This is a genomic window from Streptomyces sp. Inha503, assembly GCF_047215865.1.
GTDB classification, from domain to species: Bacteria; Actinomycetota; Actinomycetes; order Streptomycetales; family Streptomycetaceae; genus Streptomyces; species Streptomyces lycopersici.
Map to the genome: position 1 here is coordinate 9,926,001 of NZ_CP178360.1, position 57,418 is coordinate 9,983,418.

The 57,418-nt window shown below is 70.5% G+C and carries 50 protein-coding genes (2 of these 50 only partly in view); 29 read left to right on the forward strand and 21 right to left on the reverse strand.

Annotated elements, in window-relative coordinates:
• On the forward strand, window positions 1-957 hold the 3' portion of the coding sequence (locus ACJX2R_RS41570) for an ABC transporter substrate-binding protein (RefSeq protein WP_413104275.1). Its footprint begins 633 nt before the window's first position; only the last 957 of its 1,590 coding nucleotides appear in the window; its start codon lies off the left edge, out of view; its stop codon occupies window positions 955-957.
• Window positions 958-979: 22 nt separating this feature from the next.
• On the opposite strand, the gene ACJX2R_RS41575 is transcribed toward ACJX2R_RS41570, so the two are convergent.
• The 3 genes from ACJX2R_RS41575 to ACJX2R_RS41585 form a co-directional block, all read right to left on the reverse strand.
• The gene (locus ACJX2R_RS41575) at window positions 980-1,777 is read right to left on the reverse strand and encodes an SAM-dependent methyltransferase (protein WP_413104276.1); all 798 of its coding nucleotides are present in this window, start codon (window positions 1,775-1,777) and stop codon (window positions 980-982) included.
• A 142-nt stretch (window positions 1,778-1,919) separates the two neighbouring features.
• Window positions 1,920-2,732 carry a VC0807 family protein gene (locus ACJX2R_RS41580; protein ID WP_413104277.1) on the reverse strand — a complete coding sequence of 271 codons (813 nt, stop codon included), beginning with the start codon at window positions 2,730-2,732 and terminating at the stop codon, window positions 1,920-1,922.
• A gap of 281 nt (window positions 2,733-3,013) precedes the next feature.
• The gene (locus tag ACJX2R_RS41585; RefSeq protein WP_413104278.1) at window positions 3,014-3,304 is read right to left on the reverse strand and encodes a hypothetical protein; all 291 of its coding nucleotides are present in this window, start codon (window positions 3,302-3,304) and stop codon (window positions 3,014-3,016) included.
• 155 nt (window positions 3,305-3,459) lie between these two features.
• Here ACJX2R_RS41585 and ACJX2R_RS41590 point away from each other — a divergent pair, with 155 nt between their 5' ends.
• On the forward strand, window positions 3,460-5,778 hold the full coding sequence (locus ACJX2R_RS41590) for a hypothetical protein (protein WP_413104279.1): 2,319 nt from the start codon (window positions 3,460-3,462) through the stop codon (window positions 5,776-5,778).
• Window positions 5,779-6,205: 427 nt separating this feature from the next.
• On the opposite strand, the gene ACJX2R_RS41595 is transcribed toward ACJX2R_RS41590, so the two are convergent.
• Window positions 6,206-7,363, reverse strand: coding sequence for a hypothetical protein (locus ACJX2R_RS41595; RefSeq protein ID WP_413104280.1), 1,158 nt, complete (start codon window positions 7,361-7,363; stop codon window positions 6,206-6,208).
• 298 nt (window positions 7,364-7,661) lie between these two features.
• Between ACJX2R_RS41595 and ACJX2R_RS41600 the strand changes: the two genes are divergently transcribed.
• From ACJX2R_RS41600 to ACJX2R_RS41645, 10 genes are all read left to right on the forward strand, one after another.
• Window positions 7,662-9,845, forward strand: coding sequence for a HAMP domain-containing protein (locus ACJX2R_RS41600; RefSeq protein ID WP_413106083.1), 2,184 nt, complete (start codon window positions 7,662-7,664; stop codon window positions 9,843-9,845).
• Window positions 9,846-9,854: 9 nt separating this feature from the next.
• Window positions 9,855-11,399 (forward strand): poly-gamma-glutamate synthase PgsB, encoded by a 1,545-nt coding sequence (pgsB, locus tag ACJX2R_RS41605; protein ID WP_413104281.1) that lies wholly within the window; start codon window positions 9,855-9,857, stop codon window positions 11,397-11,399.
• A complete protein-coding gene (locus ACJX2R_RS41610) occupies window positions 11,396-11,878 on the forward strand; it encodes a poly-gamma-glutamate biosynthesis protein PgsC/CapC (RefSeq protein ID WP_044568305.1) in 483 nt (160 codons plus the stop codon). Before pgsB ends, ACJX2R_RS41610 begins: the two co-directional genes overlap by 4 nt.
• 21 nt (window positions 11,879-11,899) lie before the next feature.
• Complete coding sequence (locus ACJX2R_RS41615) at window positions 11,900-12,961, forward strand: NlpC/P60 family protein (RefSeq protein ID WP_413104282.1); 1,062 nt, start codon at window positions 11,900-11,902, stop codon at window positions 12,959-12,961.
• 114 nt (window positions 12,962-13,075) lie between these two features.
• Window positions 13,076-13,513 (forward strand): Fur family transcriptional regulator, encoded by a 438-nt coding sequence (locus ACJX2R_RS41620; protein ID WP_413104283.1) that lies wholly within the window; start codon window positions 13,076-13,078, stop codon window positions 13,511-13,513.
• Window positions 13,514-13,547: 34 nt separating this feature from the next.
• A complete protein-coding gene (katG, locus tag ACJX2R_RS41625) occupies window positions 13,548-15,761 on the forward strand; it encodes a catalase/peroxidase HPI (RefSeq protein ID WP_413104284.1) in 2,214 nt (737 codons plus the stop codon).
• Window positions 15,762-15,960: 199 nt separating this feature from the next.
• On the forward strand, window positions 15,961-16,341 hold the full coding sequence (locus ACJX2R_RS41630; RefSeq protein WP_262702546.1) for a Tat pathway signal sequence domain protein: 381 nt from the start codon (window positions 15,961-15,963) through the stop codon (window positions 16,339-16,341).
• Window positions 16,338-16,946, forward strand: coding sequence for a class F sortase (locus ACJX2R_RS41635; protein WP_413104285.1), 609 nt, complete (start codon window positions 16,338-16,340; stop codon window positions 16,944-16,946). The genes ACJX2R_RS41630 and ACJX2R_RS41635 overlap by 4 nt, the downstream gene beginning before the upstream one ends.
• A 102-nt stretch (window positions 16,947-17,048) precedes the next feature.
• Window positions 17,049-17,540 (forward strand): RNA polymerase sigma factor, encoded by a 492-nt coding sequence (locus ACJX2R_RS41640; protein ID WP_046084781.1) that lies wholly within the window; start codon window positions 17,049-17,051, stop codon window positions 17,538-17,540.
• The gene (locus ACJX2R_RS41645) at window positions 17,524-18,045 is read left to right on the forward strand and encodes a hypothetical protein (RefSeq protein ID WP_413104286.1); all 522 of its coding nucleotides are present in this window, start codon (window positions 17,524-17,526) and stop codon (window positions 18,043-18,045) included. The genes ACJX2R_RS41640 and ACJX2R_RS41645 overlap by 17 nt, the downstream gene beginning before the upstream one ends.
• A 30-nt stretch (window positions 18,046-18,075) precedes the next feature.
• Here the strand turns inward: ACJX2R_RS41645 and ACJX2R_RS41650 are convergent, their stop codons facing one another.
• The gene (locus ACJX2R_RS41650; RefSeq protein ID WP_413104287.1) at window positions 18,076-19,671 is read right to left on the reverse strand and encodes a cation acetate symporter; all 1,596 of its coding nucleotides are present in this window, start codon (window positions 19,669-19,671) and stop codon (window positions 18,076-18,078) included.
• Window positions 19,668-20,063 (reverse strand): DUF485 domain-containing protein, encoded by a 396-nt coding sequence (locus ACJX2R_RS41655; protein WP_262702542.1) that lies wholly within the window; start codon window positions 20,061-20,063, stop codon window positions 19,668-19,670. The genes ACJX2R_RS41650 and ACJX2R_RS41655 overlap by 4 nt, the downstream gene beginning before the upstream one ends.
• A 540-nt stretch (window positions 20,064-20,603) precedes the next feature.
• Between ACJX2R_RS41655 and ACJX2R_RS41660 the strand changes: the two genes are divergently transcribed.
• The 10 genes from ACJX2R_RS41660 (at window position 20,604) to ACJX2R_RS41705 (ending at window position 32,058) form a co-directional block, all read left to right on the forward strand.
• Window positions 20,604-21,992, forward strand: a complete 1,389-nt coding sequence (locus tag ACJX2R_RS41660) for an OFA family MFS transporter (RefSeq protein WP_413104288.1) — start codon at window positions 20,604-20,606, stop codon at window positions 21,990-21,992.
• 4 nt (window positions 21,993-21,996) lie between these two features.
• Window positions 21,997-22,140 carry an MFS transporter small subunit gene (locus ACJX2R_RS41665; RefSeq protein ID WP_262702604.1) on the forward strand — a complete coding sequence of 48 codons (144 nt, stop codon included), beginning with the start codon at window positions 21,997-21,999 and terminating at the stop codon, window positions 22,138-22,140.
• Between the two features lie 144 nt (window positions 22,141-22,284).
• Entirely contained in the window at window positions 22,285-25,194 is a 2,910-nt protein-coding gene (locus ACJX2R_RS41670; protein WP_413104289.1) for a nitrate- and nitrite sensing domain-containing protein, read from the forward strand.
• A gap of 30 nt (window positions 25,195-25,224) precedes the next feature.
• Complete coding sequence (locus ACJX2R_RS41675; protein ID WP_262702539.1) at window positions 25,225-25,674, forward strand: roadblock/LC7 domain-containing protein; 450 nt, start codon at window positions 25,225-25,227, stop codon at window positions 25,672-25,674.
• A 94-nt stretch (window positions 25,675-25,768) separates the two neighbouring features.
• Entirely contained in the window at window positions 25,769-26,305 is a 537-nt protein-coding gene (locus tag ACJX2R_RS41680; RefSeq protein WP_413104290.1) for a DUF742 domain-containing protein, read from the forward strand.
• A gap of 305 nt (window positions 26,306-26,610) precedes the next feature.
• Entirely contained in the window at window positions 26,611-27,954 is a 1,344-nt protein-coding gene (locus tag ACJX2R_RS41685) for an extracellular solute-binding protein (RefSeq protein ID WP_413104291.1), read from the forward strand.
• A gap of 9 nt (window positions 27,955-27,963) precedes the next feature.
• The gene (locus tag ACJX2R_RS41690; protein WP_413104292.1) at window positions 27,964-28,914 is read left to right on the forward strand and encodes a carbohydrate ABC transporter permease; all 951 of its coding nucleotides are present in this window, start codon (window positions 27,964-27,966) and stop codon (window positions 28,912-28,914) included.
• Window positions 28,911-29,753: a carbohydrate ABC transporter permease gene (locus tag ACJX2R_RS41695; RefSeq protein WP_262702535.1), complete on the forward strand. Its 843-nt coding sequence runs from the start codon at window positions 28,911-28,913 to the stop codon at window positions 29,751-29,753. The genes ACJX2R_RS41690 and ACJX2R_RS41695 overlap by 4 nt, the downstream gene beginning before the upstream one ends.
• Before the next feature lie 41 nt (window positions 29,754-29,794).
• Entirely contained in the window at window positions 29,795-30,751 is a 957-nt protein-coding gene (locus tag ACJX2R_RS41700; RefSeq protein ID WP_413104293.1) for a carbohydrate kinase family protein, read from the forward strand.
• Window positions 30,748-32,058 carry an alpha-glucosidase/alpha-galactosidase gene (locus ACJX2R_RS41705; RefSeq protein WP_413104294.1) on the forward strand — a complete coding sequence of 437 codons (1,311 nt, stop codon included), beginning with the start codon at window positions 30,748-30,750 and terminating at the stop codon, window positions 32,056-32,058. Before ACJX2R_RS41700 ends, ACJX2R_RS41705 begins: the two co-directional genes overlap by 4 nt.
• A 70-nt stretch (window positions 32,059-32,128) precedes the next feature.
• Here ACJX2R_RS41705 and ACJX2R_RS41710 read toward each other — a convergent pair whose 3' ends face one another.
• From ACJX2R_RS41710 to ACJX2R_RS41735, 6 genes are all read right to left on the reverse strand, one after another.
• Window positions 32,129-32,344: a hypothetical protein gene (locus ACJX2R_RS41710; protein ID WP_413104295.1), complete on the reverse strand. Its 216-nt coding sequence runs from the start codon at window positions 32,342-32,344 to the stop codon at window positions 32,129-32,131.
• A gap of 269 nt (window positions 32,345-32,613) precedes the next feature.
• Window positions 32,614-34,080, reverse strand: a complete 1,467-nt coding sequence (locus ACJX2R_RS41715) for a family 43 glycosylhydrolase (RefSeq protein ID WP_413104296.1) — start codon at window positions 34,078-34,080, stop codon at window positions 32,614-32,616.
• 59 nt (window positions 34,081-34,139) lie between these two features.
• Window positions 34,140-35,990, reverse strand: a complete 1,851-nt coding sequence (locus ACJX2R_RS41720) for a glycoside hydrolase family 76 protein (protein ID WP_413104297.1) — start codon at window positions 35,988-35,990, stop codon at window positions 34,140-34,142.
• 124 nt (window positions 35,991-36,114) lie between these two features.
• On the reverse strand, window positions 36,115-38,421 hold the full coding sequence (locus tag ACJX2R_RS41725) for an AbfB domain-containing protein (RefSeq protein ID WP_413104298.1): 2,307 nt from the start codon (window positions 38,419-38,421) through the stop codon (window positions 36,115-36,117).
• 238 nt (window positions 38,422-38,659) lie between these two features.
• Window positions 38,660-38,992 carry a hypothetical protein gene (locus ACJX2R_RS41730; protein WP_413104299.1) on the reverse strand — a complete coding sequence of 111 codons (333 nt, stop codon included), beginning with the start codon at window positions 38,990-38,992 and terminating at the stop codon, window positions 38,660-38,662.
• A gap of 156 nt (window positions 38,993-39,148) precedes the next feature.
• On the reverse strand, window positions 39,149-39,610 hold the full coding sequence (locus ACJX2R_RS41735) for an ATP-binding protein (protein ID WP_413104300.1): 462 nt from the start codon (window positions 39,608-39,610) through the stop codon (window positions 39,149-39,151).
• A 243-nt stretch (window positions 39,611-39,853) separates the two neighbouring features.
• Between ACJX2R_RS41735 and ACJX2R_RS41740 the strand changes: the two genes are divergently transcribed.
• The 3 genes from ACJX2R_RS41740 to ACJX2R_RS41750 all read left to right on the forward strand — a co-directional run bounded on the left by ACJX2R_RS41740 (window position 39,854) and on the right by ACJX2R_RS41750 (window position 41,887).
• Complete coding sequence (locus ACJX2R_RS41740) at window positions 39,854-40,729, forward strand: helix-turn-helix domain-containing protein (RefSeq protein WP_262702528.1); 876 nt, start codon at window positions 39,854-39,856, stop codon at window positions 40,727-40,729.
• A 25-nt stretch (window positions 40,730-40,754) separates the two neighbouring features.
• Window positions 40,755-40,967, forward strand: coding sequence for a DUF397 domain-containing protein (locus ACJX2R_RS41745; RefSeq protein WP_413106084.1), 213 nt, complete (start codon window positions 40,755-40,757; stop codon window positions 40,965-40,967).
• A 104-nt stretch (window positions 40,968-41,071) separates the two neighbouring features.
• On the forward strand, window positions 41,072-41,887 hold the full coding sequence (locus ACJX2R_RS41750; protein WP_413104301.1) for an SAM-dependent methyltransferase: 816 nt from the start codon (window positions 41,072-41,074) through the stop codon (window positions 41,885-41,887).
• Window positions 41,888-42,000: 113 nt separating this feature from the next.
• Here the strand turns inward: ACJX2R_RS41750 and ACJX2R_RS41755 are convergent, their stop codons facing one another.
• The 5 genes from ACJX2R_RS41755 to ACJX2R_RS41775 all read right to left on the reverse strand — a co-directional run bounded on the left by ACJX2R_RS41755 (window position 42,001) and on the right by ACJX2R_RS41775 (window position 47,710).
• Window positions 42,001-43,353: an MFS transporter gene (locus tag ACJX2R_RS41755; protein ID WP_413104302.1), complete on the reverse strand. Its 1,353-nt coding sequence runs from the start codon at window positions 43,351-43,353 to the stop codon at window positions 42,001-42,003.
• Between the two features lie 55 nt (window positions 43,354-43,408).
• Window positions 43,409-43,879 (reverse strand): RpiB/LacA/LacB family sugar-phosphate isomerase, encoded by a 471-nt coding sequence (locus ACJX2R_RS41760; protein WP_413104303.1) that lies wholly within the window; start codon window positions 43,877-43,879, stop codon window positions 43,409-43,411.
• Window positions 43,880-44,070: 191 nt separating this feature from the next.
• On the reverse strand, window positions 44,071-45,102 hold the full coding sequence (locus ACJX2R_RS41765; RefSeq protein WP_413104304.1) for a LacI family DNA-binding transcriptional regulator: 1,032 nt from the start codon (window positions 45,100-45,102) through the stop codon (window positions 44,071-44,073).
• Window positions 45,103-45,347: 245 nt separating this feature from the next.
• On the reverse strand, window positions 45,348-46,040 hold the full coding sequence (locus tag ACJX2R_RS41770; protein WP_413104305.1) for a response regulator: 693 nt from the start codon (window positions 46,038-46,040) through the stop codon (window positions 45,348-45,350).
• Window positions 46,037-47,710: an ATP-binding protein gene (locus tag ACJX2R_RS41775; protein ID WP_413104306.1), complete on the reverse strand. Its 1,674-nt coding sequence runs from the start codon at window positions 47,708-47,710 to the stop codon at window positions 46,037-46,039. The genes ACJX2R_RS41770 and ACJX2R_RS41775 overlap by 4 nt, the downstream gene beginning before the upstream one ends.
• Before the next feature lie 98 nt (window positions 47,711-47,808).
• Here ACJX2R_RS41775 and ACJX2R_RS41780 point away from each other — a divergent pair, with 98 nt between their 5' ends.
• The 4 genes from ACJX2R_RS41780 to ACJX2R_RS41795 all read left to right on the forward strand — a co-directional run bounded on the left by ACJX2R_RS41780 (window position 47,809) and on the right by ACJX2R_RS41795 (window position 53,024).
• Entirely contained in the window at window positions 47,809-48,816 is a 1,008-nt protein-coding gene (locus ACJX2R_RS41780) for a Bug family tripartite tricarboxylate transporter substrate binding protein (RefSeq protein WP_413104307.1), read from the forward strand.
• 151 nt (window positions 48,817-48,967) lie between these two features.
• Window positions 48,968-50,422 carry a GntP family permease gene (locus ACJX2R_RS41785; protein ID WP_413104308.1) on the forward strand — a complete coding sequence of 485 codons (1,455 nt, stop codon included), beginning with the start codon at window positions 48,968-48,970 and terminating at the stop codon, window positions 50,420-50,422.
• A 67-nt stretch (window positions 50,423-50,489) separates the two neighbouring features.
• Complete coding sequence (locus tag ACJX2R_RS41790; RefSeq protein WP_413104309.1) at window positions 50,490-51,950, forward strand: ankyrin repeat domain-containing protein; 1,461 nt, start codon at window positions 50,490-50,492, stop codon at window positions 51,948-51,950.
• 51 nt (window positions 51,951-52,001) lie between these two features.
• Window positions 52,002-53,024, forward strand: a complete 1,023-nt coding sequence (locus tag ACJX2R_RS41795; RefSeq protein WP_413104310.1) for a LacI family DNA-binding transcriptional regulator — start codon at window positions 52,002-52,004, stop codon at window positions 53,022-53,024.
• Window positions 53,025-53,127: 103 nt separating this feature from the next.
• On the opposite strand, the gene ACJX2R_RS41800 is transcribed toward ACJX2R_RS41795, so the two are convergent.
• The 4 genes from ACJX2R_RS41800 to ACJX2R_RS41815 form a co-directional block, all read right to left on the reverse strand.
• Window positions 53,128-53,997 (reverse strand): carbohydrate ABC transporter permease, encoded by an 870-nt coding sequence (locus ACJX2R_RS41800; protein ID WP_413104311.1) that lies wholly within the window; start codon window positions 53,995-53,997, stop codon window positions 53,128-53,130.
• Entirely contained in the window at window positions 53,987-54,958 is a 972-nt protein-coding gene (locus tag ACJX2R_RS41805) for a carbohydrate ABC transporter permease (protein ID WP_413104312.1), read from the reverse strand. Before ACJX2R_RS41805 ends, ACJX2R_RS41800 begins: the two co-directional genes overlap by 11 nt.
• On the reverse strand, window positions 54,955-56,331 hold the full coding sequence (locus ACJX2R_RS41810; RefSeq protein ID WP_413104313.1) for an ABC transporter substrate-binding protein: 1,377 nt from the start codon (window positions 56,329-56,331) through the stop codon (window positions 54,955-54,957). Before ACJX2R_RS41810 ends, ACJX2R_RS41805 begins: the two co-directional genes overlap by 4 nt.
• A 119-nt stretch (window positions 56,332-56,450) precedes the next feature.
• A protein-coding gene (locus ACJX2R_RS41815; protein ID WP_413104314.1) for a glycoside hydrolase family 172 protein crosses the window boundary here: on the reverse strand, window positions 56,451-57,418 show its 3' portion. Its footprint extends 124 nt past the window's final position; the window shows 968 of its 1,092 coding nt (coding positions 125-1,092); the start codon falls outside the window, past its right edge; the stop codon is at window positions 56,451-56,453.

Genomic DNA, 57,418 nt, shown 5'->3' on the forward strand with positions numbered 1-57,418 from the left:
ATGAACTCCCCGTACTTCTTCAAGACCTCGCCCAACAACGACCAGTTCGCCCGCGCCCTCAAGCTCTACCTGGACAGAAAGCCGGGCCGGCACAGAGGCTTCCTGGTCTGGGACAACCGCAGCGAGGACGTCTACTCCCAGAATCTGCGCAGCGTCTTCGAACGGCAGTTCGGCGACGCGTACGACCTGACCAACCACAACTCCAACTTCACCGGCACCTCCGGAACCGACAAGGGCATCCCCCAGCGGTTCACCGACGCCGTCCAGAAGATCTGCAACGAGAAGTCCGACACCGTCTTCTTCGCGGGCCGCGACCAGGACCTCCCCGCCTTCATGGAGCGCATGGCGCAGGAGGGCAGCTGTGGGCGCACCACGACGCTGCGCGTCCTGAAGGTCGGCATCGGCCTGGAGCCCACGCTCACCGGGGACGCGCCCGCCCGCTGGCTGGACGAGGCACGCGCCACGATCGTCGACGCCTCCGCCGTCGACCCCGCCTGGTGGGCGGGGAAGAGCAAGCCCAAGAAGGCGCTCGGCCGCTTCCTGGACCGCTTCGAGGAGATCCAAAAGCAGCACAAACTGGGGGAGAAGCCGCTCGACGACGGCTACGCCGTGATGTACCACGACGCCTTCACGCTGCTCGCGGGCGCCGTGGACCGCACCTTCGCCGAGATCAACGAGGGCGGCAAGAAGGCGCCGGAGGCGTTGAGCATCCCGACGAAGGACGATGTGTACAACACCCTCATCATTCCGAGCATCGCCGGTGACGAGTGCAGCTCCTGCCTGGTCGGCGCCGGAGGGACCTACGGGTTCGAGGGCCCGGGCAAGAACGACCAATGGGCCGTGTGCAAGCCCGTGCCCGTGGTCGAGTTCCCGTCGAGTGCCCGCTCCGGCGATCCGGGCGCGCCCGGCCTGTACCGCACGTACCGGAGCGGCTCCAAGGACGCCTGCCCCTCCTGACGCGAACGGCCCGTACGGTGGCTCAGCCGGTCTTGCGCGCCACCCCGCCGTAGTAGCCGATCTCCCCGGGCCGGGTCGGCGGCGGGGCGTCCGGGCGCCAGAACGGGACCTCGACCAGACCGGGCTCGACCAGGGTGAAGCCGTCGAAGAACCGCTCGATCCGGTCGCGGGACCGCAGGCTCAGGGTGGCGGTGGCATCGTCGTAGACGGCCGAGGCCGCGCTGCGGTCGGCGAAGTCGTCCGTGGCGTGGGAGAGCACCAGGAAGCTCCCGGCGGGGAGCGCGTCGCGCAGGGTGGCGACGACCCGCTCGGGACGCTCCGCCTCGGTGAGGAAGTGCACGATGGCCACGAGGAGCACCGCGACCGGCTGGTCGAAGTCGATGACCTGGCGGACCTCGGGGTGGTCCAGGATGGCCCGCGGGTCGCGCAGATCGGCGAGGGCGATGCTGGTCGCGGCCGAGCCGCGCAGTAGCACATTGGCGTATGTGTTGACGATGGGGTCGTTGTCGACGTACGCGACGCGCACGTCCGGCGCCGACTCCCGGGCGATCTCGTGCACATTGGGGGAGCTGGGCAGCCCGGTGCCGATGTCGAGGATCTGCCGGATGCCGCTGTCGACCACATGGCGCACGGTGCGCCGCAGGAAGTCGCGGTTGGCCCGTACGCCGCTCCACACCTCGGGTGCCGCGTCGGCGAGCCGGTCACCGGCCTCGCGGTCCACCTCGTAGTTGTTCTTGCCGCCCAGCAGGTAGTCGTAGATCCGGGCAGGATGCGGCCTGCTGGTATCGATCTCCTCGGCGCGGAAGCCGTTCTCCGTCAACGCAAGTCTCCTCTCGACGACCGTCACGGCCCCCGCCCGCGTTCGACTGGCGAACAGCTTCCCACACCAACCCCGGTGCTGGACGCGGGAGTTCTCCACACCGGAGTTCTCCGCGCCCGGCCTTCCCATGTCGGATGGCCGGTCAGCCCTCGGCGGCCGCTCTCGGCTCCGCTTTGGTCCCGGGGTCCGCGGTCGCCTCCGCCTCCTCCGCTGCTGCTGCCGCCGCCGCGGCGGCGGCGCGGGCCTGGCCCTTGCGGCGCGACCGCCTGCCGTAGAGGGCCGTCCATGTGCCGAGGGAGCCCAGCACGGCGTAGATCAGGACCGGGCTCAGGACCACCATGGTGTCGGTTCTGAGGGTGTACGACAGCACGACCCGGACCGCGGACTCGACGCAGTAGGCCACGCCCCAGACGGTCGTCATCGTCATCATGGCCTTGCGGAACCCGTCGACGTGCCACAGGCCGTTCCACCAGGCGGTGCTCGCCTCGGTGCCGTCGGTGGCGAACTTGCGCCCCAGGTAGAACATCAGGGGGCGCGGGGCCAGCAGCGTCGCCAGGCACAGCACACCGAACAGCCCGGTGACGCATGAGTCCTTGATCAGCAGCGCGCGGGCCGAGTGCGCGCCGACGGTCGACACCACGGCCGTGATCACGATGAACACCAGGGTGACGATGGCGAGTTCATCGAGACGGCGGCGCCAGGCGATGTGGACGGCGCCGTCGACCACCGGCCAGGCGCTGCTGATCAGCAGCGCGGCGAATTCGCTGTAGCCGTGGTCGCGCAGTGCGTTGTACGTGACGATCGGTGCGACGACATTGAGGCTGAGCGTGACGACCCAGCCGAGAATGGCGGCCTTCTTGGACCGGGCGGGCGCTTTGGGCCGCTCGCCGGTCTGTGGTGCCCCCGTATCCGGTGCGCTCTCGGCGCCTTGCGTGGTCGAGTCCTGAGTGAGCACGGTTCCCCTGTAAGTGTGCCTGGTGGTGCTGTGCGTGGTGGTGCGAGAAAAGAGAAACGTAAATCAGGCATGTCGTAAGAGGACAGGGCTGGGACGCCAAATGTCGCCGGTGTTTTGAGAAGTCACAGTCCATTGCGCTGAGTGGCCCTGAGAAAAACCCTTTGTGAATACCGTCCGGTTAACGGCAGTTTCCGGTGTGTACGGTGTGCTGGAAAATCCGGCCGCTCCTGCTGATAGCAGGTCATTGCGGGGCTTCTCCTCACACCAGGCATCCAGATGGCTCAACGGGCGACCGTCCCGACGAGCTCGGCGGTCGCGTCCCACAGCCGCCCGGCCATGGCCGGGTCGAGCCCGGCCTTGCCCGGACGGCGGACGGTCGGCGAGCCCCGGTTCGACCGGGAGTGGGACGCCAGCGCGGTGCGGGCGATCCCCGGACTGGCGAGCACCGAGCGGACCGGGCTGCCCGCGGCGGTCAGCAACTCGACCTGCTCACCGTGCTGGGCGCCGACCAGTTCACCGGCGGTGGCCCGAGCCTGCTCGGCAGTCTGGGTGGAGCGGATGGCGGTCCACACCGAACCGCCGGCGGCGGGCGGCGACGGGCGCTTGGTTAACGCCGCAGAGCGGCACTTCTCGGCCAGCTTTGGTCCGTACCTGTAAGTGATCTCTTCTGGAGACGAACCTGTGGGCGTCAACGTCCTTGATCCCCCGTCACGGAAGGATCTGCCTCATGTGGTACCGACGGATCAGACGGACCGCGGCGCGCGGCGCCGGAGCGCGTGGTGCCGGAGCGCGCGGCGTCCGCGCCCTCACGGCCGGATGCGTGCTCGCCGCCCTCGGGTTGGCGGCGGGCCCCGCTCCCGGCGCCCTGGCCGCCCCTGCCGAGCACACCCCAACCGCCGTGACCTCCCCGGCCACTGACGCCACGGCCCACACCGTCACGCTGGTCACGGGCGAGCGCGTCACGCTCGGCGCGGACGGGAGCGTCGTCGTGGCGCCGCGGCCGGGAGCGGCGGCGGACTATGTCACCCGACGATTGGACAACGATGTCTTCGTCATTCCGCTGACCGCGTTGCCGTATCTGGGCCGCACCTTGGACCCGGCCCTGTTCAATGTCTCCGCCCTCGCCGAGGCCGGGGTGACCACCACTCCGGTACGGGTCGAGGCCACCGGAGGCGCCACGGCGCCGCGTTCGGGTCCCGCCTTCGGCGCGGCGCTGGCGAAGCAGGTCGGCGCCGAGGCGGCGGAGGGCTCCGCCGGTGACGGCTCGCTGTTCGGCGGCGTCACCTCCGTCGTACCGGCGGTCGCCAAGGCTGATGGGCGGGCCACCCGGCGCTCGCCCGGGCGAGCGGACGGCACACGGGCGGACGACATGCGGGCGGACCTCACGCGGGCCGAGCACACGCGGGCGGACGGCACACGGGCCGACCACCCGGTCAAGGTCACCGTGCTCGGTACGGACGGCGAACCCCTCCCGGGCACCACACCGTTCGCCCTGGCCAACGTCGACGACGCGGCCCTCTACCGGGAGCCGTCCCTCGATGCCGTCGACGGCGAGGCGAAGGCCGAGGTCCCCGCGGGCCGCTACAGCGCCATGGTCTCCGCCCCGACCTTCGACGGCGCGGGCGAGTCGACCGGCCTCCGCATGGCCACCGCCGAGTTCACCGTCCCCGACGGCGCCACCGGGACCGATGTCGTGCTCGACCTGCGCAAAGCCACCGAGCGGGTCACCTTCTCGACCCCGCGGCCGGCCGAGGAGCACCAACTGATCCTCCACTACCTGCGCGATGACGCCAAGGGTGAGGTGGCGGTCAACGGCGGCGTCGGCGTCTCCAGCGGCGCCCCGGTCTACGTCCAGCCCTCCAGCCGCCCCGTCACCACCGGCGAGCTGCGCTTCAACGTCTACACCCACCGCAAGGCGCCCGCGGACGCCGCCACGCCCTACTCCTACGACCTCAAGCTGGCCAACCCCGCCGGGCTGATCGCGAAGAACCAGCACTACAAGGTCACCGGCGGCCAACTGGTCACCGTGCGGACCAACTACCACAGCGATACGCCGGGCCGCGTCCAAGAGGTCGCGCGCCTGATGTATCTGCCGTACGAATCGAGCGGCGAGGCGCTCTCCGAGCCGTTCAAGACACCGGCGCGGCGGATCGAGTACGTGGGCGGCTCGGCGGGCGTCTCGTACCAAGGCTGGCTCAAGGCCGGGGAGCGGCGCTTCGTGTCCGAGGAGCAGACTCTCCGGCCCGGCCGGACCACCACGGTCGACTGGCTGCGCGGCCCGCTGGCCCCGGGCTTCACCGCGCCCGCGCCGGGCACCGCCGCGGACGAGACGTGGTACTGCGCGGCGTGCCGCAAGGGCGACGCCCTCACCTTCTCCCCGTCCACGGTCATGGACTCCGCCGGTCACCACGTCCTCGCGTTCCCGTCCGACGTCACCTCCTCGCACTTCGCGGTGGTCTCCGGCGACACGACCCTGTACGAGGGCGACGGCGTCTCCGGTGGCGTCCTGACCGTGCCGCCGCGGAAGGCCCCGTACCGGGTGGTGTACGACCAGACCAGGACGAACGGCGAGTTCCACCAGTCGCTGACCACGCACACCGAGTGGACCTTCTCCTCGGGCCACTCGGGCGCCCAGACCGTGCCGGACAACTGGACCTGCGTGTCGGAGGCGGGCGAGTACGACGGGCCCGCCGAGTGCTCGGCGCTGCCGGTCGTCGTCCCGCACTACCGGCTCGACGCGGCGCTGGACGGCACCAGCCCGGCCGGTGACGACCACCTCGTCGTCGGCTTCGGGCACGTACCGGGCGCGGCGGCCGCGGCCGCGGTCACCAAGGCGAGGGTCGAGGTGTCTTTCGACGGTGGCGAGCGGTGGACGGCGGCGGCGATCACGGCGCTCGGCAAGGGCCGGTTCCGCGCGGACTGGACGACTCCGGAGAGCGCGGCGGGCCGGGACGTGTCGCTGCGTGTCATGGGGACCGACGCGGAAGGCAACGGTGTGGCGCAGACGGTGAAGAGCGCGTTCACGGTGGCCGCGCCCCGCGGTTAGCCCGCCTGCGGCGGGTCATTCCCCTCCCCGCCCCTTCCCGAACCCGGGGCTCCGCCCCGGGCCCCCGAATCGGGGCTGCGCCCCGGGCCCCGGTCCGGGGTTGCGTCCCTGGCCCCTGGGGCTTCGCCCCGGGCCCTGGTCGGGGAGTTCGCCCCTGGTCCTGGCCTGGGGCTGTGCCTCTGACTCCGGTCTGGGGCTGTGCCCCTGGTCCCGGTCCGGGGCTGCGTCCCTGGCCCTGGTCCGGGGCTGCGCCCCCCCCACCCCGGATCCGAGGGTCTGCCGCCCACCCCGGGCCGGGCCCGGGCTCCGACCCTCCCCGCCGTACCCATGCGGCTCCGCCGCGTGGCGGGGTTCCGCGTCAGGTCTCGGGGTCCAGGGGCGGAGCCCCTGGTAGTGGGAAGGGGCGGGGAGGGGAAAGGTTGGGCGGTCAGTCGGGGTCGTCCTTCGCCCACCGCGCGGTCACCATGCCGATGGCCGCCACCGCCTGCCCGATCTGTCTGTCGCTCGCGCGCACCGACCGCGCGAATTCGATGTGCAGGAACGGCACACGTTCGGTCGCGGCCCTACGGCCCTGGGCGTTGTCGCGCCCCTCCAGGGGGCAGTCACGGACCCAGGCGCGGCAGACGGAGAAGTGCCGCGCGGTCAGGGCGGCCGCGAGGTGGCGGGCGGCCGGGCGGCCCGCCCGGCCCTTGCCGGTGGAGGCGACGACGTCCCGGCCCGGGGCGGAGTCGTCGGCGAAGCCGTGGAGCTGGACGCCAGGCAGCCCGCGCCGGGCGAGCTCGTCGCAGACCGCGTCGAAGACCGAGTCCGTGCGGTGGGCGGCGTCGGCGGCATCGTCCTCCCCGGCCCTGCGGTGGGCGCCCGCGAGCACCAGGACGCCGCCGGGGGAGTCCAGGAACACGCGCGCGCCGAGCCGTTCGGTGTCCGCGTCGGAGACCGGGTGCGGCACCTGGACCGACCAGCGGACGGGCGCGGAGAGGTCGACGTAGACCCGGGCCCAGCCGCGCGGGTCGGGCCCGTCCCCGGTGCGGTCGGACAGCTCGGCGTAGCGGCGGCCGGTGCCGGTGTCGGAGTCGGTGCCCGTGCCGATGCTGGAGTCGGTGCCCGTGCCGGTGTCGGTGCCCGTGTCGGTGCCCGTGTCGGTGCCCGTGCCCGTGCCCGTGCCCGTGTCGGAGTCGGTATCGGTGCCCGTGACCGTGTCGGTGCCCCTGCCCGTGCTCATACCCATACCCGTACCCGCCTCCGTGAGCGTACGGAGCCGGAAGCCCACCGCGGCGAGGAGCGGGCGGGCGCGGGCCGGGTGGCCGTCGAGGATCAGGCCCACCGCGTCGGCGACGACCCGGCGTTCGGCGCGGCGTGGCTCCCGGTAGCCGCCGTCGGGGTCGAGGCCGGCCGTGAAGTCGGTGATCCTGCGCTCCAGCGGGACCTCGGGGGCCCGCGCGCCCTCCGACGCACGGCCGTTGTCGTCTCCGGACGGCCGGGCGGTCGTACGGGCGGTCGTATACGTGCTCAACGCCGCCACGAGCAGGCCGAACGCGACCGTGACAGCCGCCACACTGATCGCTTTCGCTCGTACCTTCGCCATGACCGCCTCATCGTAACCACCCGCTTTACAAGGGCATATGGGGATGAGACGGGCGAAGAATGACCTCTGGATGAACGACCGGCAAAGAATGCAAGACCGCTGTTTGCCCATACTTGATTGAGACCAAACAGGTTTCCTCGTTTTTTCTTTAAGATGTGCAACCCTTTGATCCGTCTGGCTGTCTGACGGTCCGGATCGCACTCGAGTGCGCTCTGTGTGGTGTGAGTTGCATGAGAGGAGCCCATCCGTGGCCGCTTCGCGTTCGAAGCGGCGGCACAAGGTCCGCCGAAGGGCCGACATGTCGCTTGTGGGTGGTATTCGTCCCCCCATAGCCGTGCTGTCGGTTCTGCTTCTCTCCCTCGCGGGAATCACCGCCCTCACCCTGGGCAAACCGGACAACGCCCTGGTCCCCAAGGCGGTCCTGACCTCGCAGCAGTACGTCGCCGAGGACGGCGCCATCGCACTGCGGGCTTCGCTCGACGAGTCGGTCACCGACCTCACCGGCACCGCGACCCTCTTCAACGAGGGCAAGCCGGTCTCCGCCGACACCGTTCTGGACAAGGTCGGCGAGGTCTACCAGAAGTGGCGTGGCACAGCCGTCATCGAGATCAAGTCGGGCAAGATGCTCGCCGCCCGCGGCGAGAACGTCCCGCTGACCGCGATCGATCTCGGCAAGCTCTCCCGCAGCGACGGGCTGGCCCCGCGCATGGTGCGCCTGGAGAACGGCCAGACCCGGCTGATCATCCCCGCCCTGCTGTCCTGGAAGGGCCGGCCGCAGCAACTGCTCGTCGCCTCCAGCACCCTCAGCTTCCCCGGTGTCGACCTCGGCCCGGGCCGCGCCATCGGCGTCGTCGACTCCACCGGCCGGCTGCTCTCCAGCCACGGCGCCCTGGACGGCGAGCGGGCCGGGAAGCAGCTCGCCTCCTTCGCCAAGACCGCCGCGCGCAAGGGCCGGCAGCACCCCATCAAGGCCAAGGAGCCCGGCGCGGGCGGCTACACCGGCGTCAGCGGTCACCTCACCGGGGGCGCCGCCGAGGACGTCCGCACCGTCGGCGGCTACGCCACGCTCACCCCGCCCCGGCCCGGTGAGCCCACCACCGCCAGCAGCCTCGGGCTGACCGTCGTCACCGAGGTCGACGTCTCCGCCAAGGTCTCCCAGATCACCCGCCCCGCCTTCGGCGTGGCCGCCGCCGGTGCCCTGCTGCTCATCGGTGGGCTCGCGGTGATGGTGCTGCTGGGCACTGTGCAGCGCCCGCTGATCCGGCTGTTCCTGGAGAGCCGCCGCCTCACCCGCGGCGACCTCGCCCGCCCGGTGAGCGTGCCCAGGGCCGGCGAGGCCGCCCGGGTGGGCGCCGCCCTCGAGCGGCTGCGCAGGCAGCTCCAGGGCGAGCCCGCCGACGCCCCGGGCGAAACCCCGGGCCCGGCCGTGCGCAAGGGCCTGGGCGCCCGCGCCCTGCTCGCCGTCTGCGCCGTCCTGCTGCTCGTCTGGTCGGTCCCGCTGATGCTGGTGCTCAACCGCGCCGACTCCTCCGTCAAGGTCCCGGCCCAGATCGTCCACGACCAGAAGTCCCGCACCGTGACCCTCAGCGACCGGGTCCGCCGCGCGCTCAACGAGGGCCACGCCGACCTGTCCGCGGTCGCCGCCCTGATCGGGGACCGCACCACGCCCGAGGACATGAAGAAGGTCCTGGAGCGCACCATGCAGGACCACGACCGCTACCAGTCGATGTACGTCCTCGGCGCCGACGGCGAGATCCTCGCGCGGGCCGGTGACGGCCCCCACCACGAGGACGGAAAGGGCCCCTCGAAGCAGGCCATCGAGGTGACCGGCGAGGGCGGCAAGAAGCCCGTGGTCACCGCCACGGCCCAGGCACCCGGCCGGGGCGGCGCCGCCGTCGTCGGCGAGTTCCGCATCGAGTTCGTCAACGGGCTGCTGGGCCGCCAGGGCATGGGCGAGGTCCGGGTCGTGGACGCCAAGGGCCGGGTCATCGGCGGCGACTCCGGCTACATCGCCTTCGAGAAGGCGCCCTCGTACATGGGCTCGCTGCTCTCGGCGAAGCAGGCGAACGCCACCGTCCAGCGCGGCGGCACCGTACGGGTCGCGGCCGTCGCGCCGTTCAGCGGCGGCGGCGCGGCCAAGTCGCTCCAGTGGAGCCTGGCCAGCTGGCAGCCCGCCTCGGGCCTGGCGATCCCCGAGTACAGCCTCCAGAACCGGACCGTGCTGGCCGGACTGCTGGGGCTGACCGCCGCGGCCGCCTGTCTGGGCTGGCTGCACATCGTCGTCGTACGGCCCCTGCGCGCCCTGGCCGGACAGGCCGAGGCGCTCGCCGCGGGCGACCGCAAGACCGTGCTGTTCCCACGCCACCACGACGAGGTCGGCGCCGTGGTCCGCAGCCTGGAGCTGATCCGGCAGCAGCTCCAGGGACAGCCCCGCAAACGGGACGGCGGCAGCCGGACCCCCGCCGGCGTCGGAAGGAACTGAGGCCCCACCGTGCTCTTCCTCTACACCGTGCTCGTGGTGTGCGAGGCCGTCCTGCTGATCGCCGGCATCGTCGAACAGCGGCGGCACCAGACCAACCTCGATGTGATCCCCACCCGGGTCCTGGTCAACGGCATCCGCGGCAAGTCCTCCATCACCCGGCTGTGCGCGGGCGCCCTGCGCGGCGGCGGGCTGACCACCGTGGCCAAGACCACCGGTACGGCGGCCCGCTTCATCCACCCCGACGCCACCGAGGAGCCCGTCTACCGCAAGTTCGGCATCGCCAACGTGGTCGAGCAGATCGGCATCGTGCGCCGCGCCGCCGCCTACAACCCGGACGCGCTCGTCATCGAGTGCATGGCGGTCATGCCGGCGCTCCAGGAGATCAACCAGTCCAAGCTGATCCGCTCCACCATCGGCGTGCTGTGCAACGTCCGCGAGGACCACCTCGCCGAGATGGGCCCCACGCTGGACGACGTGGCGCGCTCGCTGTGCCGGTCCATGCCGGAGAACGGCATCTGCGTCACCGCCGAGCAGGACCGCTTCCACATCCTCCAGGAGGAGGCGGACGCCCGGAACTGCCAGTTGATCTACGCCGACCCCACGACCGTCAGCGACGAGGAGCTGCGCGGCTTCAGCTGGTTCACCTTCAAGGAGAACGTGGCCATCGCGCTCGCCGTCGCCGAGCTGGTGGGCGTCGACCGCGCGACCGCCCTCCAGGGCATGTACGACGCCCCGCCGGACCCCGGCGTCCTCTCCGTCGAGCGGTACGCCACCGAGGACGGCAAGAAGCTGCGCTTCGCCAACGTCTTCGCGGCAAACGACCCCGAGTCGACGCTGATGAACATCAACCAGCTGCTCGACCTCGGCGCCATCCACCGCCCGCTCAACGTGGTCATCAACTGCCGCCCCGACCGCGTCGAGCGCAACGGCCAGATGGGCGAGATCATCCCCGACCTCGACCCCGAGCAGGTCTTCGTCATCGGCCACCCGGCCAAGTCCGCCATCGACGCCATCCCGGCCCAGTACCGGGACCGCGCGGTCGACCTCGGCGGCGACCGCCGGGACCCCGAGGAGTTCATGGCCGGGCTGCTCGGCCGCCTCGGCCCCGACTCCTCCCTGGTCGCCATCGGCAACATCCACGGCCAGGGCGAGATCCTCCTGGAGCACCTCGCCGAGCTGCCGCCCGACGAGAGCGCCGATGACACCCCGGCGGCGCCGACCGCACCGGCGGGCGGCGAGCGCCAGGTCGAGCACGTGGACACGGTCCAGCTGTACGCGCCCCGCCTGGACCCCTACCAGGGCTACCCGGAGGCGTACGAGACCCGGTACGCGCCCGTGCACGTACCCGCTCAGCGCACCCCCGAGCGGCCGTACCCGCGGACGGCGTCCGACCAGGACCCCCGGGAGCCCTGGCCCGCCGTCGTACCGGCCCCCGACGCCCCGCGGCCCCCAGACGCCCCGCGGTCCCGCGGCCTGTTCGAGCCGCGGGTCCCGCCCGCCCCGCCCGCCGACGACTCCCAGCAGTGGCAGAACCCAGGAGAGCAGCACCGTTGATCCCCTCCGTCCTCACCCCTGAGATCGCCGCCATCGGCATCGCGATCGGGCTGCTCTTCTCGCTGGTCTGCTATCTGACCACCAACCTCTCGCCCGGCGGCATGATCACCCCGGGCTGGCTGGCGCTGACCCTCGTCGAGGATCTCCAGCGAGCCGCGATGGTCGTCGGCGTCACCGTGCTCACCTACGTGGGCACGCTGCTGATGCAGAAGTACGTGATCCTCTACGGCAAGCGGCTCTTCGCCGCGGTCGTCCTGCTCGGCGTGACCCTCCAGGCGACCGTGATGATCATCCTGTCGCTGGAGTTCCCGCTGATGTACGCGAACCAGACCCTCGGCTTCATCGTCCCCGGCCTGATCGCCTACCAGCTGGTCCGCCAGCCCCGGGGGGCCACCCTGCTGTCCACCGGGTCGGTGACGCTGATGGCCTATGTCGTCCTCACCGCCGGAATCCTCCTCGGCGTCATGCCGTCCGCCTGACCCACCACCGGAGCCGATCCCATGCCACCGAAGAAGAAACGCCCCGTACTGCACGCCGTCACCGTGCTCGCGCTGCTCGGCGCCAGCGGCTATCTGACCGTGGAGCTCAGGAAGGACGAGCAGGACAAGACGCCCGCCACCCAGGCCGTCATCGACGAGCCGGACCTGGAGAACGGCACCGGCCAGCAGAGCGGCAAGCAGACCTGGGAGCGGCTGAAGAACCCGGCCCGCACCATCCTGCGCGGCGACAACGGCCAGATCCTCGCCACCTTCACCGACCGCGCCCGCACCGCCACCCTGCGCGGCCCCTCCCGTACCTTCAGCGAGCCCGCCAACACCAAGTCCAAGGTGATCACCGAGGACTGGGTGCGGCTGATGCCGGAGCCGTGGGCCGAGGGCGCCGAGAAGAAGCAGTGGTTCAAGGACTGGTTCAAGGAGAACTACGGCAGCAAGAAGGACGACCTCTTCGCGATCGCCTTCCAGTACGTGACGGGCGCGCCGGTCAAGAAGGACGCCCAGGGCATCCCGTACGCGGGCGACGCGGTCTTCGGGCCGTTCAAACCGGACGGCGTGGACCGGCTGGAGCAGAACGACTTCTACGACTACCTCGGCATCTCCTACACCTTCCGCGACGGCACCACGATGGCCGCGCGCAAGGAGCGCTACCGGGCGCTGGACTGCTCCGGCTTCATCCGCATGGTCATGGGCTACCGCGCCCGCTACCCGCTGATGGCGAGCAACGCCCTCGGGGACGGTCTGCCGCGCACCGCCAACGGCATGGCCCGCTCCAAGGTCGGCGTCGATGTCATCAAGATCCAGGGCCCCGGTCCCTGGTACACCCGGCCCACCAACATCGATGTGCTCCAACCCGGTGACCTGCTGTTCTTCAAGATGGATCACCGCACCGGCGACCATATGGACCATGTCGCCCTGTATCTGGGGCTGGACACCGACGGCCACCGCGTGTTCGTCTCCAGCCGCAAGGAGCAGAACGGCCCCACCATCGGTGACAACGGCGGTGTCTCCCGGATCGACGGCAACGGCTTCTATGCCGGGCTCTTCCGCAGCGCGAAGCGGCTCTGAGGGCCCAGGAGGAGAAAATCGGGCCGAATCGGGACAAAAATTTTACCCGCGGCGCTAGACTTTAACGGCTAGTTTCCTTGTAGCGTTCGCGTTTGTGCGGGTAGGTTCTGCGCCATGACCGCATCCCAGACTCCGACCACTGCCGAGGAGCTGCGCGGTGTCGGCCTGCGGGTGACGGCCGCCCGAGTCGCCTTGCTGGAGACCGTCCGGGACGGTGATCACCTCGGGGTCGAGGCGATCGCCTCCGGGGTACGCGACCGTGTCGGCCACATCTCCCTCCAGGCCGTGTACGAGGCCCTTCACGCACTGACGGCGGCGGGCCTCGTACGCCGCATCGAACCGGCCGGGAACCCGGCCCGGTTCGAAGGACGCGTCGGGGACAATCACCACCACGTCGTATGCCGGACGTGTGGTGCCGTCGCCGATGTCGACTGCGCCGCCGGTGAGGCACCCTGCCTGACCGCGTCCGATGACCACGGCTTCTCCGTCGACGAGGCCGAGGTCATCTACTGGGGCCAGTGCCCCGAATGTTCCACCGCCACCAGTTCCTGAGCACCATGATCCGCCCTAGCGTGGAAGGATTTCCATGTCCGAGAACCATGAGGCAATCGTCGTAGACCCGAAGACAGAGGAGGCGGGGGGCTGCCCGGTCGCGCATGGGCGTGCTCCGCACCCCACGCAGGGCGGCGGCAACCGTCAGTGGTGGCCGGACCGGCTCAATCTGAAGATTCTCGCCAAGAACCCCGCGGTGGCGAACCCGCTGGGTGAGGAGTTCGACTACGCCGAGGCGTTCCAGGCCCTCGACCTCGCGGCGGTGAAGCGGGACATCGCCGAGGTGCTGACCACCTCGCAGGACTGGTGGCCCGCCGACTTCGGCAACTACGGCCCGCTGATGATCCGTATGGCCTGGCACAGCGCCGGCACCTACCGCATCAGCGACGGCCGCGGCGGCGCCGGTGCCGGTCAGCAGCGCTTCGCCCCGCTCAACAGCTGGCCGGACAACGCCAGCCTCGACAAGGCCCGCCGTCTGCTGTGGCCGGTCAAGAAGAAGTACGGCCAGAGCATCTCCTGGGCCGACCTCATGGTCCTCACCGGCAATGTCGCCCTGGAGACGATGGGCTTTGAGACCTTCGGCTTCGGCGGCGGCCGTGCGGACGTCTGGGAGGCCGAGGAGGACGTCTACTGGGGCCCGGAGACCACCTGGCTCGGCGATGAGCGCTACACCGGCGACCGCGAGCTGGAGAACCCGCTCGGCGCGGTCCAGATGGGTCTGATCTACGTCAACCCGGAGGGCCCCAACGGCAACCCGGACCCGATCGCCGCGGCCCGCGACATCCGTGAGACGTTCCGCCGGATGGCGATGAACGACGAGGAGACCGTCGCCCTCATCGCCGGTGGCCACACCTTCGGCAAGACCCACGGCGCGGGCCCCGCCGACGCCGTCGGCCCGGACCCGGAGGCCGCCCCGATGGAGCAGCTGGGCCTCGGCTGGAAGAGCACCCACGGCACCGGCGCGGGCAAGGACGCCATCACCAGTGGGCTCGAGGTCACCTGGACCACCACCCCCACCCAGTGGAGCAACGGGTTCTTCAAGAACCTCTTCGAGTACGAGTACGAGCTCACCAAGAGCCCGGCCGGCGCCAACCAGTGGGTGGCCAAGGACGCCCCGGAGATCGTCCCGGACGCCTTCGACCCGAACAAGAAGCAGCGCCCGACGATGCTCACCACGGACCTCTCGCTGAAGCTGGACCCGATCTACGGGCCGATCTCCCGCCGGTTCTACGAGAACCCGCAGGAGTTCGCGGACGCCTTCGCCCGCGCCTGGTACAAGCTGACCCACCGCGACATGGGCCCGAAGTCGCTGTACCTCGGCCCGGAGGTCCCGGAGGAGACCCTGCTGTGGCAGGACCCGCTGCCCGAGGCCGAGGGTGAGGCCATCGACGCCGCCGACGTCACGGCGCTCAAGGCCAAGATCCTCGACTCCGGTCTGACCGTCTCGCAGCTGGTCGGCACCGCCTGGGCGTCCGCCGCCTCCTTCCGCGGCAGCGACAAGCGCGGTGGCGCCAACGGCGCCCGGATCCGCCTGGAGCCGCAGCGCGGCTGGGAGGTCAACAACCCGGACGAGCTCGCGCAGGTCCTGCGCGTCCTGGAGACCATCCAGGGCGAGTTCAACTCCGGTGCCAAGAAGGTCTCGGTGGCCGACCTGATCGTCCTCGGTGGCTCCGCCGCCGTGGAGAAGGCCGCCAAGGACGCCGGTGTCGAGGTCGAGGTGGCCTTCACCCCGGGCCGTGTCGACGCGGGCGACGAGCACACCGACGCCGAGTCGTTCGCCGCGCTGGAGCCGACGTACGACGGGTTCCGCAACTACGTCGGCAAGGGCAACCGCCTGCCGGCCGAGTACCTGCTGCTGGACCGGGCGAACCTGCTCACCCTGAGCGCCCCCGAGACGACCGTCCTGGTCGGTGGTCTGCGGGTGCTGGGCGCGAACCACAACGGGTCCAAGCACGGCGTCCTCACCGAGACCCCGGGCAAGCTCACCAACGACTTCTTCGTCAACCTGCTCGACCTGGGCACGACCTGGAAGTCCACGTCCGAGGACCAGACCACCTTCGAGGGCCGTGACGCCTCGGGCGCGGTCAAGTGGACCGGCACCCGTGCCGACCTCGTCTTCGGCTCCAACTCCGAGCTGCGCGCCCTCGCGGAGGTCTACGCGAGCGACGACGCGAAGGAGAAGTTCGTGCACGACTTCGTCGCGGCGTGGGTCAAGGTCATGAACCTGGACCGGTTCGACCTCGTCTGATCCGCTCCGAGCACGCCGTCCAGGCCGGTCCGCACGGACCGGCCTGGACGTTTTTCTGCCCGAATGCCGGGCCCGGCAGGGCCGGCGGACACGCTTTGCCATCTCTTTACAACGCGCCGCGCCGCTGCCTCGTCTCTCCGCTCGATCCATGACCCAGCCCGCCGAACCGCCGGGCGGACCGACGAAAGAGAGCGACTCCATGCGCCGCACTGTCCTCAGCGCGATGACACTCGCGTGCACCGCCGTACTGGCCACCACCGTGCCCGCGTTCGCCGACGACGCGACCACCCCCGCCCCCCGCCGTACCCCCGCGGCCTCCGCCAGCCCGGTCCCGAGCCAGGCGCCGGCCCGCAAGTCCGCCTCCGCCGCCCCGGTCCCGAGGGAGGAACCGGCCCAGAAGCGGGACCGCGGCCAGGTCGCGGTCGTGCCGAAGGGCGCGCCGAACACCGGAGTGACGGCCGAGTCCTCCTCGTCGTCCGGGACCGAGGGCGCGCTGATCGGCGGGGGAGCAGCCGCCGTGCTCGCCGCGGGTGGCGCGGCGGTCCTCGTCGTCCGCCGCCGGCGGGCGACCGGGGCATGACCCCGTTCTCCAGGCGCGCCTTCGCCACCGCAGCGACGGCCTCGCTGCTCGCGGGCTGCGGCGGCCACCCGGCCCGGCGGACCACGGCCGCGCCGAGCTCCGGCAGGAGACCACCGCCGACCCCCGTGAAGGCGGCGCGCCCCCTTGGGCGTTCGGTCCCGGTGGGGCTGCGGATCCCGGCCATCGGCGTCGACACCCCGGTCATCCGGCTGGGGCTGGCGCCGGACGGGAGCGTGGCGGTCCCGTCGGTCACGGCCCATGACCGCGCGGGCTGGTACCGGCACTCGCCGACACCGGGGCAGCTCGGTCCGTCGGTCATCCTCGGCCATGTCACGGTCGGTGCCTACGGCGACGGGGTCTTCCGTCACCTGGCGCGGTTGCGCCGGGGCGACCGCGTCGAGGCGCGCCTGGAGAACCGCACGGCGGCACGGTTCGACGTCAGCGCGGTACGGACCGTCGCCAAGGCGGACTTCCCCGCGGACCAGGTCTACGGGAACGTGGACCGCCCCGAGCTGCGGCTGATCACCTGTGGCGGCCCCCGCTCCGGCGACGGCTACCTCGACAACGTGATCGTTTTCGCCACGCTGACATCCGCCGCCCCCTGATCCACCCCGGATCCCGGGCCCATGGAACCGACACCGGCGGCCCGGGATCCTCCCCTGACGAAGTGCCCTCACGGCCGAGTGCCGTCGCGACCATGGAGTGCGTTGAAACGGTCCCGTGACAGGGCGGCGTCCGAGCTGTTCGCCGCCCTCTACCCGCGCCTGGCCGGCTGGTGCCGCCGTCTCGTCGACGACGACGAGACGGCCCATGAGATCGCCTCCGAGGCGTTCACCCGGCTCTGGGCCCGCTGGACGTCCGTGGAGGAGCCCCGCGGCTTCCTCTACGTCACCGCGGCCAATCTCGTCCGGGACCACTGGCGCAAGGTGGAGCGCGAGCGCAGGGCCATGCGCCGGGCCACCACGGAAGCCGCCGTCCGCCCCCACACCGAACCGTCCGACCCGTCGGTGCGCCTGCTCGTGCAGTCGCTGCCGGAACGGCTGCGCGTCCCGATCCTGCTGCACTACTACGCTGACATGCCGATCCGGGAGGTGTCCGTACTGACCGGGCGCAAGGAAGGAACCGTCAAGGCCGACCTCCACGCGGCCCGGGAACTGCTCCGCGTCCACCTGAGGAGAAGCCTTGACCCCACGCTGTGACGACGGCCCGGAGCACATCGGCCCCGAGCGGGAGCCCGACGACCCCCTCGCGGTGATCCTGCGGCCCCCCTCCGACTACCTCGGCCCGCCCCCGGGCCGATACGAGGCGATCCGCCGCGCCGCGGCCCGCCGCAAGCTGCTCCGCACCGCGGCCGGGGTGGGTGTGTCCTGCGCCGTGGCCGCCCTCATCGCGCTGCCGCTCCGCGCGGCGGCACCCGAGCCGCCCGCGCGCCCGACGGTCCCGCTCGCCCCGCCGCCCGCGACCGGCCGTACGACGCCCCCGCTTCCGTCGGCTTCCGGCGGTCCCTCGGTGTCGCCCGCCCCGTCGGAGTCGGCCGGGCAGCGCCCCAGCCGCGGGCCCCGGAGCGAGACGTCCGGTCCCCGGGACGGCGCGAAGGTGCCCACCCGCGGGCGGTCGGCGTCGCCCAGCTCCTCGGCGCGGGCCGTGCCGTCTGAGGCCCGTAGGGACACCGGGACCACGCCCGGAACGACCCGTCGGCCGTAGGCGGCCCCGGCCGCCCACGGCCCGATCGCGCTACGCCTTCGAACCGATGCCGGTCAGCGACCGCACTTCCATCTCCGCCTGCTTCTTGGGGTCCGCGGGTTCCTTGCTGAAGACCGTGCCGAGGAAGCCGCAGAGGAAGGAGAGCGGAATGGACACCAGCCCGGGGTTGGTGAGCGGGAACCAGTGGAAGTCCACGCCCTTGATGATCGACGTGGAACTGCCGGAGATGGCGGGGGAGAAGATGATGAGCACCAGGCCGGACCCCAGCCCGCCGTAGATGCTCCACAGCGTCCCGGTCGTGTTGAAACGCTTCCAGAACAGCGTGTAGAGGATCGTCGGCAGATTGGCGGACGCGGCGAGCGCCAGGGCCAGCGACACCAGGAACGCGACGTTCTGGCCGTTGGTCAGGATGCCGCCGAGGATGGCCAGGAAGCCGATCACGAGCGCCGTCAGACGGGCGACCCGGATCTCGGACCGCGTATCGGCCTTTCCGTTCCGGATCACATTGGCGTACACGTCATGGGCGAACGAGGCCGAGGCGGCCAGGGTCAGTCCGGCCACCACCGCCAGGATCGTCGCGAAGGCCACCGCGGAGACGATGCCCAGGAGCATCGCACCGCCAATCTCGAAGGCGAGCAGCGGGGCCGCGGAGTTCTCGCCGCCGGGCGCGTTCACGATCTTGTCCGAACCGACCAGCGCGGTGGCGCCGTACCCGACGAGCAGGATCGACAGATAGAAGATGAACATCGACCAGGAGCACCACACCACCGAGCGCCGGGCCTCCTTGGCGTCCGGCACGGTGTAGAAGCGCATCAGCACGTGCGGCAGGCTGGAGATGCCGAGGACCAGCGCCAGGGAGAGCGAGACGAAGTCGAGCTGGTCCATCGCGTCCTTGCCGTACCAGCCACCCGGGTTGAGCAGTTCCCCGCCCAGCGGACTGTTCTGCGACGCCTGGTCGAGGATCGCCGAGAGGCTGAACCCGAACTTGCCGAGCAGGAACACGCTCATGAAGGTCACGCAGATCAGCAGCAGGCCCGCCTTGATGATCTGCACCCAGGTGGTGCCCTTCATGCCGCCCACCAGGACGTAGAAGACCATGACGAGGCCGACGCCGGTGATGATGAGGGCCTGCCCGCCCTTGCTGTGCACATTGAGCAGCAGGGCGATCAGACCACCCGCGCCGGCCATCTGGGCGAGCATGTAGAAGAACGTGATCACCAGGGTGGCGTTGGCCGCCGCCGCGCGGACCGGGCGCTGTTTCATGCGGTAGGCCATCACATCGCCGACCGTGAACCGCCCGGTGTTACGGAGCCGTTCACCGACGAGCAGCAGGGCGACCAGCCAGGCCACCAGCCACCCCACGGAGTAGAGGAACCCGTCGTAGCCGTGGACCGCGATCGCTCCGGAGATGCCGAGGAAGGAGGCGGCGGAGAGGAAGTCGCCGGAGAGGGCGATGCCGTTCTGGACGCCGCTGAAGGCGCTGCCCGCGGCGTAGTAGTCGGAGGTGGTCGAATTCCTGTTGGTGGCCTTGTAGACGATGAACAGCGTGATGACCACGAAAGCGAAGAAGACGCTCAGGTTGATTATCGGGCTGCCGGTCGCGCGGGCTGCGATCTGCACTGTCATTCCTTGCCGACCCCCGCCAGTTCGTGGATCGTGTCCACCTGGGGATCAAGTTTCTTGCGCGCGAAGCGCCGGTATGTCAGGACGATCGCCATGGTCGTCACGAACTGAAGCAGGCCGAAAACGGTGCCGGTGTTGACCGCGCCGAACACCTTGCGGCTCATGAAGTCGTGGTCGTAGGCAGAGAAGAGAACGAAGGTCATGTACCAGCACAAGAAGAACGCGCTCATCGGGAAGATGAACCAGAGCAGTCTCTTGCGCAGGAGTTTGAACTCCGGGCTCTGCTGGATCGCCTCGAAGTCGGGCTCCCCGATATCGTCACCGCGATCGGCGAACCCCGTTCCGGTGGCCCGCTCGGATGGCAAGGAAGCGGGCGATCGCACCGATTTATTCATGGTTTTCTCCGGGGTTTTTCTGACGAAAACGTCGGTTCGGGGGCGCCCGCGTTCGGGCGTCAGGGGAGGGCAACCGGCGGGCCCTTGACGCGGCAAGTGTAGTAAGGCACCGGACGCAGTCAACGTCGCACCCTGCTCCTCGCCGGTGCAGGTGGGCGCATGTCAGGGTGTGCGTCCGGCCTCGGCGTCATCTCGAATATGACGGGAGAGGTCGCTGAACCAATACTTTGTCTCACCTTCCCGTGTTGTCCATTTTGACTTGGTGTCAGGTTGCCGATGGGTGCCCAGGGTTGCGCCTTGGGGGACATTTCGGCACCCGGCGTTGTGTCCCAAGTGTCGCCACTGGTAGAACCTCATCCCGGGTAGAACGTCCCATCGTGCGCGAGCATGAGTGCGGTGAGCGTGCCGCCTGGGCAGCGCGTCTGCCATTGGCATATGACGGCAGCTCCCGGCTCGCCACCCCCTCCCCCGGGGTGTTTGGATGGGCCAAGGAATGCAGTCTGCGGGGGTGTTCCCAAGAAGCCGGAGGTAGGTTGATCTGTGGGTTTCCTCGACCGCTCTCGCATCGTCGCAGGCGCGGGCTGGAATCGTTGGCTGATTCCTCCGGCGGCGCTCGCGATCCACTTCTCCATCGGCCAGGCGTACGCCTGGAGTGTCTTCAAGATACCCCTGGAGGATTCCCTAGACATCTCGGGAACCGCTAGCGCCCTCCCGTTCCAGATCGGCATTCTGGTGCTCGGCCTCTCTGCCGCGTTCGGGGGAACGCTGGTGGAGAAGAAGGGGCCGCGCTGGGCCATGTTCGTGGCGCTCGTGGCCTTCTCGACCGGCTTCCTGATCGCCGCGCTCGGCGTCGCCACGCGCAATTACTGGCTGGTCGTCCTCGGCTACGGCGGCATCGGCGGAGTCGGCCTCGGCATCGGGTACATCGCACCGGTTTCCACCTTGATGAAGTGGTTCCCGGACCGGCCGGGCATGGCCACCGGTACGGCGATCATGGGTTTCGGCGGTGGCGCGCTGATCGCCTCTCCCTGGTCGACGGAGATGCTGAAGGCGTTCGGCAGTGACACCAGCGGCATCGCCAAGACGTTCCTGGTGCACGGCCTGGCCTACGCCGTGTTCATGTCGCTGGGCGTGGTGCTGGTGCGGGTGCCGCCCGAGGGCTGGCGGCCGGCCGGCTGGACGCCCCGCGTCGACGCGGGCAAGCGGCTCGTCACCACCGCGAACGTATCGGCGAAGAACGCGGTGCGGACACCGCAGTTCTGGCTGCTGTGGGTCGTGCTGTGCATGAACGTTACTGCTGGTATCGGGATCCTGGAGAAGGCCGCCCCGATGATCCAGGACTTCTTCCACGACACGGCGAGTCCGGTGAGCGCGAGCGCCGCCACCGGGTTCGTCGCGCTGCTGTCCCTGGCCAACATGGCCGGTCGCTTCGTGTGGTCCTCGGTCTCCGACGTGGTCGGCCGGAAGAACATCTACCGGATGTACCTGGGTGTCGGTGCCCTGCTCTACCTCACCATCATGCTCGAGAAGGACAGCAGCACCGCGCTGTTCGTCGCCTCGACGATGGTGATCCTTTCGTTCTACGGCGGTGGATTCGCCACCGTTCCGGCCTACCTCAAGGATCTGTTCGGCACCTACCAGGTCGGCGCGATCCACGGTCGGCTGCTGACCGCGTGGTCGGTGGCCGGAGTCGCCGGACCGCTCATCGTGGATTCCATCGCGGATTCCGCACATGAGGACGGGCGCTCCGGCCCGGCTCTCTACACCTTCTCGTTCTCGCTGATGATGGGTCTGCTCGTCATCGGCTTCATCGCGAACGAGCTGGTACGTCCGGTGAATCCGAAGTTCCATGAGCCGGAGCCGGTGGCCCGGGAGGAGCCGGCGCCCCCGGAGGAAACCCCCGATCCCATTCCGGCAGAGAGGCGGTAAACCGGTGACTGACGCAGACGGCCCTTCGCCGAACGCGACCACGACGGGTTCCCCCGTGGTGATGGTGGTGGCATGGCTGTGGGTGGCGGTGCCGTTTCTGTACGGCCTCTATCAACTGGCCGAGAAAAGCAGCAAGTTGTTCGAGTAAAGGCAGGCGCGCCGGCGCGTCGCCGAAGCGATGGGCCGGCGCGCCTGCCGGGCGTTCGACTTTCCCCATCCGGGGAAATCCCAGGAGAAACGGCATCGTGATACATCCCTGTGGGCAAGCCGGTCCGAGCGCGGAGGGCGCCTCATGACCCCGGGCAGGCATGCGGCCGCCCGCGACCGCTCGCCGTCGTGGTGGGCCGGCGTCATGGAGTGGCGCAACTGGCGGCTGCCGGTGAAGCTGGGCGCCGTTCTGGTGGTGCCCGCTCTGCTCGCCGTGGCCTTGGGCGTCGTGCAGATCCAGCGCGACGTCGAGCGCGCCAACTCGTACGCGGACGTGCAGCGGCTGGTCAAGCTGCGCGGTGGGCTGAGGCCGTTGATCGGCGATCTCCAGATGGAGCGCACCCTGTCGGCCGAGCGGCTGGGTGACGGCGGGTCCACCGATCCGGCCATGCTCCGCCGGCAGACCCAGCGCGTGGACCGAGCTCAGGCCGCCGTCACCCGCACCACGATGCGGACCAGCGGTCTGAAGGGGGTTTCGGCCAACCGCTACCGCGACGCGTCCAAGCTCCTTGACGGACTGCCCGACCTGCGTGAACGGGTGACCTCCAAGGACCTGCGCCCATGGGCCGCGGTGACCGAGTACAGCAAGATCATCAACAGTCTGCTCGACCTGGACCAGGCGCTGGGCAGCGGGTTCGGTGACGCCGAGCTGTCCGGACCGGCCAGCGCGCTGTACGACCTGGAGATGGTCCAGGAGCAGGTGCACCTCCAGCATGTGATCGTCATGGTGGCGCCCAAGCCCGGCACGCTGGAGGACCCGGGGCTCATCAGGGCGCTCCAGGAGTCCGACATCCGCATGCGGGACAAGCTGAGCGACTTCCGCGCCGTGGCCACCGCGGGGGACCAGCGCGCCTACGACCGCACGGTCACCGGCCCGGAGGTCGAACGGCGCACCAAGCTGCTGGACGGCGTGCTGTCCCGGGCCGGCTCGCCGAACGCCGGGCGGAACGGCGCCGACGCCCCGCCGTTCTCCGACCGCACCTGGCACCGCAGTTCGGAGGCGTACGGATCCCTCATCAACACGGTGGAGAAGCGGCTCGCCGACCGGCTCCGCGTGACCTCCGCCAAGCTCCAGGACGAGACCAGCGACCGGGCCGGTGCGGAGTCCGTGCTGCTCTTCGCCGTGCTCCTGCTCGCCTTCGCCATCGGTATCGCCATCGCCCGGCATCTGCTGCGGTCGCTGACCGTGCTGCGCTCCACCGCGCTCGACGTGGCCGAGCGCCGGCTCCCGGAGGCGGTGTCCAGCATCCGCGAGGGCGAGGCGTCCAGCACCGCGATCAGCGCCGTGCCCGTGCACACCACCGAGGAGTTCGGACAGCTCGCGAGGGCGTTCGACGCGGTGCACGGCCAGGCCGTGCGCCTGGCCGCCGAACAGGCCGCGCTCCGCGGCGATCTGCGCGACACCCTGGTCAACCTCTCCCGGCGCAGCCAGAGCCTGGTGGACCGGCTGCTGCGCCTGATGGAGCAGCTGGAGTCGCACGAAGAGGACCCGGACCAGCTGGCCAGCCTCTTCAAGCTGGACCACCTGGCGACCCGTATGCGGCGCAACAACGAGAACCTGATGGTCCTGTGCGGCAGCACCCCGGTCCGCCCCTCCGAGCAGCGGGTGCAGCTGGACAGTGTGCTGCGCGCCGCGGTCTCCGAGATCGAGCACTACCGGCGGGTGGTGGTGGAGCCCGTTCCCACCGCCGAGGTGATCGGGTACGCTGCCGGTGACCTGGCCCGAATGATCGCTGAGCTGCTGGACAACGCCACCGCGTTCTCCCCGCCGGAGACCCAGGTGACCGTCAGCAATACACTACGGCTGGACGGTTCCGCACTGATCGAGGTCCGCGACGAGGGATTTGGGATGAGCGGTGCCGAATTGGCCAAGGCTCATCGGCGCGTAGCGGGGGACGCATCCGTGGAGGTACCTACGTCCCGGCAGATGGGCTTGACCGTCGTCGGTCAGCTGGCCCGTCGCCACGGCGTCACCGTGGAGCTGATCTCGGAGCGGGACACCGGTGGCGGACTGCGCGCGGGTGTGCTGGTACCGGCCAGGCTGATGCTCGGGGACAAGCCCGCCATCGCGGGCCGGGAGAGCTCGCTGCCCATCCGGAAGACCTCCGCCGGGACGTCCGAGCCGGCCCGGCCGCACCGTGAGCTGGGCGGCGCCCCGGCCGCACCTCTGCCGCGCCGCGTGCCCGACAGCCCCCGCTCGCTGCGCCCCGGTGACGCCCCGGCCGCGTCCGAGCACGCGGGCCGCTCCCTGCCGACCCGCCCCGGCTCCTCACGGGCGTTCACCGATGCCCAGCAGACCGGCGGACTGCCGCGTCGGAGCCCCGCCACCCCCGGCCACCCGGCCAAGCCCGGTCACCTCACCAAGCCGGGCCATCCCGCCCCGGCCGTCGACGGCGCCCCGGTCGGTGACGGTGCCCCGGTCGGCGAGGGCGCACCGGAGAAGACCGGCCCCCTGTCCGGCGACGGCGGAACGACCGCGGACCGCCGTACGGCACAGCCGCCGGGGCAGCCCCCGGCGCCCCCTCGGCGTTCGCGTCCCACCGCCCCGGACGACGCCCCCTCGCCATGGTTCACATCGCCCGAGACGGCACCGGCGGGCTCCCACGGCGAGGAGTCGCCCAATGGCCGGCCCAACGGCCGGAAGCCCGCGGGCCTTCCGGCGTCCGCCGTCTCCCGGCGGCCCGACCCCGCTCCGCCCGGAACCCCCGACGAGAGTCGGCCGGACCCCGCGGACGAACCCGGCCAGATCGTCCACGAGCGGCCCGGTGCCGCGGAGGCGGGCGGCGTCACCCAGGCCGGGCTGCCCCGGCGGGTGCCGCGCCAGAGCCAGGCGGCGGACCGGGACAAGCCGCGCGCCACCGGGGAGCGGCCCGCGCCGCGCGCCACCGCGGACGAGGCCGCCGCGCGGCGGAACGCCGGTCGCACCCATTCGTTCCTCAGCAATTACCAGTCGGGCATCCGGCGGGCTCAGCCCGACGGACGCGACGAGACATAAGGTCTCAGCGAAGATGGACAGGAAGAACCCATGACCTCACCCCAGCTGCGGGAGGTGAGCCAGTTCGGATGGCTGGTCACCAACTTCACCGAGCGTGTGCCCAATGTGGCGTGCGCCGTGGTGGTCTCGGCCGACGGGCTGTTGCTCACCGCGTCGGAAGGGCTGGCGGCCGATCGGGCCGAGCAGGTCGCCACCATTGCCGCCGGGGCCATCAGCCTGATCCAGGGCGCTGCCCAGTGCCTGGACACCGGTGATGTGCGGTCCTCAGTGATTCAGATGGAGCTCGGGAACATGCTCCTGATGTCGATCAAGGACGGCTCGTGTCTCGTGGTGCTGGCGGCGCCGGATTGCGAGATCGGTCAGGTGGCGTACGAGATGGCGGTACTGGTCGATCAGGTCGGCGAAATGCTGACTCCGGAACTCCGCGCCGAGCTCCAGGAATTGAACCTGCGAGGCGTCAAGCGGACAGCAGCCCAATAGGCCGGACGGGGAGATGATGAGCACCGGTGAAGGCCCTTCCGGGCAGGGACCTGGGAGAGAACAGGGGGCGGAGGACGAACAGACCTTCGCCGACGTGCTCAACGCCTTCAGCTTCGGCAAAGGGCGACGTGGGCGGAAGTCACCCCGGTCCGACGCGGCGCCGGAGGGCGGCGGGTCCCGCCGCCGGGGCGGGGACGCCCGGCCCGAGGACCCCGGGGAACCCTTCCCGCGGGGGGTGCCGGAGCCGGAGCGGTCCGGCGTCTGGGATTCCGAGCGCGACGGGAGCCAGGGCCCGGCCTCGCTGGTGCGCGCCTACTCGTGGACGGGCGGCCGGACCAGGTCCGACCACCACTTCGAGGTCGAGACCCTGGTGACCACCACCGAGCTGGGCCACCGCTCGATGGACACCCTTCAGGCGGACCACCGCCCGGTGATCGCGCTGTGCCAGGAGCCGCGGTCGGTGGCCGAGGTGGCGGCCATGCTCTCGGTGCCGCTGGGGGTGGCCAAGGTCCTGCTCGGCGACATGGCCGAGCACGGCCTGATCACCGTCCACCGGACGGCTTCCACGGAGGGCGACGTACCGGATGTCTCCCTGATGGAGCGCGTGCTGGTCGGGCTCCGGCGGATCTAGCGGCTTCGCCGCGCGGGAATTGACAGTTCCCTGCGCGGCGATATGTCCGCTTCTGTGCGTGATGCCCGCCGAAGGGCGCACACTCGCTGATTGCTTGTGCACGTTCAAAGCCAACACTGAGCAGTTTCACGCTCTTGACGTGATTCGCTCTGATCGGTTTACTCCCTGGCACGCCGATGTCGAATCCTCGGCGGCAGAGGTACGCCCAGCCGGTATGCGGCTCCGCCGTGAGTCCGGCCCGAGTCGCCAGGTCGCTGTGCGTGGCCGAGGCGGGGCCGTGCCCTCGGATCATGGAGCTCTCAGCGATGAGCCTGAACCGTTCGCGTATCCCTCCCCCCGTGCGTGGCGGTCCGTCCCGGCGTGGGGTGCTGCGCGGCGGCGGGGCGATGGCGCTCAGCGGCGCCATGGGTGCCGCCGTGGCGGGATGCGGGACGGGCCTGGGGGTGGATTCCCATGGAACCGTGCACATCGAGGTGTGGCACGGGCAGACCAGCACCGCCCTGCGAGCGGTCAAGCGGCTCGTGGCCGACTTCCACCGCGGCCATCCGAAGATACGGATCGACCTGAGCGGTGGCGTCCTCGCGGATGACATGCTCCAGAAGGTGATGACCGGTCTCGTCGCCGGATCCCCGCCCGATGTGGCCTACATCTTCGGCTCCGACCTGGCCAGCGTCGCCAGAAGCCGCCAACTGGCGGATCTGACGACGGTCGTGGAATCCGGGCGGGTCCCGTGGAAGCAGTACTGGCCCGCCGCCCGGGAGGGCGTCACGGTCGACGGTGTGGTCCGTGCGGTGCCCGCGGTGCTGGACTCGCTCGCCGTGGTGTGCAACAAGGCCCTCTTCCGCCGGGCGGGTCTTGAGCTGCCGGGCCCCGGCTGGACCTGGCGGGACTTCATCGAGACGGCCAGGAAGCTGACCGACCGCGGCAGGGGCACATTCGGCACCGGCTGGCCCGCCGCGGGCGACGAGGACACGGTGTGGCGGATGTGGCCCATGATCTGGGATCTGGGCGGCGAGGTCATCGCCGAGGGCAAGCGGGAGATCGGGTTCGCGGGTGAACCCGGGGTCCGGTCCCTCGAGGTGCTCGCGGAGCTCGCCAAGGACAGAAGCGTCTACGTCGATCCCAAACCCGGTGGCGAGCAGATGTACCAGGCGTTCGCCTCCGGCCGGCTGGGCATGGTCGCCACCGGGCCCTGGCAACTGCCCGACATCCGCCAGGCGAAGATCGACTATGAGGTCGTCCCGCTGCCGGGCTTCCACGGCAGGTCGGTGACCATCTCCGGCCCGGACACCTGGAGCGTGTTCGACAACGGCTCCGCGCGACTGACGGCCGCCCGTACGTTCGTCGGCTGGCTCATGGAGCCCGAGCAGGCGTATCGGTGGGACACCCAGGCGGGCAGCCTGCCGCAGAGCCGCCCGGCCGAGCGCCGTCCGCAGTGGCGGGCGTACGCGGCCGAGGTGCCCGGTCTGCCGGTGTTCACAAAGGTGCTGGAGACCGCCCGGGTACGGCCCGTCGACCGTGCCTACCCCAAGATCTCCATGCCGTTCGGCGAGGCCATCACCGCCGTCCTGCTCGGCAGGAGCACACCGGCGAAGGCGCTGCGGCGGTGCGCCGACGAGGCCAACGCGGCCATCGCCAAGGTGCGTTGAGGAGCTCCCATGTCCCGTCTGCCCACCCCGATAACCCGTCCGGCGCCCCGCACACCGGCCCGTCCCGCACGCCGCCGAGGCCGCCGGGAGGCCGCGACCGCCTGGGCGTTCGTCCTCCCCTCCGTCCTGGTCATCCTGGGCCTGAGCGTCGTCCCCGTCCTGTGGTCCCTGCTGCTGTCGTTCCAGTACAGCGACCTCCTCACCCCGAGCGTCTGGGTGGGCTTCGACAACTACCGCCAGCTGGCCGACGATCCGCAGTTCGCCCAGGCCGTGCGCAACACACTGGAGTACACGGCGCTGTACGTACCGCTGAGCATCGGTCTGGGGCTGGTGCTCGCGCTGGTCCTCAACCGCCGGATCCGGTTCGCCGGTCTGTACCGCACGCTGCTCTTCGTGCCGTTCGTGGTCTCGGCCGCCGCCCAGGGCGTGCTGTTCTCCTTCATCCTCGACCCGGAGTTCGGCGCGGCCAACTCGCTGCTGCACCACCTCGGAGTCTCCCCGCAGGGCTTCCTGTCCGATCCGGGGCAGGCGCTGCTGGTCCTGGTGGGCATCTCGCTGTGGAGCGGCACCGGCTTCTGTGTCGTGATCTATCTGGCGGCCCTCCAGGACGTGCCCCGCGAACTGACCGAGGCCGCCACCCTGGACGGCGCGGAACGGCGGCATGTGCTGCGCCACGTCACCCTGCCCACCATCGCGCCGGTCAGCGTGTTCCTGCTGCTGTGGCAGACGATCAGCGCCCTCCAGGTCTTCGACCTGGTGTACGTGACGACCAAGGGCGGTCCGCTCGGATCCACCACCGTGATCGTCTACTTCGTCTGGGAGCAGGCGTTCCGCAACTTCACCGCCGGTTACGGGGCCGCGGCGGCCTACGTCCTCGGTGTCGCCCTGCTCGTGGCCGCCACCGCGCTGCGGCTGGTCCGGCGCCGTGGCGACCGTCGTATCGAGGGAGCCACGTCATGACGGACCCGTCCCCACGGCGGCGGCCGCGGCTGCCGTTCAGCCCGTGGCATCTGCTGCTCGCGCCACTGGCGCTGCTCTTCGCCGTACCGCTGATCTGGCTTGGGCTCAGCTCGGTCATGAGCGACGCGGAGATCAACCGCTTCCCGCCCGCGCTCTGGCCCTCCGGGATCCATCTGGACGGCTACCGCTTCGTGCTCGGCAACGCGATGTTCCCGCGCTGGTTCGCCAACTCCCTGATCGTCTCGGCGGTCGCGGTCGTGTCCAATCTGCTGCTGGGGACGCTGGGCGGATACGCCTTCGCCCGGATGCGGTTCGGCGGGTCCCGGGTGCTGCTGGTGCTGATGCTGGCCACCATGGCCATCCCGTTCCAGCTGACGATGATCCCGACCTTCCTGGTGATGCGGAAATTGGGGCTCGTCGACACCCTCGGGGCGCTGATCGTGCCCTCGCTGGTGACGCCGTTCGCGGTGTTCCTGCTGCGGCAGTTCTTCCTCTCCCTGCCCAGGGAGCTGGAGGAGGCCGCCTGGATCGACGGGTGTTCGCGGCTGCGGGTGCTGTTCCAGATCGTCGTCCCGCTGTCCCGCCCGGCGCTGAGCACGGTCGCCGTCCTGACCTTCCTCACCACCTGGAACGATCTGTCGTGGCCGCTCATCGCGCTGAACCACGACGCCAACTACACCCTCCAGCTGGGCCTGACCACCTTCCGGGGGCAGCACCACACCCAGTGGTCGGCCGTGATGGCGGGGAACGTCATCACCGTCCTCCCGGTGCTGCTCGCCTTCCTCGCCGCCCAGAAGACCTTCGTCCGGTCGATCACCTCCACCGGCCTCAAGGGCTGACCGGCACCGCCCAGCCCCTCCCTCACCCATCAGGAACCCGTATGCCACCCACCTTCGACCTGCTCGTCATCGGGGACGCCAACCCGGACGTCATCGTCGGACCGCTCGATACCCCGCTCGCCTTCGGCCAGCGCGAACAGCTCGTCGACAGCGGCGCGCTCACCCTCGGCGGATCCGCCGCGATCACCGCGTGCGGCGCCGCCCGGCTGGGGCTGCGCGTGGCCTTCGCCGGACGCGTCGGGGACGACGGCGCAGGGCACTACATGCGCGACCGGCTCGCGGCGCACGGCGTCGACGTCCAAGGACTGCACCTGGACAGTGCCCTGCCGACACCGCTCACGGTCATCGTGACCCGCGGCGACGACCGGGCCATCCTCACCTCACCGGGCACCCTCGCCGCCACCTCGGGCCGCGACATACCCCCACACCTGCTGACCTCGGCCCGCCACCTCCACGCCGCGTCCTACTTCCTCATGCCGGGGCTCGCCGCCGATCTGCCGGACCTCTTCGACACCGCACGGGCCGCGGGCGCCACCACCTCGCTGGACACCAACGACGACCCCTCGGGCCGGTGGGACCGCGCCGCGCTGGCACCGGTCCTCGCCCGGACCGACCTCCTGCTGCCCAACGCCGCCGAGGCACACCGGCTCGCGGCCACCGACGGCACATCCGTCGCGGCCGCCGCCGAACTCCTCGCGCGGCAGGTCCCGCTGGTGGCCGTCAAGAACGGGGCGGACGGCGCCCTGTGCCACGACGGCCGGACCCTGCTCACCACCGCGGGGATCCGTGTCACACCCCAGGACGCCGTCGGCGCGGGCGACAGCTTCAACGCGGGCTTCCTCGCCGGACGGCTCACGGGCCGGCCCATCGCCGAGGCGCTCGACCTCGCCGCCGCCTGCGGTGCGCTGTCCACCCGCGCCCCGGGCGGCACCACCGCCCAGCCCACCTGGGACGAAGCCCTCACCCACCTCACCGCCAACGGAGACATCCCGTCATGATCAACCCCAAGATCGTGCTGATCGGCGCGGGAAGCGTCGTGTTCACCCAGGGCCTGCTGGCGGATCTCTTCGCCTTCCCGGAGCTGAAGTCCGCGCGGATCGCCCTGCACGACATCGACCCGGAGCGCCTGGCCACCGCCGAGGCCGCCGCGCGCTACATCGCCGAGCGGCGGGGCGCCGCCGCGCACATCACCGCACACGCCGACCGGCGCGAGGCGCTCGACGGCGCCGACTTCGTCATCAACCTCGTCCAGATCGGCATGGGGGAGGCCACCCGGATCGACTTCGAGATCCCCGCGCGCCACGGTGTGCGGCAGACCATCGGCGACACCCTCGGCGTCGGCGGCATCTTCCGCGCCCTGCGCACCTTCCCGTTCCTCAAGGCGCTGGGCGAGGACATCGCCGCCGTATGCCCCGGGGCATGGCTGCTCAACTACACCAACCCGATGGCCATGAACGTGCAGTACCTCGTGGCGGCCACCGGGCTTACCCGGGTGGTCGGCCTGTGCCACTCGGTGCACTGGACCATCCATGACCTGTGCAACCTGCTGAAGGTCCCCTTCGACGAGGTCACCTACCGCGCCGCCGGGGTCAACCACCAGGCGTGGGTGCTCCGTCTGGAGCGCGACGGCACCGATCTCTACCCCCGGCTGGACGCGCTGATCGCCGAGAACGAGCAGCTGCGGCGGCGGGTCCGCGTCGACATGTACCGGCGGCTCGGCTACTACCCGACCGAGACCAGCGAGCACTCCTCGGAGTATGTGCCCTGGTATCTGCACCACGACAGCGAGATCGAGCGGCTGCGGCTGCCCGTCGGCGCGTACCTCGGCATCGTGGACGAGAACGTCGCCGAATACGAACGGACCCGCGACGCCCTCACGACCGGCGCCGATATCGACGTCGAGGGGACCATGGAGTACGCCCCGCAGATCATCCACTCCATGGTGACCGGCGCCCCCAGGACCGTCTACGGCAATGTGCCCAACCACGGCCTCATCGAGAACCTTCCGGCCCATGGCGTGGTCGAAGTGCCGTGTCTGGTCGACCGGTCCGGTGTGCGGCCGACCCGTGCCGGTGCGCTGCCCCCGCAGCTCGCCGCGCTCAACCGCACCTACCTCAGCATGAACGACCTCGTGGTGCGCGCCGCCCTGGAGGACGAGCCGCGCCATATCCGGCACGCGGCCATGACCGACCCGGCGACCGCCGCCGCCCTGCGCGTCGAGCAGATCTGGGAGCTGTGCGACGAGATGGTGCGGGCACACGGCGAGCGGCTGCAACCGGCGCTGCGCGCGACCCTCGCCATCTGACCGTCACTATCCGACCGTCACCACCCGACCATCACCATCTGACAATACGAATAATAGTGTGCCAAGCGACTCACGCAGTTCCGTCGGTCGCCTCGCGGAGCACATCCCGCACCTGGCCGCGCAGCCATGCGTGGGCGGGGTCGCTGTCGTGCCGGTGGTGCCAGGTGAGGACCACCTGGGTCGGCGGCAGGGACGCGATCACCCGCCGTCGCAGCCCGCGTTCGGCGAGGGCGCCGTCGATGGCGTCGTGCAGTCGGCCCCGGCGCAAGACGGTCACGAAGGTCATGCGGACGAGCCTGTCGTGGCCGACCCGGCCCTTGGCGAGCGAATGCCCCCGCCGCAGCGCCAGGACCAGCCGGTCGGAGGTTCAGCCGGTCCGCCGCGGCGGTCACGCTGTTCTCCTCCAGCAGCGTCGAGCGCCACGAGCGAGTTGAGATCCACCTGCGCCACGGTAAGACAAGCCCCGGCGGGATTGCGCGGGGCGTCATCTCTCATCCGGCCTCGCGGGCGTGTGCGGCCCCCACCGCTGGGCGGGGGCCGCGGATGTGCCGGGTGTCAGCGGGTGTACACCTCGGCGCGGTCCACGCTCACGAACGACGCGCCCGACTGGGCGTTGTGCTCGCCGGTCACCCGGATGCGCAGGGTGTGCCGACCGGAGGCGAGCCGGGGACTGAGGTACTGCAAGGTCTCGCCGGTGCGGATCGCGCCGTAGAAGTCCACGCGTTGCTCGGGGCCGCCGTCGATGCTGAGGGCGGCGATGCCGTTGCCGGTGTCGCGGACCGACAGCAGGGCGATCCGGGTGCCGGTGAAGGAGAAGGTGGCGGTGTTGCCCGCCCGGTCGCTCCAGTGGTCGTCGCCCCAGAAGCACTGGGTGGCGCAGCCGGTCCCGGAGTTCCAGGTGCCCGTGTACGACACGCTTCCGTCGCCGCTGGACCGGCCGTCGTCATTGATCCAGTACGTGCCCGCCCCCGGGTCGCCGGACGGCAGGTCCTGGGTGGCGCCCATGGCGAGCGGGCGGCCCAGGTTCGGGCTGCCGTCGGCGTTCCAGGTGATCTTCTGGGCCCGGGTGGTGCGGTTGGTGTAGGTGTTCACCGACGTGGTCTTGGCGTGGTAGACGATCCAGTCCTCCTTGCCGTCGGGCGAGCGGAAGAACGCGTGGTGGCCGGGGCCGTAGACGCCGTGGTCATCGGCGCGGGAGAACACCGGGCCGGAGTGCTGGGTCCAGTTGCCGGGCACGAGCGGGTCGGCGGTGGACGGCAGGGACATCATCCAGACCTGGTAGTCCGGCTTGCCGGTGTCGCAGGTGGAGTACGTCATCCAGGTGCGGCCGTTGCGGTAGAGGAACTCGGGGCCCTCGCGCACCTCCGGGCAGCCGCCGGCCCCGTTGATGGCGACCGCGTTTCCCGAGACGGTGTACGGGTTGGACATCGGGGCGATGTTGAGGCCGTTGTGCTGGTACTGGTTGATGCCGGAGTAGGCGAGGTAGAGCCGCCCGTTGTGCTCGAGGATGCCGGGGTCGATGGCGAAGTCGGCGGAGTGGTTGGGCGGTGTCAGACGGGACTTGAAGTGGTAGGGACCGGCCGGGTCGTCGCGGTCCGACTCCAGCACATAGAGCCGGTGGTGGTCGTCGACCCCGTCATCGGCGGTGTAGTAGAGGTACCAGCGGTTGCCGAAGCGGTAGAACTCCGGTGCCCAGATGTGCTGGTTGCGGGAGCCATCGGTGTCCGTCCACACGGTGATGGGGTCGGCTTCGAGCAGGGTGCCCAGGGAGGTGGAGCGCCACATCCGGATGCTGTCGCCCTGTGTGGTGGTCAGGTAGTAGGTGCCGTTCCAGGTGGTCACAAACGGGTCGGGGCCGGTGTTGAGGGGGTTGCGGAAGGTGCCCGCGGCGGCGGTGCGCGGGGCCGCCGTGGCGGTGTGGGGGGCCGCCGTGGCGGCGGGCGGGCCGGAGAACAGGCCCCACAGGATGGCGAGCAGGGCGGTGAGCAGCGCCGCGTGGCGGCGGGCGGTGCGAGGGCTCATGGGCGCTTCCTTGCGTCGATGCGGGTACGGCTCGCGAAGTTGGTTCATGGGGGAAGGCGTCAGAGGCCGTCCGCGGCCGTCAGCGCGCCGAGGGCACTGGCCTGGGTGCGCCAGTCCACCTGGTTGGGGGAGGTGCCCGCCCAGCGCTGGCCGAGCCGGTTGAGGGGGTCGCGGTCGGTGGCCCAGATCGAGTCGGCCTGCTTCTTGATGTACGCCCGGTAGCCGGCGGATTCGGTGGCGTCCGCGAGGTCGGCGAAGTGGCGCATGAAGACGCCCTTGAACTGCTTCTGGTTGTCGTCGCAGGCGTTGCCGCCGGTGTCGCAGGGCTCGGTCAGCACCCCGTCGCGGGTCAGCGCCGCCGAGGTGGTCGCCGCGTCGGCCAGGCGCCGGGCGGTGTCCAGGTACCGGTCGTCGCGGGTGGACCGCCACAGCTGGGTGAAGGCACCGATGGCGAGGCCCTGGTTGTAACTCCACACGGTCTGGGAGTTGTTGCGGCAGTCGGCGGTCAGCCCGTCGTTGACCAGGCCCGCGCTGTTGATCAGCCCGCTGTCGAGGTACCAGGTCGCCGCCGTGGCCGCCCGGTCGCCCCACACGGAGTCGCCGGAGATCCGCTGGTGCAGTGATGTGGTCAGCCACAGGTACAGTCCGTTGGTCACGGCGTTCTTGTAGGTGCGCTCCCGGTCCCACCACACACCGCCGCCGCAGCTGCCGGTGTCCCAGAACTGGTGGACGTAGGTGGCGATGGTGACCGCCTCGTCCAGGTAGCGCCGCTCATGGGTGTGGTCGTACGCGGCCAGCCAGGCCACGCCCCACCAGGCCGCGTCGTCGATGGCGCGGCTGATGAAGTGGCCCTCCACCGCGTCGGAGCTGCGCTCGCCCGGGGCGAAGGTGCCGCGGTTCTGCTCGAAGGTGCGGGCGATGACCCAGTCGTAGTCGTGCCGCCCGGTGCGCCGGGCGAAGTCGATGAGCGAGGTGACGGCGACGGCCGAGTTCCACCAACTGCTGCGCCACCAGCCCTGGTACGTGTGGTACGACGCCATCAGCGCGTCCGCAGCGGCGCGCGCCCGGCTCGGCGCGGGCCTCACCCAGGCCGTGCAACTGCCCTCCTGGTGGCTCGCCTCGCGGCCGCACGCCCGGACCGCCCCGCCGAACAGCAGCCCGCGCGGGTCCCGGGTGGCGAACATGGCCGTCCGTGTCGAGGTCTTGCCCGACGCCACGCCCGTACGGCCGAGGGAGGAGCCCTCGGGCCAGGTGGCGCCGGTGTCCCAGGAGCGGTCGAGCCAGATCTCGTCGCCCCTGCCACCGCTTTCGATGACGCCCCACGCCATCGAGTTCTTCTGGTCGACATGGAGGCTGATGGTGCGCCCGAACAGCGTGGTGGCGGGTACCGGGCGGTCGTCGCCCGCCGCGGTGGCCGGGTCGGCGCCGTCGCAGAACGCACCGTCGCACACCTTCGGGTACACCCAGTCGGTGCAGGTGACACCGGCGGCGTCACCGCAGGCGCGGAGCCAGCCGCGCCGGTGCCCCACCGGGTCGGTGAGGTTGTACATCAGGGTGCGGGTGCCGGTCCAGGTGCCGGGGATGCTGGCCTTGCCGAGCAGGCCCTCCCAGGTGGCGCCCCGGTCCCAGGACCGGTCGAGCCAGACGGCATCGCCGCTCACACCGTTGTCGATGCTGGCCCAGGCCATGGAGTCGGGGTCGGAGACGTGAAGCTTCAGGATCCGGCCGTTGAGGTTCACCTGCGGTACGGGGAAGGTCTCGCGCTGTGCCTTCGAGGGGTCGAGGGTGTCGCACGCCAGTGCGCAGACCGGGGTCGCGGCACGGGACGGCGTGGGGAGGGCGACCAGACCGGCCAGGGCGATGGCCAGGGTCAACAGTCCGTGGAGGACACGGTGGAGCCGCGCTGACATGACGTACCCGCCTTTCCATGGGGGGCCGTGCGCTGACGCGTGGGGGAGGAGAGACGGGCGGCCGCCCGCGCGGGGCGGCCGCCGGAGGGCGCGGGTCCGTCGATCAGGGCCCGCGGCGGTCGTGCTAGGGGGCCCAGGGCGACTCGATCGCCCAGGTGGTGTCCTCGGTGAAACTGGCCGGGTTGTCCCAGGCGTGGCTACCACCGGACTGGGCGAGCCACAGCTCGGCGTTGATGTGCCGCAGATACTGCCCGGGGAAGTTGGCGGCCGACATCCGGATGCCACCGCTGCCCTGGATCGGGCACCAGGTGGCGTCCTCCTTGTACCCGGTGGAGCCGTCACCCGCCTCGCGCCGGACGCGGAAGTCGCGGTGGCGCAGGTACTCACCGGGGTAGTTGCGGGACTCGAAGGAGTAGCAGAGCTTGTTCGCGAGGCCCTGCCGGACCGTCCAGGTGGCGTCCCGTTTCAGCAGGTCGGCGCTGGTGGAGTTCACCACCTCGGTGAAGCCCAGCCCGTCGTAGTGGCGGATGTAGCGGTCGGTGTAGCCGGGGGTGGTGACCCGGATCGACACGTTCTGCCCGACGGGCAGCTTCACCGTGGCGCCGGCCGACCGGGAGGCCGCGATGAGGGCCTGGTTGGCGGTCCGTACCCGGGCCTGGTCGACCTTGACCACCTGGCGGTCGTAGGACATCAGCCCGTTGGCCTCGTTCTCCACGTCCGTGATCTGGGTGTAGACGGAGGCCGACAGACCGCCCGCGGGCATGCCGCTCTCCCGGATTCCGTCGAGCAGGCCGACCAGCCGGTTGTTGAGCGCGGAGACGCTCGGCTGGTCCTCGTAGCTGAACCCGCCGCCCGGGTACCACTCATGGCCGGGCACCCGGTAGCCCAGGCCCCCGTACTCCCCGAGCACCGAGGCGCGCACCGACTCCGCCGGGGTGTTGCCGGGCCCGACGTAGTTGTGGTTGTCGATGACGTCGCCGTTGCCGCCGTCCTTGGCGGCGCAGCAGTTGACGCCGCTCATGTTGTCGACGAGGCGCGAGGGGTCGTAGGCCTTGACCATGTCGGCGATGCGGGCCTGGTCGTACTGGCCCCAGCCCTCGTTCTGGTCCACCCACTGGATGAGCGCGGGCGAGCCGCGGTGCTGGTCGATGATGGCGCGGTACTCGCTCTCCCACTGGGCGCGGGCCGCGGTGTCCGGGGTCTTGCCGCTGTCCATCGAGGGCATGTCCTGCCACACCAGCAGTCCGAGCCGGTCCGCCCAGTAGAACCACCGCTGCGGCTCGACCTTGATGTGCTTGCGGACCATGTTGAAGCCCAGGTCCTTGTGTTTCTGAAGGTCGTACTTGAGGGCCTCGTCGGTGGGCGCGGTGTAGATGCCGTCCGGCCAGTAGCCCTGGTCCAGGGTGCCGGTCTGGAAGACGAACTCGCCGTTGAGCACCGGCCGCCGGACCCCGCCCACGTCCTTCACCGCGATCGACCGCATGCCGGTGTAGCCGCCGACCTTGTCGGCCCCGGTGGCGCCGGTGAGCTCGGCCGTGACGTCGTACAGGAACGGGTCCTCCGGCGTCCAGAGGTGGGCGTTCGGCACCGGCACGGAGAGCTCGCCGCCCACGGTGCCGGTGGCGCTGCCGACCGTGGTGCCGCCGCTGGAGACGGTGACCTTGACGCCGGCGCCGTCGGCTCCTCCGGCGCCGCGCACCGTGACCCGCAGGGTGTTGTCCTCCAGGCGCGGGACCATGTCCAGACGGGTGATGTGCGCGGGGGCGGTGGGCTCCAGCCACACGGTCTGCCAGATCCCCGACGACGCGGTGTAGACGATGCTCCTGCCGGGGTGCGGGGTGACGTCCTGGACGCGCTGCTTGCCGATGGCCTGACCGCCGGTCTCCGTGGGGTCGTACACGGAGATGACGATGGTGTTGGTGCCGCCGTTCAGCAGGGGCGTGATGTCGTACGAGAAGGCGTCGTAGCCGCCACGATGGGCGGCGCCCGCCTGCTTGCCGTTGATCCAGACCGTGGTCTCCCAGTCGGAGGCGCCGAAGTTGAGCTGGACGCGGCGGCCGTTCCAGCCGGAGGGGACCGTGAAGGTGCGCTTGTACCAGAGCTTGTCATTCTGGGTGATCTTGCGCTGGACGCCGGAGAGCGCGGATTCGGGCACGAACGGCACCCGGATCCGCTCACCGAACGTGGCCGGCTGTCCGGCGTCGCGGGAGGTGACCGCGAAGTCCCAGATCCCGTTGAGGGGGGACCAGTCGGGCCGGGTCAGCTGGGGGCGCGGATACTCCGGCAGCGGGTTGTCGACCGGGACCTGGTTCGTCCACGGGGTCGTCATCGGGGAGGGTTTGGGCTCCCAGCCCTGGGCGGCGTGGGAGGGGCCGGCGCCGGAGACGAGCAGACCGGTGGCGGCCAGCGCGGGGACCACGACGGCGGCCACGCGCCGCCGCCAGGTCCGTCTTGGACGGAGGGAGGGGAAGCGAAGGAACAAGTGTCTCAGCACGCTGCTGCTCCATGGTCCGGTTGGCGCCGCCGCCCGGAGGACGGCGGAACTCTTCCACAGGGAACACTTGCTGCACGCATTACCAGAGCACTCACTCCGGTGTTTGTCCATACCTTGGGACAACGTTGTCGGCCAGGCAGGGTCCCGTGCGGAGCAGCAGCGTGCGGGACGGGTCCTAGATCGCTTGGGACGGTCCGGAGGAGTCCCCGGGTGACCAGTGGGGCCGGATCCCCGCGATATGACAGGTCATGAAGTACAGCGGAATCGGCGGCGTGTACGGCGAGTCGTCCTGGGGGTGATGGATCAGCCGGGGGTGTCGGAAACGCCCGGAGTACTCGCCGCTCAGGTCGGTCATCCGCGCCCCGACCGCATAGCTGGTGAACGGCGGCCAGGCGACGTCGATGTTCGACCCCGACGGCACGATCCACCACCACCGCTGGTCGTCGGCGAAGACACAGCCGATGCGGGGCAGACACTTCATGACCCGCCTGCCGATGTCCGTGGGCATCCCGACCGCGTCGTATCCCAGTCTGGCGGGTAGCCCGTCGGGGAGTCGCAGGCGTCGGCGGTGGCCTCGCCAGAGGCGCGCCGCACCGAGTGATGGGGCCTCAGGCATCTCATGTGCCTCAGGTGCCTCGGGGGCAACAAACTGTCGGTCCATGAGTCAGTGACACTCTTCCGTGCGCGTCGGCAGCTCGGCCCATACGATCCGCCCCGGCCCGTGCGGGGCGTCGCTGACGCCCCAGGCGCTGCTCACCGCGCCGACCAGCAGCAGCCCTCGTCCGCAGTGCTCATCGGGGTCGGGGGTGCGGGGCGCGGGGAGGGTGCGGGCCCGGACCTCGTCCTCGACCTCGAGGCGCAGCAGTCCCGCACCGACGCTCAGCCTGCACTCCAGGTGATCGCTGGCCGTATGCGTGATCACGTTGGTGACCAGCTCGGAGACCACGAGGAGCGCGTCGTCGCACACTTGGGCGCTCATGCGCCAGGCACGCAGCCGCTCGCGTACGGCCGCGCGGATCGTGCTCACCGAGGAGGCGGTGGCCGGAAGCCGTAAAGCACATCCCGGACGGGTGTCCTGCTCCCGGGACGTCCGAAGGGGAGTCAGGGGAAGGGCGAGGGGAGCCACGAGCGGCCGCCTTTCGTCTGCCTGCGCATCATGACCGTGCCGTTCCCGCACTGCGCAGTGCCTACGGACGTACCCACGCAAGCGTTCCCACCGTGATCGGACGGTGTGACCACTGTGGCAGGTGCAACGAACGACTTGCAAGCGGTAAGTTGAAAATTGCAAGTTGCCATCGGGGGGATGCCGTTCGCACGGCCGGCGACCGTGACAGACTTCAGCCGTAGCCCGGTGTGGGGAGGTAGAGCGTTGGCGGCGGAAACCGCATGGGGCGATGCCCCCTCCGTCCTCCGCATGATCCTCGGCAAGCAGCTGGAGGAGCTGCGGACGCGCGCCGGCCTGACCTACGACCAGGCGGGTGCGGCGATCGGGGTCAGCCACTCCACGATCCGCAGGATGGAAGCCGCCAAGGTGGCCCGGCTCAGGCTCGCGGACGTGGAGAAGCTGCTCCAGACGTACGGCGTCACCGACCGGCATGAGCTCGATACCTTCCTGAAGTCGGTGCGCGAGGCCAACAAGCGCGGCTGGTGGCACACCTACCGCGATGTGATGCCGGACTGGTTCGCCGCGTATCTGAATCTGGAGCAGGCGGCGCTTCAGATCCGCGCCTACGAGGCGCAGTTCGTCCACGGGCTGCTTCAGACCGAGGACTACGCGCGTGCGCTGCTCAGCGCCGGGAACCCGCACGCTCCTTCGGAGGCCACCGAGCGCAGGGTCGCCCTGCGCATGCAGCGCCAGGAACTGCTGTCCCGGGAATCCCCTCCCCGACTGTGGGTCGTGATGGACGAGACGGTGCTGAGGTGGCCGGTCGGGGGCCCGGACGTGATGCGCGCCCAGATCGACCATCTGATCGAGGTCAGCGCCCTTCCCCAGGTGACCGTGCAGATCATGCCGTTCGGGAGCGGCCCGCATCCGGCCATGCGGGCCGGCGCGTTCCATGTCTTTCGGTTCAGGGCTCCGGAGCTGCCCGACATCGTCTACCTCAGCGGCCTGGTCGGCGCGGTGTATCTGGACAAGGAGGACGACGTGGTGGTGTATCGCGAGGTCCTGGACCGGATGGGCGCCCAGTCGGTGCCCGCCAGGAAAACCGAGGCCGTCCTCGGCGCAATTCGCAAGGAGCTCTGAAGTGCACCACCACATACGCAGCGGCATGCCCTCCCACGACCTCGGCACCCTGGGCTGGTCCAAGCCGTGGAGCGACGACGCCGGGGGCGCCTGTGTCGAAGCCAAGAAGCTGCACGGCGGACGGGTGGCGCTGCGTCAGTCGACCGACCCCGACGGCCCCGCACTGGTTTTCACCACGAACGAGATGACCCGGTTTCTGGCGGGTGTGAAGGACGGCGACGCCGACTTCCTCTGCTAGCCGCCACGGAACCGCATCCTTCCCGGTCGCGCGGGCCAAGTCCCGGCCCGCGCGACCGGGGGTCACACCAACAGCGAACTGACGATCCACTGGGAGGGGACGCCTTGAGCGACAACGGATGGTCGGCCGACCGCATCGACACCGAGAGCGCGCATTCGGCACGTATCTACGACTACATCCTCGGCGGTAAGGACTACTACCCGGCCGACAAGGAAGCGGGCATCGCCATGTCCCGCGAGTGGCCCGCCCTGCCGATCCATATGCGGGCCAACCGCGACTTCATGAACCGGGCCGTGCGCTATCTGGCCGAGGAGGCGGGCATCCGGCAGTTCCTCGACATCGGCACCGGCATCCCCACCTCGCCCAACCTCCATGAGATCGCCCAGGCGGTGGCCCCGGCCTCCCGGGTCGTCTACGTGGACAACGACCCCATCGTCCTCACGCTCTCCCAGGGCCTGCTCGCCAGCACCCCCGAGGGCAGGACCGCCTATGTCGAAGCGGACATGTGCGACCCCGCCACCATCCTGGAGGCCGCCGAGCTCCGCGAGACCCTCGACCTGACCCGGCCGGTCGCCCTGACGGTGATCGCCATCGTGCACTTCGTCCTGGACAAGGACGACGCCTACGGGATCGTCAACCGCCTCCTGGAGCCGCTGCCCTCCGGCAGCTATCTGGCGATGTCCATCGGCACCGCCGACTTCGCGCCGGACGAGGTGGCCCGGGTCGCCCGTGAGTACGCGGCCCGCGACATGCCCATGCGGCTGCGCACCGAGGCCGAGGCCGAGCGGTTCTTCGACGGCCTCGAGCTGGTCGAGCCCGGCCTCACCCAGGTCCACAAGTGGCGCCCGGACGCCATCGCCACCGAGGACATCAAGGACGAGGACATCGCGATGTACGGGGCGGTGGCCCGCAAGCCCTGACGTCATTGCCTGAGGTCGTTGTCTGACGTCGTTGACCGGTGGGCCCGGCGCCGTGTCCGGGCCCACCGGCCGACTGCCCCTCGGCTCAGCGGGAGGGGAACGGTTCCCTCGGCTCAGCGGGAGGGGTGCCGTTCGCGATCGGCCGCTCGCCGCGGCTGCCCGGCCGGGAGGACCGTACGCTGCTCGGGGCTCCAGGTCTCGCGGGTGGACAGCACCCCGAGGAGCCCCACCAGCGCGATGCACACATAGAGTCCGGCCGGGCCCGCCCAGCCGAAGGACTCCGCGAGCAGCACGGCGAGGAACGGCGCGAAACCGGCCACCGACGCCGCCGTCTGGTAGCCCAGCGAGGCGCCGGACGTACGGGTGGCGGTGTTGAACAGCTCGGCGAACCAGGCGGCTTGGGTGCCCGTCAGCGCCGCGTGGATCACCCCGATGCCGATCAGGAAGATCAGCACGATGAGCACCGGGGCGCCCGTGTTGGCCATCAGATACATCGGGAAGCCGAAGACCGCGGCCAGTACACACGCCACCAGGTACACCGTGCGGCGGCCCACGCGGTCCGTGAGCGCGCCGGAGAGCACGGTGGTGGCGGTGGCGAGCAGACTGGCGGTGACCACACCGGCGAGCGCCACGCCACGGTCGCCGTCGTCCCGGTCGGTGATGTAGGAGAGGAGATAGGTGGCCGTCAGGTAGTAGGCGCAGGACTCCACCACGCGCAGGGCGATGATGCGCAGGATATTGCGCCAGTCCTCGCGCACTACGCTGAGCAGCGGGTTGCGGACGGTGGTGCCCTTCGCGCGGGCGGCCTCGAACTCCGGGGACTCGGTGAGCTTCATCCGGATCACCACTCCGGCCACGATCAGCAGGGCGCTGGCCAGGAAGGGCAGCCGCCAGGCCCAGTCGGAGTCGAGGGCGGAGGAGAGCAGGAAGGCGATGTTGGCGAGCGCGATGCCCAGGGGGTTGCCGGCCTGCGGTATCGCCGAGTACAGGCCGCGTCGGGTGCGGGGCGCGTGTTCGTACGTCATCATCACGGCGCTGCCCCACTCGGCGCCGAAGGCCAGCCCCTGGACACAGCGGATGACCACCAGCAGTACCGGCGCGGCCACTCCGACCTGCTGATAGGTGGGCAGCATGCCGATCAGGACGGTGGCGATGCCCATCGTCAGCAGGGCGCCGACCAGGACCGGTTTACGCCCGTGGCGGTCGCCGAGATAGCCGCCCACGGCCCCGCCGATCGGGCGCATCAGGAAGCCGACGCCGAGGGTGACGAAGGCCAGCAGGGTGCCGACCACGGGATCCGAGTTGGGGAAGAACGCGTCGCCGAAGTACAGGGCGGACGCGGTGCCGTAGGCGACGAAGTCGTAGTTCTCGACGCAGGTGCCGACGGCGGACGCGAGGGCCGTCCTGACGCGTCCTCGTGCGGGAGGCGGGGGCGGGGACGACGAGGGTGAGGTAGGAGCGGTCATACCGGTTCCCTTCGAGCGGAGGTGTGCCGGGGACGTCGGAGGTGGTCGGTGGAGATCAGATGTGTTCGGCGAGCTCGCGGGCCGAACGCAGCTCCAGATCGCGGAGCTTGGCCACGCGGCGCACGGTGTCGGCGTCGTCGTCGAACGTCGCGCCCAGGAACGCCTCCAGAACCTCCGTGGCCATGGCGGGTCCGATGAGCCACGCGCCCATGGCGAGCGCGTTGGCGTCGTCGTGCTCGACGGCCTGGTGGGCGGAGTGCACGTCGTGCCCGAGACCGCATCGAATGCCCGCGATCTTGTTGGCGGCCATCAGCGCCCCCGCGCCCGTCCCGCACACCAGCACGGCGCGGTCGGCTTGCCCGCCGCGTACGGCGTCGCAGGTGGCGAAGGTGATGTCGGGGAAGTCGACGGGGGTGTCGGTGTCGGGACCGAAGTCGACCACCTCGTGTCCCAGACGTCGCAACACCTGGCGTACGTGTTCCTTGAGGGCCAGCCCCGCGTGGTCGTTGCCGAGTGCGATGCGCATGGTCAGCCTTTCGTCTGTGCGTCGGGCAGGGTGGGTTGCTCCGCGAACGCCACGCCGGGGCGGCGGGTCCGCGGGGTGCGCGGGTCCGCGGAGTGTGCGAGTTGTGTGACTGCGGATTGGTTGTGGACCGCGGGTTGTGGACCGCGGTGGCGTCGCCACCGGGCAGCTGGGGAGCGGGTCGGGTCGGGTCGTCAGGCGGAGGGATGGCTGGTGGCGGTGCGCGGTCGCGCCGCCGATGACCGGCGGGGGATCAGCCGCATCGGCAGGACGACCGACTCGGCCGTGCCACCGTCGATGACGTCGAGCAGGAGCCGCATCGCGGTCGCCCCCAAGGCGCGGGCATCGTGGGCCACCACCGTGAGCGGGGGATCGAGTTCGCCGAACCACTCGATGTCGTCGAAGGCGACCAGGGCCAGATCCTCGCCGATCCGCAAGCCCCGTTGACGCACCTCGGTCAGGGCACCGACCGCCATCAGGCTGTCGGCGGCGAGCAACGCGGTCGGCGGCCGGTGGCTCGCGAGGAGTTTCGCGGCCGCCGTACCACCGCTCGCCCGCTGGAAGTCCCCCGCCGTGATCAGCGCGGGGTCGTCGTCCAGGTGGTGGCGGGCGATCGCCTCCAGGAACGCGCTGAGCCGCGCCCGCCCGGTGGACACGGAAGGCGGTCCGCCGATGTATCCGATGCGGGTGTGGCCCTGTTCGGCGAGATGGGCGACGGCGAGCTCGACGCCCTGTGCGTTGTCGGCGGTCACGCTGGGCACATCGAACCCGTCGACGGTGCGGTCCACGAAGACCAGTGGCACCCGCGCCCGTTCCAGAGCGCGCAGATTGCCGCGGCCCTCGCCCTGGGGGGCGATGATGATGCCGTCGACCCGTTGGGTGAGGAACACATCCAGGTAGGTGTCCTGTTGTGCGGTGTCCTCGTTGGCGTTGGCCAGCAGCGTGACACACGACGAGGCGAGCGCGGTCTGTTCGGCGCCGTGGGCGATGTCCGCGAAGAACGGGTTGCGTACGTCGGAGACGAGCAGCCCCACCGCATGGCTGCGAGCCGAACGCAGCGCCTGTGCCCGGGCGTTCACCCGGTAGCCCAGCTCGGTGGCCGCCGCCCGCACCCGTTCGCGGGCCGCGGGTGAGGTGGCCGAGTGGCCGGAGAGCACCCGCGACGCGGTTCCCACGGAGACACCCGCGCGGGCCGCGACGTCCTTGAGGGTAACGGTGGCGTCCACATGCGGCCTTTCACTGGGTCGGGCTCGTGCGGGTGCGGCGAAGTCACCGCCCTGGTGGTGAGGTTGGGGAGTTGACGGCAGGGACGGCGGGCTTCGGAATCGATTCCATGGAATCGATTCCAGCGGGGATCCTGGTAGACGGGCCGACCCGCGTCAAGAGTTCTCACAAGGGTCGTTCAGCCGTCTCAGCCAGTGGTCGCCCGCCCGGCCCGGAGTGGGCCGGACACGTGGACTCGTGAGCGGCCCTACGCCCGTCGGCTGTAGCGGCGCTCCGGGCGCCCGGCCGTGCCGTAGCGCAGCGAGACATCGGCGTGGCCGGTGGTGTGGAAGTACTCCAGGTAGCGGCGGGCGCTGACCCGGGAGATGCCGATGGCGGTGGCCGCCTCGGCGGCGGAGACGGTGCCGTCCGCCTCGCGGAGGGCGCGCTCCACGAGCTGGGCGGTCTCCACGCTCAGCCCCTTCGGGAGGGCGCCGCCCGCCGGGGGCGCGAACGCCCCGGCCAGGACGCGGTCCACATCCGCCTGACCACGGACGACCGTGGTGAGCAGCCGCCCGCGCTGGGTCGCGTAGCGTTCCAGGCGGGGCTGGAGATCCTCGTAGTCGAAGGGTTTGAGGAGGTAGTCCACCACGCCCTGGCGGACGGCCCCGCGCACCGCGTCCGCCTCCCGGGCCGCGGTGATCACCATGACGTCGCAGTCGTGCCCGGCGGTGCGCAGCCGGGGGATGACGTCCAGGCCGAAGAGGTCCGGCAGATAGAGGTCGAGCAGGACCAGGTCGGGCCGGAGCGCGTCGACCGCCTCGATCGCCTGCTCGCCGGTGTGGGCGGTGCCGACGACGCGGAACGGCGCCACCCGCTCCACGAAGGTGCGGTGGACGCGCGCCACCATGAAGTCGTCGTCCACGACGAGCACATCGATCGTGCCGGCCGACTCGGTCATCGGGTCGCTCCTTCCGCCACCGCGTCGGCGGGGTGGCTGACGGACATGCGGGCGCTGAACATCGCGCCCTGGCTGGTGTTGGTCACCGCGATCTCGCCGCCGCGGCGCTCGCAGACGAGCCGGGTGAGCGCGAGTCCGATGCCGCGCTCGCCCTCCCGGGCGGCCTTGGTGGTGAAGCCGTGGGCGAAGACCTCCTGGGCGAGTCCGGGGGCGACACCGGGGCCGGAGTCGCGCACCACGATCTCCACACTGGTGTGGTCCTGCCGCAGCTCGACCTCCACCCATGGCTCGTCGCCCTCCCCGCCGCCATCCTTGTTCTCGCCGCCGTGCTCGGATGTGGCCGCGTCGATGGCGTTGTCGACCAGGTTGCCGACCACGGTCGCCACATCGGCGGCGTCCTCGGGCGTCAGCCGGTCCAGCGCGGTGCGGTCCGACAGGCGCAGGGCCACCTTCCGCTCGGCGGCCTGGGACGCCTTCGCCATCAGCAGGGCGGCGATGGCGGTGTCCCGGACCCGGCGGCCGATGGACATGTCGAGCGACTGGCGGCGCTGGTTCAGCGCCCGGATGTAGCGCACCACCTCCTCCTGCTCGCCGATCTGGATCAGCCCGGAGATGGTGTGCAGCTGGTTGGCGAACTCATGGGTCTGCGCGCGCAGCAGCTCGGAGGTGGAGCGGAAGGAGCCGATCTCGCGCTCCAGCCTCGCCAGCTCGGTGCGGTCCCGCAGGGTGGTGACGGACCCGAGCGGCCGTCCGTCCTTGACCACGGTCATGCGGTTCATCACCAGGACCCGGCCGTGCCGGACCACGACCTCGTCCTTCGGGTCGGCCGTTTCCTTACGCGCCCCGGCCAGGACGTCCAGCAGCCGTCCCTCGATGCCGAGCTCGGCCAGATTCCGGCCGACACAGTCCTCGGGCAGCTCCAGCAGCCGCCTGCCCATGTCGTTGACGAGGGTCACCCGGTGCTGCGGATCGAGGGCGACGACACCCTCGGCGATGCCGTACAGCATCGCCTCGCGGTGCTCGGCCAGCCCGGTGATCTCGCGCGGCTCCAGGCCCAGCGTTTGCCGTTTGACCCGCCGGGCGAGCAGCCAGGAGCCGACGACGCCGAGCGCGCTGGCCACGCCGAGGTAGACGGGGAGGTACGAGGAGGCGCCGCTCAGCCGCTGCCACACCGTGGGAGACGCCTCGCCGATCATGACCGTGCCCAGATGCCGCCCCAGATCGTCCCCCGTCGCGCCGACCACCGGCACCTGCGCCACCAGCTCCCGGCTGCCGTCCCAGTCCAGCGTGCCCGACCAGCCACGGCCCGCGCCCACCCCCTCGCCCAGGGGCAGCCGGTCGCCGAGCACGGTGGGATTCGTCGAGCTGACGACGCGCCCGCGGTGGTCGGCCACCGTGACGGACGTCACCCGCGACTGCACCCGCGCCGAGTACACCAGCGGGGCCAGCGCCTCCGCCGGTGAGGGCCCCACCAGCCTGCTGCGCACCAGCGGCTGGGCGGCCAGCTGCTCGGCGAGCGCACCGACCCGGCGGCCCTCCACCCGGTTGAAGGTGGCCTCCGACTGCGCGAGCGAGACCGCCGCCACCGCCATCAGCACCACCACGACGATGGCGAGCTGGAGCAGCAGCATCTCACCCGCGAGTGTTTGGCGACGGAACGCGGCGACCACAATGAACTCAATCTCTCCTGCTGACACAACCTGGGCGCATTGTCCACCAGGCCGCACAATCATGGCGTCCGCCGTATGGGAAGCGAAAGGGAGGTGCCATGAGACGCCGCACCGGCACCGGCACCCGCACCCGCGTCCTGTCCGGCGCTCTGGCCGCCGTGCTGTCCCTGCTCGTCAGCGCCTGCGGCACCTGGCCGGGCACCGGTGACACCCGGGACGACGGGCTGCGGATCCTGGTGCCGAACACCCCCGGAGGCGGTTACGACACCACCGCCCGAACCGTGGCCCGGGTGCTGGAGGAGACCGGGACCACCTCGGACATGGAGGTGTTCAACCTGCCCGGGGCCGGTGGCACGGTTGGTCTCCAGCGCACCGTGGACGAACGTGGCAACGGACGGCTCGCCCTCCAGATGGGCCTCGGTGTGCTGGGCGCGTCCCATGTCGCCCACGCCAAGGTGACCGTGGCGCGGACCACCCCGATCGCCCGCCTGATCGAGGAGCCCGAGGCGGTGGTGGTCCGCAAGGACTCGCCGTACCGCGGGATCGCGGACCTGGTCGCCGAGTGGCGGAAGCACCCGGGGGACGTCACGGTCGGCGGTGGCTCGTCGCTGGGCGGCCCGGACCACCTGCTGCCCATGGCGCTGGCCCGCACCGTCGGCATCCAGCCGAAGACGGTGCGCTACGACGCCTACGACGGCGGTGGCGGCGATCTGCTCCCCGCCCTGCTGGACGGCCGGGTGGACTTCGCCACCAGCGGGATCGGCGAGTTCCTCGACCAGATCGCGGCCGGGCAGCTCAGGGTGCTCGCGGTCACCAGCGACCGGCCCGTGGCCGCGCTCCCCGGGGTGCCGACGCTGAAGGCCGCCGGGATCGACCTGGTCTTCGACAACTGGCGGGGGATCGTAGCGCCGCCCGGCATCAGCTCCGCGGACCGTAAACGCTGGATCGAGGTGCTGACCGCGCTGCACACCTCGCGGCAGTGGAGGGCCGAGCTCACCCGCCACGGCTGGACCGACGCCTTCGCCACGGGTGACGCGTTCGCCAGGTATCTGGCCCGGCAGGACAAGAACGTGGCGGAGCTGGTCGGACACCTGGGCCTGGACTGACCGAACACTCCGCGGGGCGGCCGCCGCACGCCCTTGCCGCCCTTGTCGCCTTGAACCACACCGCCCCCATCCCCTGATCCACCCATGCCCTGGTGGCATACGCACCCCCGCATGCCCTGATACACACCCATATGTTCCGGAAAGGCACCGCATGACCGCACACACCTGGTGGCTGCTGCTCATCCTCACGGTGGCGATCGCAGCACTGATCTATCTCATCAACTCCCGGCTGCGGGTCCATCCGTTCGTCGCGCTGATCCTGGTCAGCGTGGGCACGGGGATAGCGGCCGGGGAGCCCGCCGCGAAACTCGCCGGATCCATCGAGGAGGGCGCCGGCGGCACCCTCGGTGACGTGGGCGTCACCCTCGCCCTGGGCGCCATGCTCGGCCGTCTGCTGTCCGACTCGGGCGCCACCGACGCCATCGCCCGCGCCCTCGTCGCCCGCGCCGAGCCCCGCAGGCTGCCCTGGCTGGTCGGCGCCGCCGCGTTCGTCATCGGTGTGCCCATGTTCTTCGAGGTGGGCCTGATCGTGCTGCTGCCGTTGATCTTCAGCGTCGCCCGGCGGATGGAGGAAAACGGCGGCACCAAGGGCAGCCCGTACGTACTCCTCGGTGTGCCCGCCATCGCCTCGCTCTCCACCCTGCACGGCATGCTGCCGCCCCACCCCGGCCCGCTGACCGCGATGACCGGACTGCACGCCGACCTCGGCCTCACCCTCGGCGTCGGCATCGTGTGCGCCGTGCCCACCGTCATCCTGGCCGGGCCCGTCTACGCCCGCTGGATCGCGCCCCGGCTTCCCGACGTGGCTCCGGACGCCGAGCTGGTGGCGCAGTTCACGGGGGCTGAGCGGGAGCCCACTCCGGCCGCCTCGGGGCCCGGAGCCCAGGCGGCCACCGATGTGCCCCGCAAGCCCGGTGTGCCCACCGGGCTGGCCGTGGCGGCCGTGCTGGTGCCCGTCGTCCTGATGCTGCTGCGCACCCTGGCCGAGACGGCGATGGACGAGTCGAGCGGGCTGGGCGCGGCGCTCGTGTTCGCCGGAGAACCGCTGGTGGCGATGCTCGCCGGTTTCGTCTTCGCCCTCGGGGTGACGATGGTCGGCTCGGCACGCGCCGCACGCTCCGGCCACTCCGGCCGTTCGGGCGAGGAGACCCGTGCCTCCCTCACCGACAGCCTGAAGTCCATCGCCGCCATCCTGCTCATCATCGGCGGGGGAGGGGCGTTCAAGCAGGTCCTTCAGGACTCGGGCATCGGCGATGCCATCGCGTCGGCCGCCGAGGGCGCCCACATCAATGTGATCCTGCTGGGCTGGCTCATCGCCCTGCTGCTGTCGCTGACCACGGGCTCCGCCACCGTCGGCATCGTCTCCGCCACCGGCATCGTGGCCCCGCTGATCGGCGACGGCGGGGGTCTGGAGGCATCCCTGCTCGTGGTCGCGATCGGCGCCGGTTCGCTCGGCCTCAACTACGTCAACCACGCGGGGTTCTGGCTGGTGAAGGAGTCGTTCGGAATGGACCTCACCCAGGCCACCAAGACCCAGACCGCCGTGCAGACCCTGGTCAGTGTGTTCGGCCTGGCGATGACCCTGCTGCTGTCGGTGTTCGCCTGAGACACCGGTCGCTCGCGGTGGGTCCGGTGGCCCGGTGGCTGTCGGACCCACCTGCGAGACTCGGGCCATGGATCTTGACGAGCTGTTGCGGTGTCTCGCGGAGGCCGAATCGGGTGAGCTGCGGGAGGAGTTGACCGGCGGGCGCTATGTGGTCGTGCAGTACAACCCCGAGGGGACGTACTTCGACGACGCGGACCTCGCGGAACTCTTCGGCGCCCCCGCGCCCGGCACCGGGGTGACCGACGAGGAGGGCGAGGAGGACGAGGAGTTCGAGGATGAGGAGGATGCCTACTTCGACGTCATCGGTGTCGCGCCCTCTGTCTACGAGGCGCTTGACCTCCTCGGCGAGGAACTCCCCGATGAGGAGTGGCTGACGGAGCTGGACGAGGAGGAGTGGGCCGCGGAGGCGGCCGAGTTCGGCGAGGACGTGTTCGGCACGGCTGCGGAAAGCGCGGGCCGTACGGACGGTTCGGACGGTTCGGACGGCGAAGAGGGGAACGAATGGCTCGACCTCCTGCGAGGCATACAGGACCCCCGGCGGCGCTCCGTGGTCCAGTTGCTGTGTGGTGTCCTCGGTCCGATGGACTTCCTCACGGAGGAGTTCGCGAAGGACGTCTATCTGGGGGGCGTGGCGACGCGGCTCCCCGGAGCACGGTTCGTCATGCTGGCCAGCGCCGCCCCGCCGAACCAGGAAGTGGCCTTCGCCATCCTCGAACTCCCGCCCCGCAGCGCGCCCGACCCGGTCGGCCGCGCCCTGCTGCGGGCGTGTGCCGCCGGGGACGTGGGCGTGCTGAGTGCCGCGCTCGGCGAGGGCGCTGACGTCGGCACGCTCGACGAGTACGGTGCCACACCCCTGCACCACGCCGTGGCGGCGCGTTCGGCCGCGGCCGTCGACGCGCTGCTCGCGGCGGGCGCCGATCCGCGCGCCCAGTCGGCCTTCGGCAGCGCACCCCAGTTCACGGCCGCGGGCCCCGGCCGCCCTCACCCCACCACCCGCCGGGTCGAAGGCGAGGAGCACTGGAGCGTCCTGTGGTCCCTGCTCGACGCGGGCGCCGATGTCAACGCCGTCAACACCGCCGGTCAGACCCTGCTCGACCTGGCCATCCGGGCGGATCCATATCCGGAGCGACAGGTTCGCCTGCTGCGGGAGCGGGGAGCCGTCAGCCGCGAACTCACCGACGTGTCCGTGGACCGGCTCGTCCGCAGAGTGCCGTACGGCTACGAGGACCAGCTGCGCATCCTGCGCAATCACGTCCGCTTCCTGCTGGATACCGGCGCGCCGTACGACCATCCGCTGGACTCTCTGCTCGCCTCCGCGGGCTACTACGAGCGTGAGCTCTCCGCCGACTACCTCGTCGAACTCATCGACATCATGGTGAGCCGCGGGGTGCGTGACCGGCCGGGCACCTATGGCAGGACGGCACGCGAGAGCGCCCAGCACTGGGTCGACCACGGTCTGACCCACTACCAGGCCGTGGTGGACCGGCTCACCGAGGAGGCGGACGAGAGCCCCTCAATACCAGTGTGAAATCCTTTTCAGCCCGGGGTAGGGTGAAGGCTGACCGTACACGGTGAAAGGATGCGGACACAGTTGGTGACGATCCATGACGTGGCGCGAGCCGCCGGTGTCTCTCCGGCGACCGTCTCGCGTGTCTTCAACGGCGGCAACGTCACACCGGCACGTGCCCTGTCCGTGCAAGAGGCCGCGGCGGCCCTCGGGTTCGCGCCCAATCGGGTGGCGCGGTCGCTGCGCAAGCAGCGGTCCAGCGTGATCGCGCTGATCATCCCGGACATCGAGAACCCGTTCTTCACCTCGCTCGCCCGTGGCGTCGAGGACGCCGCACAGCGCACCAGCCTTTCCGTGGTCCTGTGCAACTCCGACGAGGACACCGACAAGGAGCGCCGCTACCTGGAGGTGGCTCTCGGTGAGCAGATGGCGGGCGTGATCGTGGCGGCGGCGTCCCAGGACGAGACGGATCTGGGGCCGCTGACCGACCGGCGTGTGCCCGTGGTCGCCGTCGACCGTCGTCCGCGCGACGCCGAGGTGGACGCGGTCCGGGTCGACAACCACCACGGTGGCGAGGTGGCCACCCGCCACCTCCTCCAGTCGGGTTACCACAGGATCGCCTGCATCACCGGGCCCGAGGGAGCCTCCACCTCCGAGGAACGGCTCGCGGGCCACCGCATGGCGTTGCGCGCCGCCCAGGGCGGCCCGGCCGCGGCCGACGACACCTACGTACGGCATGCCGACTTCCGGGTGGACGGGGGCCGCGCGGCGATGCGCGAACTGCTGGCGCTGCCCGAGCCGCCCGATGCCGTGTTCGTCGCCAACAACCTCATGACGATCGGCGTCCTCGACGCCCTCCGCGAGGCGGGCAGCACCCCACCCGACATCGGTGTGCTCTCCTTCGGCGACGTTCCCTGGGCATCGCTGGTACGGCCGTCCCTCACCGCGGTCGAACTGCCCTCGTACGAGCTGGGGCGCACCGCCGCCGACCTCCTCCTCCAGCGCATGGACGGCAGCGTATCGCCGGTGCAGACCGTGGTGCTGCGCACCAAGCTCCAGGTCAGGGAGAGCACGGCCGGGCCCGCCCGGCCCTGACAGGCGGGTGGGGGTCGGGCGCCGTACGCCGCGCCGAACCACGAACGAGAGCAGCGCCGCACCGGCCATCCAGCCCGTGCGGCGCCACCTCACCTCACAGCGGTCACTTCAACCCCGACGTCTTGATCGACTCCACGATCTGCCGCTGGAAGATGAAGAACAGCACCAGCATGGGCAGCGCGGCCACCGTCGCCGCCGCCAGGATGTAGTTCCAGTTGGACGTGTACTGCGTCTGGAACGACGAGATACCGAGCTGCACCACCGTCAGGTCCTGATCGCTCGTGGCGACCAACGGCCAGACGAACGCGTTCCAGCTGGCCAGGAAGAAGAAGATCGCGAGGGCCGAGAGAATCGGCCGGGACATCGGCAGGACGATGTTCCAATAGACCCGCCAGTGGCCGCAGCCGTCGATGACCGCCGCCTCCTCCAGCTCCTTCGGCAGCCCCAGGTAGAACTGGCGCAGCAGGAAGATGCCGAACGCGTTGAAGATCGCCGGGATGATCAGCCCGGCATAGCTGTCGAGCAGCCCCAGCTGGCGGGCGACCAGGAACAGCGGGATGAGCACCACCGGCGCGGTGACCAGCAGTGTGGCGAAGATGGCGCCGAAGAGCTTCTCGCGCCCCGGGAACCGCAGCCGTGCCAGCGCGTAGGCGGCCATCGAGTGGAAGAACAGCGCCGCCACGGTGATCACCGCGGAGACGAAGAAGCTGTTCCACAGATAGCGGCCGAACGGCACCTCGGTGAAGACGTAGACGAAGTTCTGGAAGGTGACGTCCCGCGGGATCAGCCGTCCGTCGGTGACGGTGGCGCGCGTCTTGAAGGACGACGTGACCATCCACAGCACGGGGAAGAGGCTGATCAGCGACAGGACGACGGCCAGGGCCGTCAGCCCGGCGCGCGAGGACAGCGGCCGACGCCGACCGGCCGCGGTGGCCGTGGTGTGGGTCCGGGTCGTCAGGGCGTCACTCGCCATCGTCGAACCTCCCGCCTCTCGTGAACTTGAAGAGCACCGCGGAGATGAGCACCATGATCAGCACCAGGAACGAGCCCATGGCCGAGGCATAGCCGTACTCCCCGAATCCGAACGCCTGCTGGTAGATGTAGAAGATGGCGAGCGATGTGCCGTTGGCGGGACCGCCGTTGGTCAGGACGAAGATCAGGTCAAGGCCGCCGGTGATGGCGGCGACCGTCGACATCAGCAGGACGAAGAAGCTGGTGGGGCGCAGCAGCGGCCAGGTGATGGTGCGGAACGTGGTCCACGGCCCCGCGCCGTCCAGCTTCGCGGCCTCGTAGAACTCCTGGGGGATCTCCTGGAGCCCGGCCAGGAAAATGATCATGTAGTAGCCCATCATCACCCACACCATGACGGCGATGACACAGCCGAGGGCGAGGGACGGGCTGCCGAGCCAGGACTCGCCGTCGAAACCGGCCGCGCGCATGGCCCGGTTGACCACCCCGGTCTGCTCGTCGAGCAGGAACTTCCACAGCACGCCGACCACCACCAGGCTGATGACGTACGGCATGAAGAGCATCGTGCGGTAGACGCCGACCCCGGGCAGCTTCTGCTTCACCAGCAGACCAAGACCCAGACTCACGCAGAAGAGGATGGGGACGAGAAGCACCACATACAGCCCCGTGATCTTCATCGAGTCCCAGAACAGCGGGTCGTCCACCATCCGCCGGTAGTTGCCGAGCCCGATCCACTCATAGCTGCCGAAGCCGCTGACCTGGAAGAAGCTCAGCCCGATGGACAGCACCATCGGGATCGCGACGAACACCAGCAGCCCCAGCACATCGGGTGTGAGGAACAGCCCGGCGGCCAGCCACTCGCGGTGCTCGCGGCTCAGCCTCGGCCGGCGGCCGGACGTGGCGGGCGACCGCTCCGGGGCCACGGTGGCCCGGCGGCGGCGCTCCTGTGCGGCGACACTGCTCATATCAGGCTCGCCCCCTGGTAGCTCTTGGTGTAGGCCGCGATGGACCGGGCGGCTCTCTCGGCGTCGCCGGCCACGCCGTGGCCGGCGAGCATGGTGCCCTGGATGGCATCGGAGATCGCCTTGTAGACGACCGGGGGATAGCGCGGTTCGGCGCGGCCGCCGGGGAAGATCTCGTCCTTGAACTTCTTCATGATCTCGGAGTCGTAGCCGCCCTTGGCGGAGCCGCGGTCCAGGGCGCTGTCCCGCGGCGCCACATCGGACTTGGTGCCGACGCACCACTCCACCATCCGGTTGATGGACTCGTCCTTCATGGACCCCAGCGCCCAGACGCAGAACTCGGCCGCCGCCTCCGGGTCGCGCCCCTGGGCGTTGGCGCAGAAGGACCAGCCGCCCAGCGCGGTGACGTACCGGCCGCCCGGGGGCGTGGGCAGTTTGAAGACGCCGTACCGGTACTTGGGCGCGAACGCCTTGAAGCTGGAGACGTTCCAGATGCCCTGCTGCCACATGGCCACGTTGCCGCCCTTGAAGCCGCCGATCACGTCCGCGGCGGCGGGCATGGTGCGCGGCGCGATGCCGTGGCGCACCGCGTCCTGCCAGAGCCCCAGGGCCTGGCGGGTGGCCTTGGAGTCGAAGGCCACATCGCCACGTTCGTCCAGGACTTCGCCACCGCCCTGCCACATCCACGGGTACCAGGTGAAGTTCTGGTAGTAGCCCGGCCTGGTCTCGAAGACCAGCCCGGCCCGTGTCCTGGTGCGCAGCTTGTCGCCGATGTCGAGCATCTGGTCCCAGGTGGTGGGGATGTCGGCCTCCGACAGACCGGCCTTCTCCCAGACGTCCTGGGCGTAGAACATGGCCAGCGGCTCGATCTCCATGGGGAGGGCGTAGACCTTGCCGTCCACCATGCGGCTGTCGAGCGCGGAGCCGAAGTCGTCGATGGCCGCCTTCTCCATGTGCGGGGTGAGGTCGGCCAGGACGCCGCCGTTGTAGTACCGCAGGAAGTCGCCGGGGGAGAGCAGGAAGATATCCGGGCCCTCACCGGTGGCGAAGGCGGACGGCAGCTTGAATCCGTTGAGGTAGGTGGGCTGTGGCAGATAGACGAGGTCGATCCGCGCCTTGTGGGTGGCGTTCCACCGGTCGACCATGTCGACGAACCACTTGGACTGCCCGTTGACCGCGGGGTCGGGCGAGCGCTGGGGCCCGTAGAAGTTCCAGAACTGGAGGTTGCCCCCCTTCGCCCGGGCCGTGCCGCAACCGGTGAGCAGGGCCGGGGCCCCCACGGCCGAGCCCGCGCCCGCCGCCGCGGTGAGGAATCGGCGGCGTGAGGTGCCGGGGGAGGTGGCCGGGCGCCCGGCTTCATTGCCGTGCTGGAGCATGCGTGCGCTCCTGTCGGAGTGGGATGGGGCTGGGATGTGCGGTGGGGGGTGGGTGCTAGGCCGTACGGATCCGGGGGCGGACGGGCCCCTCAGCCGACTTCTCGTCAGCCGAACTCTCGTCAGTCGACTTCGAGCGTGAGCAGGTCCGGCGTGGCCGGGCGGGCCGCGGACGCCGGGGCGTCCAGGTAGAAAAGCGAGGTGCTGGCGATGTCATCGCTGGTGTGCCGGTAGCGGTGCGGCAGCCCGTTGCCCTGCCCCGGGCCGATGCCGAGGCTCTGCACGGTGACGCGCAGATCCTCGGAGAAGCGGATGGGGTCCAGGACGTGCCAGCGATACATCCCGAACCGCTGCTGGCTGCTGTACAGCCCGTCCGGGCGCAGGACCTGGTTCAGGCCCAGATACGGGGTGGTGTACGCGGTGTAGCCCTGGCCGGGGACGTCGAAGTTCCAGGCGCCGCCGAAGTAGTCCTCGGTGCCGGTGCCGCAGAGCGTCGGGAACTCGTCGTCACCGTCGAGGTAGAACTTCAGCTCGCCCTCACCCCACCAGCCGGGGCTGTTGACGCCCCACGCCAGATACGTGCCGACGTAGCCGCCGGCGCCGGTGACCGTGTCGAGCAGGGTGTGCACCTCGCCGTACGGCACCGGGTGGCTGCGGCGCCACTGGGCGTGGAACCAGAGGGCGTCGTCCCCGACCTCGTCCAGCTCGTAGTCCACCTGGTAGTAGAGCGTGACCTTCTCGGCGGTCAGGTTCTCCAGGGTGATCCGTGCCCTGCGGTGGAACGGCATCGGCCAGTACGCGTTGAAGCCGCCGTTGGGGTTGGCGGCGATGGGCACGGACGAGACCTGGCTGAAGGTGTTCCAGCCGTTGCAGAAGAAGTCACCGAGCGGGACCTCGACGGCCGGTTCCTCCTCGCCCTCCCAGTACATCCGCAGCAGGGTGCCCCGCCAGGCCCGGTGCGGGTCGGTGGTGCACCACAGGTGGCGGATGGTGCCCGGACCCTCGATGTCGGCGAGCACGGCCGTCGTGCCGGGGGCGATGTCGATGCTGGGGGAGATCTTCCAGCCCGGCCCCAGCCTGCTCGCCGCCA

Bases quoted from the DNA above. Each gene is read 5' to 3' on its own strand.
- ACJX2R_RS41790 (WP_413104309.1), top strand. From the start codon at position 50,490: ATGGATCTTGACGAGCTGTTGCGGTGTCTCGCGGAGGCCGAATCGGGT.
- ACJX2R_RS41710 (WP_413104295.1), bottom strand. From the start codon at position 32,344: ATGACCTTCGTGACCGTCTTGCGCCGGGGCCGACTGCACGACGCCATC.
- ACJX2R_RS41700 (WP_413104293.1), top strand. From the start codon at position 29,795: ATGCCACCCACCTTCGACCTGCTCGTCATCGGGGACGCCAACCCGGAC.
- ACJX2R_RS41805 (WP_413104312.1), bottom strand. From the start codon at position 54,958: ATGAGCAGTGTCGCCGCACAGGAGCGCCGCCGCCGGGCCACCGTGGCC.
- ACJX2R_RS41745 (WP_413106084.1), top strand. From the start codon at position 40,755: ATGCCCTCCCACGACCTCGGCACCCTGGGCTGGTCCAAGCCGTGGAGC.
- ACJX2R_RS41675 (WP_262702539.1), top strand. From the start codon at position 25,225: ATGACCTCACCCCAGCTGCGGGAGGTGAGCCAGTTCGGATGGCTGGTC.
- ACJX2R_RS41620 (WP_413104283.1), top strand. From the start codon at position 13,076: ATGACCGCATCCCAGACTCCGACCACTGCCGAGGAGCTGCGCGGTGTC.
- ACJX2R_RS41780 (WP_413104307.1), top strand. From the start codon at position 47,809: ATGAGACGCCGCACCGGCACCGGCACCCGCACCCGCGTCCTGTCCGGC.
- ACJX2R_RS41755 (WP_413104302.1), bottom strand. From the start codon at position 43,353: ATGACCGCTCCTACCTCACCCTCGTCGTCCCCGCCCCCGCCTCCCGCA.
- ACJX2R_RS41590 (WP_413104279.1), top strand. From the start codon at position 3,460: ATGTGGTACCGACGGATCAGACGGACCGCGGCGCGCGGCGCCGGAGCG.
- ACJX2R_RS41600 (WP_413106083.1), top strand. From the start codon at position 7,662: ATGTCGCTTGTGGGTGGTATTCGTCCCCCCATAGCCGTGCTGTCGGTT.
- katG (WP_413104284.1), top strand. From the start codon at position 13,548: ATGTCCGAGAACCATGAGGCAATCGTCGTAGACCCGAAGACAGAGGAG.
- ACJX2R_RS41655 (WP_262702542.1), bottom strand. From the start codon at position 20,063: ATGAATAAATCGGTGCGATCGCCCGCTTCCTTGCCATCCGAGCGGGCC.
- ACJX2R_RS41685 (WP_413104291.1), top strand. From the start codon at position 26,611: ATGAGCCTGAACCGTTCGCGTATCCCTCCCCCCGTGCGTGGCGGTCCG.
- ACJX2R_RS41635 (WP_413104285.1), top strand. From the start codon at position 16,338: ATGACCCCGTTCTCCAGGCGCGCCTTCGCCACCGCAGCGACGGCCTCG.
- ACJX2R_RS41720 (WP_413104297.1), bottom strand. From the start codon at position 35,990: ATGTCAGCGCGGCTCCACCGTGTCCTCCACGGACTGTTGACCCTGGCC.
- ACJX2R_RS41630 (WP_262702546.1), top strand. From the start codon at position 15,961: ATGCGCCGCACTGTCCTCAGCGCGATGACACTCGCGTGCACCGCCGTA.
- ACJX2R_RS41800 (WP_413104311.1), bottom strand. From the start codon at position 53,997: ATGGCGAGTGACGCCCTGACGACCCGGACCCACACCACGGCCACCGCG.
- ACJX2R_RS41715 (WP_413104296.1), bottom strand. From the start codon at position 34,080: ATGAGCCCTCGCACCGCCCGCCGCCACGCGGCGCTGCTCACCGCCCTG.
- ACJX2R_RS41615 (WP_413104282.1), top strand. From the start codon at position 11,900: ATGCCACCGAAGAAGAAACGCCCCGTACTGCACGCCGTCACCGTGCTC.
- ACJX2R_RS41695 (WP_262702535.1), top strand. From the start codon at position 28,911: ATGACGGACCCGTCCCCACGGCGGCGGCCGCGGCTGCCGTTCAGCCCG.
- ACJX2R_RS41795 (WP_413104310.1), top strand. From the start codon at position 52,002: ATGCGGACACAGTTGGTGACGATCCATGACGTGGCGCGAGCCGCCGGT.
- ACJX2R_RS41595 (WP_413104280.1), bottom strand. From the start codon at position 7,363: ATGGCGAAGGTACGAGCGAAAGCGATCAGTGTGGCGGCTGTCACGGTC.
- ACJX2R_RS41785 (WP_413104308.1), top strand. From the start codon at position 48,968: ATGACCGCACACACCTGGTGGCTGCTGCTCATCCTCACGGTGGCGATC.
- ACJX2R_RS41670 (WP_413104289.1), top strand. From the start codon at position 22,285: ATGACCCCGGGCAGGCATGCGGCCGCCCGCGACCGCTCGCCGTCGTGG.
- ACJX2R_RS41650 (WP_413104287.1), bottom strand. From the start codon at position 19,671: ATGACAGTGCAGATCGCAGCCCGCGCGACCGGCAGCCCGATAATCAAC.
- ACJX2R_RS41760 (WP_413104303.1), bottom strand. From the start codon at position 43,879: ATGCGCATCGCACTCGGCAACGACCACGCGGGGCTGGCCCTCAAGGAA.
- ACJX2R_RS41690 (WP_413104292.1), top strand. From the start codon at position 27,964: ATGTCCCGTCTGCCCACCCCGATAACCCGTCCGGCGCCCCGCACACCG.
- ACJX2R_RS41770 (WP_413104305.1), bottom strand. From the start codon at position 46,040: ATGACCGAGTCGGCCGGCACGATCGATGTGCTCGTCGTGGACGACGAC.
- ACJX2R_RS41730 (WP_413104299.1), bottom strand. From the start codon at position 38,992: ATGCCCACGGACATCGGCAGGCGGGTCATGAAGTGTCTGCCCCGCATC.
- ACJX2R_RS41705 (WP_413104294.1), top strand. From the start codon at position 30,748: ATGATCAACCCCAAGATCGTGCTGATCGGCGCGGGAAGCGTCGTGTTC.
- ACJX2R_RS41810 (WP_413104313.1), bottom strand. From the start codon at position 56,331: ATGCTCCAGCACGGCAATGAAGCCGGGCGCCCGGCCACCTCCCCCGGC.